Annotated in this window: 39 protein-coding genes (2 of these 39 running past the window's edge); 20 read left to right on the top strand and 19 right to left on the bottom strand. The window is 70.5% G+C overall.

The features are described from left to right. Positions 1 to 1051: the 3' portion of an NADP-dependent phosphogluconate dehydrogenase gene (gene gndA / locus GTZ93_RS04010; protein ID WP_139919395.1), read on the top strand. The gene continues 377 nt to the left of window position 1, outside the view; 1051 of the gene's 1428 nt are visible here — the last part of the coding sequence; the start codon falls outside the window, past its left edge; it ends in the stop codon at positions 1049 to 1051. A 27-nt stretch (positions 1052 to 1078) separates the two neighbouring features. Here the strand turns inward: gndA and GTZ93_RS04005 are convergent, their stop codons facing one another. From GTZ93_RS04005 to GTZ93_RS42105, 4 genes are all read right to left on the bottom strand, one after another. Beyond that, the gene (locus GTZ93_RS04005; RefSeq protein ID WP_139919396.1) at positions 1079 to 2707 is read right to left on the bottom strand and encodes an acyl-CoA synthetase; all 1629 of its coding nucleotides are present in this window, start codon (positions 2705 to 2707) and stop codon (positions 1079 to 1081) included. Positions 2708 to 2835: 128 nt separating this feature from the next. After that, positions 2836 to 3672 (bottom strand): zf-HC2 domain-containing protein, encoded by an 837-nt coding sequence (locus tag GTZ93_RS04000; RefSeq protein WP_139919397.1) that lies wholly within the window; start codon positions 3670 to 3672, stop codon positions 2836 to 2838. After that, positions 3669 to 4226, bottom strand: coding sequence for an RNA polymerase sigma factor (locus tag GTZ93_RS03995; protein WP_120579332.1), 558 nt, complete (start codon positions 4224 to 4226; stop codon positions 3669 to 3671). The genes GTZ93_RS04000 and GTZ93_RS03995 overlap by 4 nt, the downstream gene beginning before the upstream one ends. A 111-nt stretch (positions 4227 to 4337) precedes the next feature. Beyond that, on the bottom strand, positions 4338 to 4508 hold the full coding sequence (locus tag GTZ93_RS42105) for a hypothetical protein (protein WP_167547806.1): 171 nt from the start codon (positions 4506 to 4508) through the stop codon (positions 4338 to 4340). A 146-nt stretch (positions 4509 to 4654) separates the two neighbouring features. Between GTZ93_RS42105 and GTZ93_RS03990 the strand changes: the two genes are divergently transcribed. Continuing rightward, positions 4655 to 5662 carry a cupin-like domain-containing protein gene (locus GTZ93_RS03990; protein WP_139919398.1) on the top strand — a complete coding sequence of 336 codons (1008 nt, stop codon included), beginning with the start codon at positions 4655 to 4657 and terminating at the stop codon, positions 5660 to 5662. 5 nt (positions 5663 to 5667) lie between these two features. On the opposite strand, the gene GTZ93_RS03985 is transcribed toward GTZ93_RS03990, so the two are convergent. Beyond that, the gene (locus GTZ93_RS03985; protein WP_139919399.1) at positions 5668 to 8424 is read right to left on the bottom strand and encodes a CHAT domain-containing protein; all 2757 of its coding nucleotides are present in this window, start codon (positions 8422 to 8424) and stop codon (positions 5668 to 5670) included. Positions 8425 to 8977: 553 nt separating this feature from the next. Between GTZ93_RS03985 and GTZ93_RS03980 the strand changes: the two genes are divergently transcribed. Next, positions 8978 to 9994, top strand: coding sequence for a polysaccharide lyase (locus tag GTZ93_RS03980; protein WP_172814044.1), 1017 nt, complete (start codon positions 8978 to 8980; stop codon positions 9992 to 9994). Positions 9995 to 10185: 191 nt separating this feature from the next. Beyond that, on the top strand, positions 10186 to 11721 hold the full coding sequence (locus GTZ93_RS03975; RefSeq protein WP_139919401.1) for a S1 family peptidase: 1536 nt from the start codon (positions 10186 to 10188) through the stop codon (positions 11719 to 11721). Between the two features lie 87 nt (positions 11722 to 11808). Here GTZ93_RS03975 and GTZ93_RS03970 read toward each other — a convergent pair whose 3' ends face one another. The 4 genes from GTZ93_RS03970 to GTZ93_RS03955 all read right to left on the bottom strand — a co-directional run bounded on the left by GTZ93_RS03970 (position 11809) and on the right by GTZ93_RS03955 (position 16447). After that, on the bottom strand, positions 11809 to 13359 hold the full coding sequence (locus tag GTZ93_RS03970; protein ID WP_233607383.1) for a DHA2 family efflux MFS transporter permease subunit: 1551 nt from the start codon (positions 13357 to 13359) through the stop codon (positions 11809 to 11811). A gap of 6 nt (positions 13360 to 13365) precedes the next feature. After that, positions 13366 to 14652: an HlyD family secretion protein gene (locus tag GTZ93_RS03965; RefSeq protein WP_139919402.1), complete on the bottom strand. Its 1287-nt coding sequence runs from the start codon at positions 14650 to 14652 to the stop codon at positions 13366 to 13368. Positions 14653 to 14697: 45 nt separating this feature from the next. Next, positions 14698 to 15204 carry a MarR family winged helix-turn-helix transcriptional regulator gene (locus GTZ93_RS03960; RefSeq protein WP_120581716.1) on the bottom strand — a complete coding sequence of 169 codons (507 nt, stop codon included), beginning with the start codon at positions 15202 to 15204 and terminating at the stop codon, positions 14698 to 14700. Positions 15205 to 15334: 130 nt separating this feature from the next. Then, positions 15335 to 16447 carry a glycerophosphodiester phosphodiesterase family protein gene (locus tag GTZ93_RS03955; protein ID WP_161662647.1) on the bottom strand — a complete coding sequence of 371 codons (1113 nt, stop codon included), beginning with the start codon at positions 16445 to 16447 and terminating at the stop codon, positions 15335 to 15337. Positions 16448 to 16488: 41 nt separating this feature from the next. Here GTZ93_RS03955 and GTZ93_RS03950 point away from each other — a divergent pair, with 41 nt between their 5' ends. Then, positions 16489 to 16722 carry a hypothetical protein gene (locus tag GTZ93_RS03950; protein ID WP_120579186.1) on the top strand — a complete coding sequence of 78 codons (234 nt, stop codon included), beginning with the start codon at positions 16489 to 16491 and terminating at the stop codon, positions 16720 to 16722. Here the strand turns inward: GTZ93_RS03950 and GTZ93_RS03945 are convergent, their stop codons facing one another. Next, entirely contained in the window at positions 16723 to 17172 is a 450-nt protein-coding gene (locus GTZ93_RS03945) for a nuclear transport factor 2 family protein (protein WP_161662646.1), read from the bottom strand. It lies immediately after the preceding gene. Then, positions 17153 to 25789: a non-ribosomal peptide synthetase/type I polyketide synthase gene (locus GTZ93_RS03940; protein ID WP_139921131.1), complete on the bottom strand. Its 8637-nt coding sequence runs from the start codon at positions 25787 to 25789 to the stop codon at positions 17153 to 17155. Before GTZ93_RS03940 ends, GTZ93_RS03945 begins: the two co-directional genes overlap by 20 nt. A gap of 86 nt (positions 25790 to 25875) precedes the next feature. Here GTZ93_RS03940 and GTZ93_RS03935 point away from each other — a divergent pair, with 86 nt between their 5' ends. After that, a complete protein-coding gene (locus GTZ93_RS03935) occupies positions 25876 to 26412 on the top strand; it encodes a metal-dependent hydrolase (RefSeq protein ID WP_139921129.1) in 537 nt (178 codons plus the stop codon). Positions 26413 to 26444: 32 nt separating this feature from the next. Beyond that, entirely contained in the window at positions 26445 to 28190 is a 1746-nt protein-coding gene (locus tag GTZ93_RS03930; RefSeq protein ID WP_139921127.1) for a carboxypeptidase regulatory-like domain-containing protein, read from the top strand. A gap of 6 nt (positions 28191 to 28196) precedes the next feature. On the opposite strand, the gene GTZ93_RS03925 is transcribed toward GTZ93_RS03930, so the two are convergent. Both GTZ93_RS03925 and GTZ93_RS03920 read right to left on the bottom strand, forming a co-directional pair. Beyond that, complete coding sequence (locus GTZ93_RS03925) at positions 28197 to 29000, bottom strand: glutaminyl-peptide cyclotransferase (protein WP_139921125.1); 804 nt, start codon at positions 28998 to 29000, stop codon at positions 28197 to 28199. Between the two features lie 59 nt (positions 29001 to 29059). Beyond that, complete coding sequence (locus tag GTZ93_RS03920; RefSeq protein WP_120579191.1) at positions 29060 to 29521, bottom strand: response regulator; 462 nt, start codon at positions 29519 to 29521, stop codon at positions 29060 to 29062. A 440-nt stretch (positions 29522 to 29961) separates the two neighbouring features. On the opposite strand from GTZ93_RS03920, the gene GTZ93_RS03915 reads away from it, so the two are divergent. Beyond that, positions 29962 to 31476: a Do family serine endopeptidase gene (locus GTZ93_RS03915; RefSeq protein WP_139920894.1), complete on the top strand. Its 1515-nt coding sequence runs from the start codon at positions 29962 to 29964 to the stop codon at positions 31474 to 31476. A 54-nt stretch (positions 31477 to 31530) separates the two neighbouring features. On the opposite strand, the gene GTZ93_RS03910 is transcribed toward GTZ93_RS03915, so the two are convergent. Both GTZ93_RS03910 and GTZ93_RS43200 read right to left on the bottom strand, forming a co-directional pair. Next, on the bottom strand, positions 31531 to 32283 hold the full coding sequence (locus GTZ93_RS03910) for an immunity 52 family protein (RefSeq protein ID WP_139920892.1): 753 nt from the start codon (positions 32281 to 32283) through the stop codon (positions 31531 to 31533). Between the two features lie 12 nt (positions 32284 to 32295). Next, on the bottom strand, positions 32296 to 33882 hold the full coding sequence (locus GTZ93_RS43200) for a Tox-REase-5 domain-containing protein (protein ID WP_276528806.1): 1587 nt from the start codon (positions 33880 to 33882) through the stop codon (positions 32296 to 32298). 357 nt (positions 33883 to 34239) lie between these two features. On the opposite strand from GTZ93_RS43200, the gene GTZ93_RS03900 reads away from it, so the two are divergent. Next, positions 34240 to 38157: a serine/threonine-protein kinase gene (locus tag GTZ93_RS03900; protein WP_180946133.1), complete on the top strand. Its 3918-nt coding sequence runs from the start codon at positions 34240 to 34242 to the stop codon at positions 38155 to 38157. 28 nt (positions 38158 to 38185) lie between these two features. Here the strand turns inward: GTZ93_RS03900 and GTZ93_RS03895 are convergent, their stop codons facing one another. Together GTZ93_RS03895 and GTZ93_RS03890 are read right to left on the bottom strand one after the other, a co-directional pair. Beyond that, on the bottom strand, positions 38186 to 40003 hold the full coding sequence (locus GTZ93_RS03895) for an OPT/YSL family transporter (protein ID WP_139920888.1): 1818 nt from the start codon (positions 40001 to 40003) through the stop codon (positions 38186 to 38188). Next, entirely contained in the window at positions 40000 to 42264 is a 2265-nt protein-coding gene (locus tag GTZ93_RS03890) for a PAS domain S-box protein (RefSeq protein WP_167547882.1), read from the bottom strand. Before GTZ93_RS03890 ends, GTZ93_RS03895 begins: the two co-directional genes overlap by 4 nt. A gap of 262 nt (positions 42265 to 42526) precedes the next feature. Between GTZ93_RS03890 and GTZ93_RS03885 the strand changes: the two genes are divergently transcribed. From GTZ93_RS03885 to GTZ93_RS03875, 3 genes are all read left to right on the top strand, one after another. Continuing rightward, positions 42527 to 43915: a serine/threonine-protein kinase gene (locus GTZ93_RS03885; RefSeq protein WP_120581173.1), complete on the top strand. Its 1389-nt coding sequence runs from the start codon at positions 42527 to 42529 to the stop codon at positions 43913 to 43915. A gap of 353 nt (positions 43916 to 44268) precedes the next feature. After that, complete coding sequence (locus tag GTZ93_RS03880; RefSeq protein ID WP_139923470.1) at positions 44269 to 45144, top strand: hypothetical protein; 876 nt, start codon at positions 44269 to 44271, stop codon at positions 45142 to 45144. Between the two features lie 245 nt (positions 45145 to 45389). Beyond that, positions 45390 to 46373, top strand: a complete 984-nt coding sequence (locus tag GTZ93_RS03875) for a sensor histidine kinase (RefSeq protein WP_120593218.1) — start codon at positions 45390 to 45392, stop codon at positions 46371 to 46373. A gap of 3 nt (positions 46374 to 46376) precedes the next feature. Here the strand turns inward: GTZ93_RS03875 and GTZ93_RS03870 are convergent, their stop codons facing one another. Beyond that, positions 46377 to 47087: a TetR/AcrR family transcriptional regulator gene (locus GTZ93_RS03870; RefSeq protein ID WP_120581176.1), complete on the bottom strand. Its 711-nt coding sequence runs from the start codon at positions 47085 to 47087 to the stop codon at positions 46377 to 46379. 142 nt (positions 47088 to 47229) lie between these two features. Here GTZ93_RS03870 and GTZ93_RS03865 point away from each other — a divergent pair, with 142 nt between their 5' ends. The 5 genes from GTZ93_RS03865 (at position 47230) to GTZ93_RS03845 (ending at position 54775) form a co-directional block, all read left to right on the top strand. Further along, positions 47230 to 48072, top strand: coding sequence for a sterol desaturase family protein (locus GTZ93_RS03865; RefSeq protein WP_139923468.1), 843 nt, complete (start codon positions 47230 to 47232; stop codon positions 48070 to 48072). A gap of 128 nt (positions 48073 to 48200) precedes the next feature. Then, positions 48201 to 49694 (top strand): FAD/NAD(P)-binding protein, encoded by a 1494-nt coding sequence (locus GTZ93_RS03860; RefSeq protein WP_139923466.1) that lies wholly within the window; start codon positions 48201 to 48203, stop codon positions 49692 to 49694. Positions 49695 to 49825: 131 nt separating this feature from the next. Beyond that, positions 49826 to 51112, top strand: coding sequence for a hypothetical protein (locus GTZ93_RS03855; RefSeq protein WP_161662645.1), 1287 nt, complete (start codon positions 49826 to 49828; stop codon positions 51110 to 51112). Between the two features lie 116 nt (positions 51113 to 51228). Further along, the gene (locus GTZ93_RS03850; RefSeq protein WP_139919680.1) at positions 51229 to 53460 is read left to right on the top strand and encodes a hypothetical protein; all 2232 of its coding nucleotides are present in this window, start codon (positions 51229 to 51231) and stop codon (positions 53458 to 53460) included. A 166-nt stretch (positions 53461 to 53626) separates the two neighbouring features. Further along, positions 53627 to 54775, top strand: a complete 1149-nt coding sequence (locus GTZ93_RS03845) for a bestrophin family protein (RefSeq protein WP_139919681.1) — start codon at positions 53627 to 53629, stop codon at positions 54773 to 54775. Between the two features lie 12 nt (positions 54776 to 54787). Here the strand turns inward: GTZ93_RS03845 and GTZ93_RS03840 are convergent, their stop codons facing one another. After that, the gene (locus GTZ93_RS03840; protein ID WP_120577674.1) at positions 54788 to 55576 is read right to left on the bottom strand and encodes a 2-keto-4-pentenoate hydratase; all 789 of its coding nucleotides are present in this window, start codon (positions 55574 to 55576) and stop codon (positions 54788 to 54790) included. A 183-nt stretch (positions 55577 to 55759) separates the two neighbouring features. Here GTZ93_RS03840 and GTZ93_RS03835 point away from each other — a divergent pair, with 183 nt between their 5' ends. The 3 genes in view from GTZ93_RS03835 to nbaC are tightly spaced (at most 16 nt apart) and all read left to right on the top strand, a layout consistent with a single transcriptional unit that may run on beyond the window. Then, the gene (locus GTZ93_RS03835; protein WP_121752032.1) at positions 55760 to 57202 is read left to right on the top strand and encodes an aldehyde dehydrogenase; all 1443 of its coding nucleotides are present in this window, start codon (positions 55760 to 55762) and stop codon (positions 57200 to 57202) included. Between the two features lie 16 nt (positions 57203 to 57218). Continuing rightward, entirely contained in the window at positions 57219 to 57647 is a 429-nt protein-coding gene (locus tag GTZ93_RS03830) for a RidA family protein (protein WP_014393721.1), read from the top strand. A gap of 1 nt (position 57648) precedes the next feature. Beyond that, positions 57649 to 57671, top strand: partial view of a 3-hydroxyanthranilate 3,4-dioxygenase gene (gene nbaC / locus GTZ93_RS03825; protein ID WP_120577672.1) — the beginning only. Its footprint extends 502 nt past the window's final position; 23 of the gene's 525 nt are visible here — the first part of the coding sequence; the start codon lies at positions 57649 to 57651; its stop codon lies beyond the right edge, outside the window.

The following is a 57671-nucleotide window of genomic DNA, read 5'->3' as shown; positions in this document are numbered from 1 at the left end:
CCTGGGCATCGGCGTGTCCGGCGGTGAAGAGGGCGCGCGCAACGGTCCGTCCATCATGCCCGGCGGCCCCAAGGATGCGTACGCGCTGGTGCAGCCCGTGCTGGAGGCCATCGCCGCGCGCAGCGAAGAGGGCCTGTGCGTCACCCACGTGGGCCCGGAGGGCGCGGGCCACTTCGTGAAGATGGTGCACAACGGCATCGAGTACGCGGACATGCAGCTGCTCGCGGAGACGTACGACGTGCTCCACCGCGGCCTGGGCCTGGACACCGCGACGCTGGCCGACCTGTTCTCCAAGTGGAACGAGGGCATCGCCGAGTCGTTCCTCCTGGAGACCACCATCAAGGTGCTGCGCAAGCGCGACCCGGAGACGGGCAAGCCGCTGGTGGACATGGTGTTGGACAAGGCCGGACAGAAGGGCACGGGCAAGTGGACGGTGCAGGTGGCGTTGGATCTGGGCGTGCCGGTGCCCTCCATCGCGTCCGCGCTGGACGCGCGCAACCTGTCCTCGCGCAAGGACGAGCGCGTGGCCGCGAGCAAGAAGCTCCACGGCCCCGCCATCTCCCTGTCCTCGGAGGAGAAGAAGGAGCTGGCCCAGTGGGCGCATGACGCGCTCTACGCGGCGCGCGTGGTGACGTACGCGCAGGGCATGCGGCTCATCCAGGCGGCGTCGGACGAGTACAAGTGGGGCGTGTCGCTGGCGGAGATGGCGCGCATCTGGCGGGGCGGCTGCATCATCCGCGCGAAGCTGCTCACCCCGCTGCGAGAGGCCTTCAAGCAGCAGCCCACGCTGCCCAACCTGATGGTGTCCGAGGCGTTCGCGCCCGTGCTGGAGAAGATGGCCCCGGCGTGGCGCAAGTTCGTGGGCGCCGCGACGATGGCGGGCATCCCCGTGCCGGTGTTCAGCAGCAGCCTGGCGTACATGGACAGCTACCGCAGCCCGGAGCTGCCGCAGAACCTCACCCAGGCCCAGCGCGACGCGTTCGGCGCGCACACCTACCAGCGCCGGGACAAGCCCGACGCCGGCTTCGTGCACTCGGACTGGCTGAAGTAGTCCCGCAGCCCCTGCCCTGCGCGCCGCCTACTTCTTCTGGGTGGCGCGCAGCTCGGCGCGGCGGATCTTCCCGCTCACCGTCTTGGGCAGCTCCGTGACGAACTCAATCTCGCGCGGGTACTTGTAGGGCGCCGTGGTCTTCTTCACGAAGTCCTGCAGCTCTTGCGCGAGCTCCGGCGATGGCGTGTGCCCTGGCGTGAGCAGCACGTACGCCTTGATGCGATGGCCCAGCTTGTCGTCCGGCACGCCGATGACGGCGGACTCCGCCACCGCCGGGTGCTCAATCAGCGCGGACTCCACCTCGAAGGGGCCCACGCGGTAGCCGGACGTCTTGATGACGTCGTCGGAGCGCCCCACGAACCACAGGTAGCCGTCCGCGTCGCGCACCGCGCGGTCGCCGGTGACGTACCAGTCCCCCCGGCTGCTGGCCGCGTTGGCCGCGTCGTCGTTGAGGTAGCCCGCGAACAGGCCCACCGGCCGCTCCGGCTTCACGCGCACGGCGATGTCGCCCTCCTGCCCGTCCGCGACTTCATTGCCGTGCTCGTCGATGACGGCCACGGTGAAGCCCGGGGACGGCTTGCCCATGGAGCCCACGCGTGGCTCCATGCCGGGGAAGATGCCGACGATGACCACCGTCTCCGTCTGGCCGTAGCCCTCGCGGATGTGCAGCCCGGTGGCCTCCTTCCACGTCTGGATGACCTCTGGGTTGAGCGGCTCGCCCGCGCTCAGTGAGTGGCGCAGCGCGGACAGGTCCACGGCCTTCAAGTCCTGGAGCACCAGCGCGCGCCACGCGGTGGGCGGCGCGCAGAAGGTGGTGACCTTCTCCCGCTCCAGCACCTTCAGGAAGCCCACGGGGTCGAACCGGCCGCGGAAGTCGAAGACGACGTTGCACGCGCCCACGCTCCACGGACCGAAGAGCTTGCCCCACGCGCACTTCGCCCAGCCGGTGTCGCTGAGCGTGAGGTGCCGGTCCTCCGGCTGCAAGTCCAACCAGTAGCGGCCGGTGATGAGGTGCCCCTGGCCGTAGCTGGACTGCGTGTGCAGCACCATTTTCGGCATGCCGGTGGTGCCGGACGTGAAGTAGATGAGCAGCGGATCATCCGAGCGCGTGGGCGGGAACGCCGTCGCCTGGGATTCCGCCAATGCCTCGGACGTGTAGCGCGTCCATGGCGCGGGCGCGTCGCCGGTGGACACCCACGTCGTCACGCCGGGGGCCTGGCCCTGCACGCCCTCGAAGCGGTCCAGGCAGCTGCCGTCGGTGAGGACGGCCTTCGCGCCGGAGACCTCCAGCCGGTAGCGGATGTCCTTGGCGGTGAGCATGGGCGTGCCGGGCATGAAGACGATGCCCGCGCGGATGCAGCCCAGCACCAGGAACCACCACTCCGGCACGCGCGGCATCAAGATGAAGACCCGGTCGCCGCGCTTCAGGCCCAGCCCGGTGAGGAAGCGCGCCGCGTGCAGCGAGCGCTCCTTCAGCTCCTGGAAGGTGAAGCGCTGGGAGCGTCCGGACTCGTCGGACCACTGGAGCGCGGGGGCCTGGGGCCGCTCGGCCGCGTGCCGGTCGATGACGTCCGTGGCGAAGTTGAAGTGCGCCGGCCGCTCCCACCGGAAGTCACGGCGGGTGGACGCGTAGTCGGCGGATGAAGACTCGGGCATGGGCGGCTCCTGGAGTGCTCCGACAACCCCAGCAGCCTGTCACGTCATCCCGAGCGGTGAGACGAAACCCCGCGCGAAAGCGCCCGGTGGTGGACGCTCGTGACGCGCGGGGGGGAATCCAGCGTGTTTCAGCGAGCGGCGGCGCGCAGCTCTTCCGCCAGCTTGCGCGCTTCGTCGCTCCAGCCCGGCTCGCCCAGCGCGGCCACCTGGTCGAAGTCGCGCGCGGCGCGGGCTTCCTGGTGCAGGGCACGCAGCGCGAGGCCGCGGTTCCACAGCGCCTGCGGGTTGCGCGGATCCGCGCGCACCACGGGGTCCAACAGCGCCAGCGCGTCCTGGAAGCGGTTGTCCTGAAGCGCCACCACCGCCAGGTCACTGTCGCGCGCCAGCGACGCGGGCTCGCGCGCCAGCACCGCCTGCGCCTGCTGCCACTGGCCGTGCAGCACGTAGGCCGCGACGATGCCGCGGAAGTCCTTGCGCTCCTCCATCTCCGCCAGCGGACGCAGCGGCAGGGTGCCCTTCCCGGCCTCCACGCCGTCCGCGCCACCGCGCATGGGGCTGTAGCGGCGCCACTGGTCCGCGCGCGGATCAGACAGGCGGGCCTCCAGCTCGCGGGTGGTCTGGTTCTCCAGGAAGACGACCGCCGGCACTTCAGAGGCGGGCATCATGCGCGGCACGAAGACGGCGCAGAGACTGGCGGCCATGGCCAGCGGCGCCACCACGCGCGCGTTGCGGCGCACCCACGCGCCCAGCGACACCACGTTGCCGTTGTCCTCCTGCTTCGCGGCCGGCGCCTCCGCCGCGCCCGTGCCCAGGGCCCGCGCCGCCAGCAGCTCCAACTGGAGCAGGTCCCTGAGGCCGCACTCACAGGAGGCACAGCGCGGCAGGTGACTCCGGAAGCCTTCGGCGTCGGACTCGGACAGCTCGCCGTCCATGAAGAGATGCAACCGGGTGCAATGCGCGTTCATGACTGGACCCCCCGCTCCCGAGCTACAGCGACGCTCGGAAGCAGCAGCTCCCTCAGGTCCCGGCGCGCCAGCGTCAGCCAGCTGCCCACGGTTCCCACAGGGACGTTGAAATGTTCAGCGATGGCCTGGTAGCGGCGGCCTTCCGCGTGAAGCCTGTATGCGTCCCGAAGGTGCGGCTTGAGCTGCTCGATGGCAGCCTGGAACGCGTCGTTGCCCACCAGCTCCCAGTTCTCCCGGTCGCCATCCCCCGTCACCGGCAGGTCCTGCACCAGCGCCAGGTGCGGCAGCCCCCGGCTCTCCGTGCGATGCCGGCGGCAGTGGTCCAGGAACCGGTTGGTCATGGTCGTGCACAGCCACGCCGCGCACGCCGCTTCCGTCCGGTCCTTCAGGTGGCCAAACTCCGGCAACGCCCGCTCGAAGGCTTCCTGGACCAGGTCTTCCGGGTCCAGGGCGCCGCGAGCGCACAACCGCCGCGCCACCGCCAGCAGGCTGGGCCGGTGTCGCTGGATGAACGCCTCGAAGTGGCGCTTTTCCCGGTTGAAGAGATTGGCCATGACACAAGGCCCCGAAGTGACTGGTGGGCTTTCCTGACTAAAGACGCCGAGCGGTTCGTTTCTTGAGAGAAAAATGCCCGGAAGGGCAGACAAGCCTGCTCGGCAGGAGCTTCAGCGAGCCCCTTCCGGCCCCGCCAGCAGGGGGGGCACCGACGGCGGAGGCAGAGGGCGGCGCCGCTTGGGGCCGCGCTCCGAGCAATTGACGTACGAATTCTTCACGTGCGGGGCGCTGCGGTCCGGCTCGAAGGCATTGACGGCGGAGGACACGTCTCCGGGGATCATGGGTCGCTTCTCCTGGTGCTGAGGAAGTCCGGCGAAAGCCGGGGATGGGTAGAAAAAGACTGTTGGGCGTGGTCCATAGCACGCCTCGCCTCACCGGCAGGAGGGGCCCCCAGGGCCACTCCTTCAAGGATTTCAAGGAGTTCCGAATGAACGAGGACAAGTCTCCGCTGCACCCCGCGTGGCGGCAGTGGCTGGCGGAGAACCTGGCATTGGGAGTGTCGGCGGAGGACGTACAGCAGACGCTGGTGCAGGCAGGCGTGGACCCGGCGCTGGCGCGGGAGGAAATCACCGCGGTGGGGCAGCACCCCTACTTCAAGGCGGCGCTCCAGGTGGCCCGGCACTTCGGCTGGCTGGAGTCGCTGATGGATGTCTACAGCGAGCTGCGCGCCCGGGACGGGGGCCGGCAGCTGGAGGTGCGCGAGGGGATATCCCCGGAGGAGTTCTTCCGCCGCTACTTCCTGGGCCACCGGCCGGTGGTGCTGCGCGGCCTGATGGCGGACTGGCCCGCGATGAAGCGCTGGTCGCTGCCGTACTTCCGCGAGCGTTTCGGAACGGTGGAGGTGGAGGTGATGGTGGGACGCGACGCCAACCCGGAGCACGCGGCCGAGCAGGACCGGCACCGGGCGCGGATGCCCTTCTCCGACTTCCTCTCCCAGTTGGAGACAGCCGGAGAGACGAACGACATCTACATGGTGCCGCGCAACGACAACTGGGGACGCGAGGGGCTGGCGCCGCTGCGCGACGACCTGCGGGCCCCCGCGGGGCTCATCGACCCGTCGCTGCGGCCGGAGCAATTGACGCTGCTCCTGGGGCCCGCGGGCACCGTCACCCCGCTGCACCACGACAACATGAACATCCTGTTGGGCCAGGTGATGGGCCGCAAGCACGTGCGGCTGGTGCCGTCCTTCGAGCGCCACCGCGTGTACCCGCACCGGGGCACCTTCAGTCACGTGGACGCGGCGGAGCCGGACCTGGCCGCGCACCCGCTGTTCGCCGAGGCCACGGTACTGGAGGTGGTGCTGGAGCCCGGGGACATGGTGTTCCTGCCGGTGGGCTGGTGGCACTGGGTGAAGGCGCTGGACGTGAGCGCCAGCGTCACCTTCCATCACTTCCTGGTTCCGGGAGGCAACACGCACCTGGACGCTCCCTTCTGACCTGCTCAGTCCGCCCGCTCCACCAAGAGGACGGAGCGCGTCCAGACGGCTCGGGCATCGCGCGCGAGCCACGCCTGGCGCTCGTCGCGCAGCGCGACGGCCGCGGGCTTGCCAGCATGGATGCTCCGGCGCACTCCGTCGAAGAAACGGCCCGCGGCGTCCGGGATGTCCACCGTGGAGGCCAGCACCGCGCGGGCCCCGGAGTCGATGAAGGCCGCGGGCAGGCTGAAGGGCTCCGTGCTCTGGAGGGACGCGGTGCGGCCCGCGCTGCACGCGGCCAGGAACACGGTGGGCGCGCCGGTGAGCCGCTGCTCGCGCACGACGTCCGCGGTGAGCGCGTAGCGGCCATTCACCTCCGGTGACAGCACCACCAGCGACGCGCCGGAGATGCTGGGGTCGGTGATGCCGTGCGCGTGGATTTCAATCTCCGTGGCATCCGCCATCCGCGCCAGCACGCGAGAGGGCGTGGCGTCCGCGCCGGACAGCACGTCCGGCGGCGCGTCGCCGGGCTCCGCTTCCGGCGTCCACGAGGGGAGCCGGGGCAACTGCAGGAGCGACGGCGCCTCCACGCCAGCCACGACCAGGCGGCGCGTGGCGGTGGGCGCCTGCGTGGGACGCGGCCCCTGCGTGCGGCCCAGGCGGAAGCTCCAGGCCATCTCCGGCGGCAGCAGGTCCGTGCGGCCGAAGAGGGGCGTCCACGCGAACACGTCCACGTGTTCGCAGCCGACGAGCGTCTGGCGCAGGGCGTCCGGGACCAGCCGGGACGAATCCACCCGGGCCAGGGACTCCCGGCGCGAACCGTCGTAGGAGCCCTTCACCTCGCCCTTGGGCCCCAGCGCCACCAGGGTGGTGCGCTCGGCGTGGATGCTGGCCGCCAGCGCGCACCGCGCGGGCACGGGCGTGCCCAGCTGCGCGGCCATCAGCGCCACCACCTTGGGGAACTCACCGGCGCGACCCGCGTCCGCCGCGAGCGACGAATAGCTGAGCGCCCAGGCCTCACGCCCCAGCACGTCGCCACGGGGCAGGGCCTCCGCGTCCGCGATGGCCTGCTTCAGGAGCGCCTCGCCCCGGGCCCGGTCCTGGTCCAGGAGGAAGCGGCCTTCCAGATAGTGCGTGTAGATGCGGTCGCTCTCCAGGACGGAGGAGCCCTCCAGGACCCGCGTGGTGACCGTCTTCAGCCACTCCGCGTCCCGGGGGCCGGAGCCGAAGCGGGACAGCTCCGCGACCGTCGCGCCGAACACCAATTCCATCGGGTTGTCCGCGCAGGCCTCCGCCACTTCCAGCTCGCGCCGCGCGGCGTCCGGCCGCAGGTCCAGGTAGTAGAGGTGCGCCAGCTGCACGTGGGGCCAGGAGCAGCTGCGGGTGGTGCCTCGCGCGGCCCACTCCTCCAGGTACGCGCGCGCGCTGCCCAGGTCGTTGCGGGAGCGCGTCACGTGGCTGAGGATCTCCAGGACGGTGAACTCCGTCTCCCACTCGCGCAGCTGCCGGGCACCCGCCCACAACACGCGCGCGTGCTGCTCCGCCTCCGTGAGGCGCTGCTGGTCCGTGTAGAAGATGGTCAGCCGGCGCTCCAGGTCCAGGCAGCGCACCGACAGCGTCGTCTCACGGCAGCGCTGGAGTGCGTTGAAGAACCGCTGCTCGGCCTTCCACCACGCCCCTTCCGCGATCTCCTGGCGCGCCTGGTCCCGCTCCGCGATGTACGTGAACCAGGGGTCGCCCATGCGGCCGACGCGCGCGACCATGTCCTGCAGGCCGGTCAGGTCGCCATTGCGGCTGCGCAGGAGCGCGCCCAGGTAGATGTCCTCGTCGCCGGACAGGCGCGCCCGGTTCAGCAGCGCCTCCGGGACGGCCTGGCCCGCGCGCAGCGTCTCCGCGTACTGGCGCGCCAGGTCCGCACGGCGGGAGAAGTCGCGCTTCGCCACACGCTGCACGTAGTCCGTGAGCACACTGCCGCCCTGCACCCGATCCAGCTCCTTGGCCAGGGGCAGCAGCGCCAGCGCGCGCTCCTTCGACGTCGCGGCGCGAACGGCCTCATAGAAGACGCCGCGCACCGCGCCCGGAAGCTGCCGGGCCGCGTCCATGGGCAGCGGCGCCTTCGGGTCCTCCACCAGGGCCAGGGCCGCGTCGCGAGCGGCCTTCCACTGGCGCTGGCGCTCCAGCGTGGCCTCGCGCAGCGACAGCGCCTGGGCGTGGGCTTCACGTCCCCAGCCCTGCTCGTTGCGCTTCGCCACCTCTTCGAACAGCTCCGACGCGCGCAGCGTCAGCCCCATCTCCCGGAACACCAGCGCGCGGTTCCACAGGGCCTGCGTCAGGCCGGGCTTCGCGGTGAGCGCCGCGTCCAGCAGGCGCAGCGCGCGCTCATGGTCACCCCGGGCGAGCGCCACCGCCGCCAGGTCGCTGTCGCGCTCCGGCGAGGCCGGCAGGCGCTCCAGGAAGGAGGCCGCCTGGTTCCACTCGCCCTCCAGGGCATATGCCGCCGCGATGCCGCCCCAGTCCTCCCGGGACTCCATGCGGGCGAGCGGGCCCAGGGGCATCGGCTCGGCGGGCACCGGACAGCCGCCCGCGGGCGCGCGCGAGCGGTAGCGGTCCGCTTCCGGGTGCGTGAGGCGGGCTTCGATGCGGGCCGCCGCCCGGCGATCCGTCCAGAAGGTGTCAGGAAGGGACTGCGGCTGCGCCCGGGGCTTCAGGGCCGCGACGCCGGCAGCCAGGAAAGGGATGGCCAGTGCCAGCGCCCAGAGACTCGTCTTCGCCGGCTTCACCATGCGGTCCCCCCGGGCATCTCCCCCCTGCCGCCCCTTCGGGCCGTTCTACACCAACCTCCGACGAACGCCGACCTGGCCCCGTCCCCTGCCTTCAGGCGTCCCATGACGCGGTGGGCAGCAAGGCGGTGGGAGAACAGGCGCATCGGATGTTTTGGGTGACACACGCACCAATAGACGGGCTGCTCGGCCGATCTTGAAAAAAGGCCCCACTTCCCACGTCAGGCGCGAGAGGGAGACAGGGCGCCGGGCCGTCCGGTTGTTGGGGGGATGACGCCCGGGGGCTCGGCTGCACGGCTGCTCTCGAAGGATGGTTTGAGCGCCCGCATCCACCTGGAATCACGCGCTTCGGCATGCCTGGGGAAGTGACGGGCGGCAGGGCCCTGTCTGGCTCAGACCCCACCAGGCGTCCCGGCGAGCGCGCGTGCGGCAGGGGGTTGGCAGGCGAGAGGGGGCGGGAAGGCTTTTTTCCCGCCGCGTGTCCTCGTGGCCCAACCCGGACCGAAAGGACCCCTGTTTGAAGCGACTCCTTCAGCTCGTTGCCGCGGCCTCCCTGATGCCTGCCCTGTCTTTCGCTGGCGTCATCTGGAAGGGCGACTTCGAGACCGGCAACACGTCCCAGTGGACGCGCCAGCAGGCCGTTGCCAACAGCCGCTTGCAGGTCGTAACGGATGTGGTGCGTGACGGCAGGTACGCCCTCAAGGCCACGGTGAAGCAAGGCGATGATCCCATCAACGCCAGCGGCAACCGCAACGAACTGCTGTACCTGACCCACGAGACGCAGGGGAAGGAGTACTACTACAAGTGGAGCACGCTCTTTCCCTCGAACTACCCGGTGCATGACTCGTGGCAGGTCATCACCCAGTGGCACCAGGAGAGCTGCTGTGGCTCGCCGCCGCTGGAGTTCTTCGTGCGCGGGGACAAGATCAACCTGCGCGTGGGCGGCAACACCACCCCCGTGCTGTGGCAGACCTCCATCGACAAAGGCAACTGGCACGACTTCGTGCTGCACGTGAAGTGGTCTTCGGACAAGAAGGCCGGCTTCGTGGAGCTGTGGCACAACGGCGAGCACGTGCTGCCGAAGACCTACGGCGCCAACCAGTTCGGCAAGGAGCTGAACTACCTGAAGATGGGTCTGTACCGCGACGCCGCCATCAAGCCCGAAGGGGCCATCTTCCACGACGGCTTCACCATGGCGACGACGCTCGAGGACGTGATGCCGCCCGCGCCCGCGCCGGTGGAGGAGCCCGCGCCCGCGCCCACGCCCGTGCCGGATGACACGACCATCCCCGCGGAGGATCCGACCCCGGTGACGGAGACGCCGGTGACGCAGACGCCGCAGCTGCCCACCACCCAGCTGCCCACCGTGGGCGGGCAGACCCCCACCCCCACGCCGGTGTCCAACAACCCCAATGGCCTGCCGGACTCGTCCGAGGGCGTGGCGGGGGGCTGCAGCGCGTCCGGCACGTCCGGCACCCTGCCCTTCGCCGGTGCCCTGCTGATGCTGGGCGCCATCGCGCTGCGTCGCCGCCGGGCCCCCGCCCGCGCGGTGGCCCGTCGCGCCAGGCGCTGACTTCCGCTCGATACCGAAGCAAGTCCCCAGGCCCGGTGCGTCTCATGACGCACCGGGCCTTCTTGTTTTCTGTGACTTTCTTCGACCACACAAGAATGTCGGAGAATTGAAGTAATTCTTGAATTGTTTGACCTTCGCGGCTCAGTCGGGTTTCGCTTCGGGTTCCCCCGCAGCACGAAAGGCAGGACCCGATGAAGCGGACCTCCGGTCTGTTCTCCACCGCGACGGCGCTGTTCGCTGGCGCCACGTTGAGCGTCATTCCCTCGATGGCGATGGCCGCGCCTTCCCAGGCGGAGGCGGCGCTGGCGCACGACGTGTCGCCCGACCTGCTCTCCGCGATGCAGCGGGACCTGGGCCTGACGGCGGACGGCGCGAAGCAGCGGCTGGCGTCGGAGGCGGCGGCGGTGCGCGTGGAGGGTTCGCTGCGCGCGGCGCTGGGCGAGCGCTTTGGCGGCGCGTGGATGAACGCGGACGGCAGCCAGCTGGTGGTGGGCGTGACGACGGACGCGGACGCGGACGCGGTGCGCCGCGCGGGGGCCGTACCCCAGAAGGTGAAGTACACGCAGGCGGAGCTGGACGCGGTGAAGGCGCAGCTGGACCGCGACAGCCAGATGGCGGGCCGCGCCGTGCACGCCTGGTACGTGGACGTGATGACGAACAGCGTGGTGGTGCTGACGCAGGACTCCGCGCTGACGGGCGGCACGGACTTCGTCGCGAAGGCGGGCGTGAAGCACGCCGCGGTGCGGACGGTGTCGTCGCGCGAGGAGTTCAAGCCGGTGTACGACCTGCGCGGCGGTGACGCGTACTACCCGGGGAACGCGCGCTGCTCCATCGGCTTCCCGGTGGCGGGCGGCTTCGTGACGGCGGGCCACTGCGGCGGCGCGGGCACGGGCACCAGCGGCTTCAACGGCGTGGCGCAGGGCACGGTGGTGGCGGCCAGCTGGCCCGGCAACGACTACGCCTGGGTGCGCACCAACGGCTCGTGGGGGTCGCAGCCGTGGGTGAACAACTACGCGGGCGCCAACGTGCTGGTGCAGGGCTCGCAGGAGGCGGGCGTCAACGCGTCCGTGTGTCGCTCGGGCTCCACCACCGGCTGGCGCTGCGGCGTCATCACGGGGAAGAACGTCACGGTGAACTACTCCGCGGGCCCGGTGTACGGCCTCACGGCGTCCAGCGCGTGCGCAGAGGGCGGTGACTCCGGCGGTTCGTGGCTGTCCGGCAACCAGGCGCAGGGCGTGACGTCCGGCGCTGGCGGCAACTGCACCTCCGGCGGCAACACCGTCTTCCAGCCGCTCATCCCCATCCTGAACGCCTACGGCCTGTCGCTCACCACGTCCGGCAGCGGCGGCTCCGGCGGCCCCATCATCGGCCTGGCGAACAAGTGCATCGACGTGCCGAACTCCAACACCAACGACGGCACCCGCCTGCAGCTGTGGGACTGCAACGGCACCAACGCGCAGAAGTGGTCCTTCATGTCGGACGGCACCGTGCGCGCCTTCGGCAAGTGCATGGACGTGGCCTGGGGCTCCAGCGCCAACGGCACGGCCATCCAGCTGGTGAGCTGCAACGGCAACCCCGCGCAGCAGTTCATCCTCTCTGGCGCCGGTGACCTGGTGAACCCCCAGGCCAACAAGTGCGTGGACGTGTCGGGCGGCAACTCCGCCAGCGGCACCCCGCTGCAGCTCTGGGAGTGCAACGGCACCAGCGCGCAGAAGTGGCGCCGGTAGTCGTCTCCGGTAGCGCCTGAAACGAAGAAGCGCGGGCCCCAGTGCATCGGGGACCCGCGCTTTGTCGTTTCGAATGGCCGCGCTTCTTCAGTGCGCGCCTTCCACCTTCACCTTGGGGTCCGCCTTCTGGAGCATGAACACCAGGATGATGGCGCAGACGAACAGCGCGGCGAGGATGAGGAAGTTCGCGTTGAAGGCCCGCACCAGCGCCTGCGCGCTGATGCGCTGACTCAACAGGCCGTAGGCGGCGCCCGTGGGATTCAGTACGCCCCTGGCCGCCATGGCGCCGGTCATCGAGGCGACCTGCTCCTGGGCCACCTGCCCGTAGACGTCCACGTGCGAGGTGATGGCGGTGACGTTGGCCTGGGTGGAGCGGCTGAGCGCGCTGCTCATCCACGCGGTGCCGATGGAGCCGCCCAGCTCGCGGGTGAGGTTGAAGAGGCCCGCCGCGTTGCCTCGCTGCTCCGGTCGCAGGTTGCTGAGCGCCATCACCGACAGCGGCACGAAGATGAAGCCCAGCGAGCAGGCGCGGATGAACACCGGGGTGATGAGGGTGATTTCATCCACGCGCGTGGCCAGGTGGCCGTTGGTCCACAGGGACAGGCTCATTCCCAGGATGCCGAAGCCAATCAGGAAGCGGCCGTCCACCTTGCCGCCGAACTTGCCGATGAGCGGCATCAGCAGGATCTGGATGGCGCTGCCCTTGAGGAAGATGAGCCCGATGTCCAATGCCTCGTAGCGCATCACGGAGCCGCAGAAGAGGCTGAAGAGGAACGAGCCGGAGAACAGCGCCGTGCCCACCAGGAAGTTCACCCCCGTGGCCGCGGAGTAACTGCGGTTGCCGAACACGCGCAGGTCCACCACGGGGCTGGGTGTCTCCAGTTCGTGGACGACGAAGGTGATGAGCGCGATGCCCGCGATGACCGCCAGCAGCGTGATGAGCCGGCTGTCGAACCAGTCCTCGCGGTTGCCCTCCTCCAGCACGTACTGGAGGCACGCCATGCCCACGGCGAGCAGCGCGATGCCGTTGCGGTCCACCTTCTCCGTGGACGCTTCGAAGTGGGGCTGTTCGATGGAGCGCCACGCCATGTACGCGGCGAAGAGGCCCACCGGCACGTTGATGAGGAAGATCCAGTGCCAGCTGGCCGCTTCAATGAGGAGACCGCCCACGGTGGGCCCCAACAGCGGGCCCGTCACTGCGCCCAGGCCGAAGAGGGCGCCCGCCATGCCGTGCTCCTCGCGCGGGTAGCGGGCGAAGAGGATGGCCTGGGACGTGGGGATGATGGCGCCGCCGCCCATGCCCTGGAGGATGCGGAAGGCCACCAGCGAGGTCAGGTTCCACGACAGGCCGCACAGCACGCTGGCCACCGTGAAGAGGATGATGGAGAACGTGAAGTACTTCCGGTAGCCAAAGCGGCGCTGGAGCCAGCCCGTCATCGGGATGACCACCACGTTGGCCATCATGTAGCCGGTGGACACCCAGGCGATCTGATCCAACGGCGTGCCGAAGCTCGCGCGGATGTCGCTCAGGGCCACGTTGACGATGGAGATGTCCAGCACGGACATCAGCGCCGCGGCCATGGCCGCGATGGTGATGCCCGCCTTGGAGCCGGTGATGACGTCTCGGCGAGCGTCCACGGTGGGTTACTCCGCCTTCCGGGTATCCACCGCCGCGGACTTCTGGGGCTCCGGCTTCGCGCCGGTGTCCACGCTGACGTAGGCGCTCATGCCCGGCTTGATGGGCAGCTCCTTCAGGTCGCCGTCGAAGCGGATGAGCACGGGGATGCGCTGCACGACCTTCACGAAGTTGCCGGACGCGTTGTCCGGCGGCAGCAGGGCGAAGCGCGCGCCGCTGGCGCCCGCGAGGCTGTCCACGTGGCCCTTGAACGCGTGGCCGCCGAACGCGTCCACCTTCAGCTCCACCGGCTGGCCCGCGCGCATCTCGCCGACCTGGTCCTCCTTGAAGTTGGCCACGACCCAGATGTCGTTCTGCGGAACGACGGCCATCAGCGGGCGCTCCGGGCCCACCATCTGCCCCACCTCCACGGTGCGGCGGCTGACCACGCCGTCCACCGGGGCGCGCACCTGCGCGTAGGACACGGCGAGCTCCGAGAGCGTCAGCGCGGCGCGGGTCTGCTTGAGGCGGGCCTCGGCGAGCTTCAGCGCGGCCTGCGCGGCCTGCATCTGCACGGGCGCCGTCTCCGCGGCGGAGAGCTTGCCCTGCGCGGCCTCCAGGCCACCGGAGGAGCTCTGGATGCCGGCCTCGGTGGAGATCAGCCGCGCGCGGGACTGGTCCAGGGCGGCCTTGGCCGTGTCATACGCGGCCTGCCGGGTGTCCAGGTCCGACTGGGACAGCGCGCCCTGCTCGCGCAGCTGCTTCACGCGGCCCAGGTCCGTCTCCGCCAGCTTGAAGCGCGCTTCGGAAGAAGCCACGTCCGCGCGGGACTGTTCCAACGCGGCCTTGGAGGAGCTGATGCCGCTGGAGGCCTGGGTGACGCCGGCGCGGGCCTGGCGCAGGTTGGCGCCCGCGTTGGCCTCCGTGAGGGTGAGCTGGGCCTGGGCGTTGGACAGCTGGGCCTCCGCGCTCATCACGTCCGCGCGAGCGACCTCCAGGCGCGCATCCAGGTCCGCGTGGTCCAGCTCCACCACCACGTCACCGGCCTTCACCGTCTGGTTGTCATGCACCAGCACGCGGGCCACCTGACCGGCCACGCGCGGCGACACGTTGGCGATGCGGCCCTCCACCTGGGCGTCGTCGGTGGACTCGTGACCGTGGGTGAGGAGGAAGCGCGCGCCACCGCCCAGCACCGCCACGCCCACGAGGATGGGCAGCACCTGCCTGGCGCGGGAGCGCTTCGCGGGCTGCGCGACGGCGGGGGCATCGGTGGTGGAGGGAGCGGCTTCCAGTGAAGGGGCGGTACGGGTCGTCATGGTTGTTGCTCGGTACAGCGTTGAAGAAGGGGTGTGGGAAGGGGCTCAGGGGTCCCGCAGGGCGGGGATGCCGGTGGACACCTTGGCGAGCAGGGCGCGAAGCGTGTCCCGCTCATCCATGCTCAAGGGAGCCATGAGCGCGGCGATGCGGCGGTAGTGGTCGGGCATCATCCCCTGGATGAATTCGCGACCCTTCGAGGTGAGGTGCACGGAGTACATGCGCCGGTCCTCGGGGTGATCCGTGCGGGAGATGAAGCCGTCCTTCTCCAGCGTGTCCAGGAGGCCGGTGATGGTCGCGCGGCTGCAGCTCGACAGCTCCGCGAGGTCCGCGGGGCGCAGGGTGTCCCCCGCGTCCTCCGCCGCGAACAACTGCACCAGCACGACGAAGCGTCCGTGAGACACGCCGTGCCGTGCGAAGTGCGCCTCGTAGGCCCCGGTCAGTTCATTGGAGAGACGCAGCATCGTCAGACACGTCTCGATGGCGCTGGGGTCGAGCGAGGGGAAGCGCTGAGCCATCTGCTTCAGCCGCTCGTACCGGGGCACGAGCTTCATCGGCGTGGCGTTTTTCGGGCGGGTAGGGACCAAAACGAGGCGTCTAGTAAGGCCCCTAACGATTTTGCGCAAGTTGATTTCGTCGCCTGACTAAATCCTTGATTTCCCGGTCGGGGAGTGGACCGTCTGGCTACTCGACCGCCTTCACATCCGCGGCGGTGGGACGCGTCCTCAGAAGGACGGCGGTGCGCAGCTCCGGGTGTCGCGCCTGCACGGAGCGCACGGCGCGCAGGTCGAAGGACTGCACGTCCGACCTCTGGACGAGCCCTGCTTCCTGGATGAGCCGGGCGACCTTGTCGCCGTGGGCCGGAGCAATGTCTGTCTTCTCTGTTGTCCGTTTGAGTTCCACATTGAAGCGCACACGGCGGGCGTTCCGGGCGCGGAGCGGGTCGCGGGCTTCATGGGCGGCGTCCGCCTGGTCCGCCGCGAAGGCGAACACCTGGCTCAGGGTGGGGACTGTGTAGGGGTCGGGGAGCCCCACGCGGGCGGCGAACGCGACGGCCTCCGGAGAGAGCGCGCGGTCGTTCTTCTGGTCCGGACGGTCCTCCAGGAGCCGGTCGCAGACGAAGCGGGCCTGGAGCTCCGCGACGGTGAGGGTCGCGATGGAAACGGGAGCGGTCAGCAGGCTTCCATCCGCGTGGCGGCACTTCGTGGGGAACAGGTTCAGGTCGTGGGAGACCACGACGACGCCGTCGGCGGTGAGGACGGTGTCCAGCTCCAGCGTGGGCATCCCGTGGTCGAGCGCGGCCTCGAAGGAGGGCAGCGTGTTCTCCGGCCGCAGGTTCCGCGCGCCCCGGTGGCCCTGCGCATCGAAGCGCTTCGGGTCGATGAGCCCGTCCGCGTCCAGCAGGTCCCCAGGGGTGCCGTCGCCGTTGGCGTCGAAGTCGCGCACCGCCTGCATCAGGAGGTCCGGCTGGTCCGTGATGATGCCGTCCACGCCGCGCTGGAGCAGGGCCTGCATCGTGGGCAGGTCGTTCACGGTCCAGACGACGACCGGGTGACCGGCGGCGTGGAGGCGCTCCAGGTCGATGCCGCCTCCAGGCTGGAGCAGCTCCGCGGAGGGAGAGCACACCGGAGCGAGCGTCCGTGCGTGCGCTCGCAAGGTGTCCATGAGGCGCAGCGTGGGGTCGTCCGCGGGTGGGCGGGAGGACGGGCCGGGCCTCGTGCATGCGCAGGCGAGGAACGTCAGGAGCACCACGGAGGCGCGGCGGGAGAAGCGCGGGTCGGATGATGTCGTGCGCATGGGCTGCCTTCCTTCCGGGTGTCAGTTAGGAAGATGTGGCCATGGATGTGAAGGATGCCACCGTGCAGGCGGCGCTGCTTCAAGCTTGTGACGACGCGGGACTGCCCCAGTCCCTGCGGGGCTGTGTGTATCCATTGCTGAGGGATCCGGAGGGCGACTGGGCTCCCTGCTGCGGCGGGGGCTGCATGCCATGTACGTCCACGCTGGCGGACGTGGCGCTGCGCACGCTGGAGCTGCTGGGCACGCCGCGACGCTCTCCGCTGCCTCCGGGGTAATCAGCGGTACTTGTGGTCCACCAGCACCTCCGTGCGCGGAAGCGACCAGTGCACCTGGACCATCCGCCACTCGGTGCCCCGGCGTTCGAAGGCGCAGGCCACGCGGATGCCCTCGAAGGTGACGGGCCTGCCGCCCGCCACCAGGGCGATGTCCATCGCGGGCACCGTGAGACAGGCCATCGTGGAGGGCGGTGCGCCCCCGTGCCAGCGCTGCTCCGAGCGCAGCGTCACGCGGATGTCGCGCAGGCTCCCGAACTGGGTACGGAAGGAATGCTCCACCTGCGCCCAGCCGCTGAAGTGGAGGTTGGAGTGCGTGCCCACGACCACGATGTCGTCGTCGTGCCAGAACAGCTCGGACAGGGCCTCCAGGCTGCCCCGCTCGTAGGCCTCCACGAACGCGGTGAAGCGCCGTGAGAGCTCCGCCTTCCATTCATCCCGCGTCGAGGTCATCACGCTCCCCTCCCCTTCCCGCTGTCAGCTGCTCACGGATGAGCCGCGCCACCTCCGCCACGTGGGGTTCCTCCATGACGGTGAAGTGGTTGCCGCGCACGTCGTGGGACTGGAACGAAGCGGTCGTCAGCGCCTTCCACCAGGCCGCCGCATGCGAGTCCAGCACCGCGTCCCGCTCCGTGGCCCGCAGGTACACGAGCGGCACCGCGTGGCGTCCCGGCGCGTACGCGGCGATGGCCTCGTTGGTGGCGAGCACCACGTCGCGCAGCCGCGTGTCGAGCTCCATCGCCGTCCGCAGCCCGTCCGCCGCGCGCGGGGAGATCTCCTGGAACGCGTCGATGAGCCGGAGCACGTCTCCCACGCTCCGGATGTTCAGCCTGTGCGAGTCGTCCACCGTCACCGTGTCGATCTGGATGACCCCCGCCACGGAGTGGCCCCGCTTCAGCAGCTCGACCGCCATCTCGTAGGCGATGACGCCGCCCGAGGAGTGGCCGCCCAGCCAGAAGGGGCCCTGGGGCTGGAAGGTCAGCAGTTCGTCCACGTACGCGCGGGCCATCGCGGACACGTCGCGGTAGAGCACCTCACCGGGCTCCAGCCCCGATGCGCGGAACGCGTGGACCGGCGTGTCCGAGCCCAGCTGCTTCGCCAGCGGCAGGTACGTGTAGACGGTGCCCCCGATGGGCTGCACCAGGAAGAGCGGTGTCCGTCTACGCCGTCCCTCCTGGAGTTCCATCCGGAGCGGTGCCTCCTTGGTGAGTGGCCGCCCCGTACGCTCCAGCTCGTCCTGGACCGCTCGCACCCATGCGCCCAGCGTCGGGTGTTCCAGCACCGCGTGCAGTGACAGGCTCACCGACAGCCGCGTCTTGAGTTCACGGTTGAGCTGCACGACCAGGAGCGACGTGCCGCCCAGCTCGAAGAAGTGGCTGTCCGGCGTCAGCGTGTCCACGCCGAGCAGCTCCTTCCAGAGTGCTTCCATGGAGGCGTGGACCTCTTCACGGCTGAGCGGCCGGGGCTCGTTCGTGACTTCAGGCCGAGGCAGCCGTGGCGTCTTCTCCGCCAGCGAGTACCGCTTGCGCTCGAAGGGATACGTCGGCAGCACGACGCGCCTGCGCGGGCCGCTGCCGCGCACCATGCCCCAGTCCACGGAGAAGCCCGCGGACCAGAGCTGTCCCACGGCATGGAGCAGGGCCTGTTCATCACTCTCCGGTGGATGACGCCGTCCCGTAGACACTCCGAGCGTGTGCAGCACGAGCCGCTCCCGCCCTACCCGGTGGTTCAACAGCGTCAACGCTGAGAGCGTCTGTCCCGGTCCCACCTCCACGAACAACCGCTCGCGGTCCTCCAGCAGCAGCTCCAGCCCCGAGGAGAACCGGACCGTGTGCCTCAGGTGACGGGCCCAGTACGTGCGGTCGTGCGCGTCGTCCGCGGTCAGCCAGGTGCCCGTGACGTTGGAGATGAGGGGAATCGCCGGGGACTTCGGGCGCATCGACCTGGCCAGGTCCGTGAGCGGTTGCATCGCGGGCTCCACGAGCGCGGAGTGGAACCCGCTCGTGTTCGGCAACCGCTTCGTCCTCGCGCCCCGCTCCCGCAGCCGCGCCGCGAAGTCCTCCAACACCTCCAGCGCGCCGGACACCACGCACTGCCCGGGTCCGTTGACCGCGGCCAGGGACAGTCCGGGTGGCAGCGCCTGCGTGAGCACGCCTTCCGACAGGGGCACGGCCAGCATGCCGGACGGTGGCAGTGCATCGCAGAGGCGGCCGCGCAGCGCGACCAGCGACACGGCCTGCTCCAGTGACAGGACGCCGGAGAGACACGCGGCGGCGTATTCCCCAAGGCTGTGGCCCAGGAGGCTCGTCGGGTGGAGACCCCAGGCCCCCAGCAGCCGCGACAGCGCGTACTCCGTCGTGAAGATGGCGGCCATGCCCAGCGAGGGTGCTCGCAGCGCTTCCTCCGCCTTTGCTCCGCGCTCGTCGGTGAGCAGCACGGCACGAAGGTCGCGCTCCATCTCCGGACCGAAGAGGGCGGCGCATGCATCGAAGGCCTCGCGATACGCCGGAGCGCGCCGGTACCACGCCGCACCCATGCCCGCCTCCTGGGTGCCCGTCCCCGGGAACAGGAAGCACACTTCAGGATACGGGGACGAAGCGGGCTTCACGGGCCCGTCCCGCCGGAGCTTCGCGATGGCCTCCGCGGGTGTCTCGCACGCGATGGCGCGCCGGTATCCGAACGCCGTCCGTCCCTCCTGCAACGTGTACGCGACGTCCGCCAGGGGCTGCTCCGGATGCCGTTCCAGATGATCCGCGAGCCGCCGCGAAGCCGCGTTCAATGAATCCCCGCTCCGCGCTGAGAGCACCAGCACTTCCGCCGACGTGCTCACGTCGACGGTGGGCGCGGGGCGTGCCTCTTCGAGGACGACGTGCGCATTCGTTCCTCCAATGCCAAACGCGCTGACGCCCGCGAGACGTGGGAAACCCTCAGGCAGGGACCACGGCCGCCCTTCGCGACTCACGACGAAGGGCGAACGCTCCAGGCCCGCTTCCGGATGGGGCTGCTCGAAGTGGACGGTGCCCGGGAGGAAGCGGTGCTCCAGGGCCAGCGTCGTCTTGATCAACCCCGCCACCCCGGCCGCCGAGTCCAGGTGCCCCACGTTGCTCTTGAGCGCCCCCAGGACCACCGCGGGCTCCGACGCCTCACGGGCTCCGAAGGCGAGCCGCAGCGCCTGGACCTCCAGCGGATCGCCCAGTGGCGTCGCCGTGCCGTGGGCTTCGACGTAGGTGATGTCACGAGCGGCAACGCCCGCGTCGGCGTGTGCTCGTGTGATGACGTCGCGCTGGCCCTCCACGCTCGGGGCGGTGAAGCCGACCTTGGCGTTTCCGTCGTTGTTGATGGCCGAGCCCCGGATGACGGCATGGATGGAGTCTCCATCCCGAAGCGCATCCTCCAGGCGCTTGAGCACCACGATGCCCACGCCGCTGGAGGGCACCGTCCCCTGCCCCTTCGCGTCGAAGGGACGGCAGTGTCCATCCGGAGAGGTGATGCCACCTGCCTCGTGGAGGTAACCGGACGGACCGGACGCGAAGAGGGAGATGCCTCCCGCCAGGGCCACATCGGATTCGCCCGCGCGCAGGCTCTGGCAGGCCAGGTGCACGGCCACCAGTGACGTGGAGCAAGCGGTCTGAACCGTGAGCGCGGGCCCACGCAGGCCCAGTTGATACGCCGTCGCGGTGGCGAGGAACTGCCACGGATTGCCCAGGATGGACCGGTACGCCTCCGCGGCCACGGACAGCGAACGGAAGCGCGGCATCACCTGATCCAACCAGTAGCGCGGCACTCCCGAGCCCGCGAACAGCCCCGCCTTGCCGGGCAGCCGCTTCGGGTCGTAGCCCGCCGCTTCGAGTGCCTCCCATGCGCACTCCAGGAACATGCGGAGCTGCGGATCCGTCAGCCGCGCGTCGAGGGGGCTGTAGCCAAAGAAGGCGGCATCGAAGGATTCGACGTCCTCCAGCAGCCCGGAGGCACGGACATAGGAAGGGTCGTCCAGGAGCTGAGGATCTTCGCCCGCATCGAGCAGCGTCTCCCGGCTGAAGCGGGACAAGCCCTCACGGCCCTCCACCAGCAGCGTCCACAGCGCTTCGACGCTGGGTGCTCCCGGGAACCGCCCGGCCGTACCGATGATGGCGATAGGACCGGAGGAGCGCGCAGGAGTTCGTACGGGCTCCGGCGTCACCGGATGCACGTGGGATTCCGCGTCCAGGTGCCGTGCGAGGGATTCGATGGTTGGAAACTGGAACAGCGTGGCCATGCTCACGCGGATGCCCAGCTCCGACGCCAGCGCGGACTGGACCCGAGTGAGCAGCAGCGAGTTCCCACCCGCGTCGAAGAACCCCTCCTGCCTGCCGACGCGTTCCAGGCCGAGAATCCGGCACCAGATGCGCTCCAATGCCTTCTCACGCTCCGTGGACGCGGGCGCTTCAGGAGCAGCCTGGGCATTGACGGAAGGCAATGGCAGTGCGCCGCGGTCGAGCTTCCCCGTGGGCCCCATCGGGAACGCCTCCAGCAGCACCCACTCCCGGGGAACCATGTGTGGGGGAAGTGTTTCGCCCAGCGATTCCTTGAACGAAGGCGTCACAGCGGCATCCCGGGGGATGACGTAGCCCACCAGGTGCCGCTCTCCCGCGAGCAGCCGCGGTTCAACCACGGCGTCCCGGACATCGGGGTGCTTGCGCAACGCGGCCTCGATCTCGCCCAGCTCGATACGGAAGCCGCGCAGCTTGAGCTGGCGGTCGGAGCGCCCGTGGAAATCGATGCCGCCGTCCGGGCGATGACTGGCGATGTCTCCGCTCTTGTAGAGGCGAGCGCCCGGCTCCGAGCTGAAGGGATGCGGGATGAACCGCTCCGCGTCGAGTTCGGGGCGGTGCAGATAGCCGTGCGCCAGCCCCTTGCCTCCGATGTAGAGCGCGCCGCGCACGCCCACCGGGACCGGCATCAGGGTTTCATCCAGCAGGTAGACCTCGTAACCGGAGAGGGGTGTCCCGATGGGGTACGGGCCCTCGCCGGCCATGCACTCCACGGTCGTCGTGAAGACCGTGGCCTCGGTGGGCCCGTAGACCTGGATGAACCGGCGGCCCGGAGCCCACGTGTCCACGAGCCGCGCGGGAAGCTCCTCGCCTCCAATCGCGAGCGTCTTCAGGTCCGGAAGCGGCCGCCACGCCATGGAGCCCAGCGCAGACGGCGTGAACATCGCGGTGTGGATGCGCTGGGTCTCCAGGAAGTCCGCCAGCTCCTCACCGGCGGCCACGTCCTCCTGGGCCATGAGGTACAGCGTGGCGCCGGAGGAGAGCGTCGGGAAGATCTCCGCGACGGAGAAGTCGAAGCCATACCGCGCGCACTGCGCCACGCGCTGTCCCGGTGCGAAGCCGAAGTCCCAGGCCACGGTCTCCGTCAGGTGCGCCGCGCTCAGGTGGCTGATGCACACACCCTTGGGCTGACCCGTCGAGCCGGAGGTGTAGATGACATACGCGAGGTCATCCCCGGTGACGTGGACCCGTGGCGTGTCCTCCGGACCGCCGCGCACCTGCTCCAGCGCGACCACCGGGACGCCCGCACCGTCCATGAGCGCGAGCGTCGTCTCCTGCGCGAGGATGAGCCTCAGCCCCGCGTCCCGCACCGTGAACTCCAGCCGTGCCCTGGGATAGGCGGGGTCCAGCGGCACGTAGGCCGCGCCCGACTTCAATGCCGCCAGCAGGGCGATGATCAGCTCGAAGGAACGCTGGACACAGACGCCCACGAAGTCTCCAGGCCGGACGCCCTGGGAGATGAGGTGATGGGCCAGCCGGTTCGCCTCCGCGTTCAGCGTCCGGTAGCTCAGGGACCGTCCCTGGAAGACGAGGGCCGGCGCGTCTGGCGTGCGCTCCACCTGTGCTTCGAACAGGGGGTGCAGACAGTCCGAGTGCGACACGTCCCGCACGGGACCATGAGCCCAGGCGAGCACCTGTGATTGCTCCGCCTCCGAGAGCAGCGGCAACGCCAAGACCGGTTGCTCCGGGGCCTGTGCTGCCTCGCGCAGCAGCGTCACGAAGTGCTGACCCAACTGGTGGATCATCCAGGGCTCGAAGACGTCCAGCGCGTACTCCCACCGCACGGACATGCCGTCTGGCCGCTCATCCAGTTCGATGGAGAGGTCGAGCTTCGACGTCCCTGTGTCGACGTCGTGGGGCTCCACCCGCCAGTCCGACGCCGGCACCGCGATGCGCGGCTCCAGCGTGCAGCTCACCTGGAACAACGGGTTGGCGCCAGGGATGCGCGCCGGGTTCACCGCCTCCACGATGCGCACGAGCGGCGCGTCCTGATGTTCGAGCGCCTCCAGGCAGACGCGGCGCACCTGCGCCAAGAGGCCTCGTACGGTCAGCCCCTCGGAGAATCGCAGCCGCAGCGGCAGCAGGTTCACGAAGTGCCCGGAGATGGCCTGTGACTCCGCGCGGCTCCGCCCGGAGAAGGCACCGCCGACGATGAGGTCCTCCGCCCCCGAGTAGCGGTGCAGCAGCGCGCCGAACACGGACAGCATCGTCATGAAGAGCGAGGTGTCCTCTCCACGCCCCAGCGCCTTCACGGACTCCAGCAGGTCTCCGGGGATTCGCACGACGTGCTTGGCCCCGCGGAAGCTAGGGACCTGGGGGCGGGGATGCTGCATGGGGAGTTCCAGGTGCGGAGCCGCCGCGAGCGTCTGCTTCCACCAGTCCAGGTGCGATGCGATGGCCTCTTGGTAGCGGGCCCCCTGCTGCCAGACAGCGGCGTCGCCGTACTGGAGCGGCAGTGGCGGCAGCGAAGGTGCCTCCGCCAGGTAGAACCCGTGCAGTTCCTGGAGGAACGCCGCCATCGTGAAGCCATCCACGATGAGGTGGTGCATCACCAGGGCGAGGCGACTCTCCGCCGCGCTCAATCGCATCCACGTCGCACGCAGCAGCGGCCCATGCTCCAGGTCGAAGGACTCACGCGCCTCCTGGGTGGCCAACTGCAATGCCTTCGCGCTCCGCAGGCTTCCGGGCACGGCGTGCAGGTCCACACGTCGCAGGTGGAACTGCATGTCCGGATGCACGCGCTGGAACGGACCGTCCGGAGTGGAGCCGAAGGTCGTCCGCAGCACTTCATGCCGGGCGATGAGTGACCGGAACGCGCGCTCCAGCGCTTCGGGCTGGAGGTCACCGGGCAGATACAGCGTGAAGGGCTCGTTGTAGACGGCGCTCCGGGGTGCCAGCTGCTCCAGGAGCCACAGTTGCCGCTGGGAATCAGCCAGGGGCAGGGGCTGTGTCCGGTCCACCGGGACGATGGGTGGCACATCGATGCTTCGCATCGTTCCCCGTGCCGCTTCCACCGACCGCGCCAGCTCCGCGATGTTCGGACTGTCGAAGAGCGTCCGCACGGGCAGACGGACCGACACCGCCTGCTCCAGCCGTTCAATGAAACGGATCGCGAGCAGCGAGTCCCCGCCTGACTCCATGAAGCGGTCCTGCGTTCCCGCCTGCTGCGTCCCCAGGACCTCCGACCAGACGCGAGCAATCTCCTGCTCCAGCAGCGTGCGCGGTGTCTCCCCCTCCCCCGAACCAAAGCGCGGCACTGGAAGCCGCGAGGGGTCCACCTTGCCGCTGGCGTTGAGCGGCATGTGCTCCAGTGCCATGACCGCATGGGGAAGCATGAAGTCCGGCAGCTTCGTCCCCAGATACGCGCGCAGCTCCGCGTCCTCCACACCGCGCGGTGAGACATACGCGACGAGCCGCTTGTCGCCCGGGGAGACCTCGTGCACGCGGACCACGGCGTCACCGACTCGCGGGTGGGTGCGCAGGACGCTCTCAATCTCCGCCAGCTCGACTCGCGCGCCGCGGATCTTCACCTGGTGGTCCACCCGCCCCAGGAACTCCAGGTTGCCATCCTGGAGCCACCGCGCCCGGTCTCCCGTCCGGTACATCCGCGCCCCGGGCACGTCGCTGAACGGATCCGGCAGGAACCGCTCGCCAGTGAGGACGGGGCGGTTCAGGTAGCCCCGCGCGAGCCCCTCTCCGCCCAGGTACAGCTCCCCCACTTCGCCCACGGACAGCGGCTTCCCCGCGTCATCCAGGACATGCAGCTGGAGCCGCGCGAGCGGTCTGCCGATGGGAATGGACACGCCCGGCTCTGGAGGCGCGAGGAGCTCATACGCCGTCGCGGAGGTGGTGCACTCCGTGGGTCCATAACTGTTGAGCAGCCGCTGGGGCTTTCCCTTCGCCATGACTCGCGCCACCCACTTGGGGTCCAGCACGTCGCCGCCCACCATCAGGACACGGAGCCCACCGAACGCATCCGGGATGGCGGCGGCCAGTTGATGGAACAGCGACGTGCTCAGCACCGCGGCGGAGATGGCATCCCGCTGGAGCTTCGCCGCGAGGAGCGGAGGCGACAGCAGGGTATCCCGTGAAACCAGACACAACGTCGCGCCGTTCAGCAGCGCGCCCCAGACCTCCAGCGTCGAGGCATCGAAGGCATACGAAGCGGCCTGGAGGACTCGGTCCTCGCGCCGGAAGCCCATGAAGCCTTCGTCCAGCACCAGCCGCGCCACGCCCCGGTGCGGGATGCACACACCCTTGGGCCTGCCTGTGGAGCCGGACGTGTAGAGCACATACGCCAGCGAGTCCGGCCCCGCTCCGCTCTTCACGTTCACGGCATCCTGCGCCTCCAGAGGTTCATCCGAAGAGGGAGGCTCGACGGCGTGCCCCTGGAAGCGCAGCCCCTGGACCGCCTCACGCCGTCCGACGAGGACCCGCACCCCGGAGTCCGCCACCATCGCGGCGAGCCGCTCCGGAGGATGACTCGGGTCCAGAGGGAGATAGGCGCCTCCTGCCTTCAGGATGCCCAGCAATCCCACCACTGTTTCCGGTGTGCGCTCGGCGAGGATGCCCACGGGCTGGTCGAGCCCCACACCGAGCGCCTGGAGCCGCCGCGCCAGCCGGTTCGCGCGCCGGTTGAGCGTGTCATAGCGGAGCACACCGCCGTCAGAATGCAGCGCCACGGCCTCGGGTGTGTTTCGTGCGTGCGCTTCAAAAAGCGTGGCGATGCCCAGACGCGGGTGCGCGGAGATGGAATTCATGATGAGTCATTGCCCCCCACTTTCTCAACGCACTGCCCCGGGAACCTTCGCCGTGGCCCCGGCATGCCGTACGCTAGTGCACACCCATGAATCCCATCGTCCACGCCGAATTGTCCTGGCTCCTCTCGCAAGGCCTGCGCGAACGGCGTGACCGCATCCTGGTCACCTGCGCGGGACTCGCGCCGGACCTGGATGGTTTGTCATTGCTGGCGGGTGAAGAGCTTTATTCGCGTTATCACCACGTGATTTTTCATGGCTACGTGGGAGCGCTCGTCACCATGGCGGTGTGTACGGCGCTGGCGCGGCAAAGAGCAGCGGTGGCCCTGCTGTCGGTGGCTGCGTTCCACGGTCATCTGCTGTGCGACCTCGCCGGCAGCGGGCCGGACTGGCCCATCCACTACCTGTGGCCCACGAGCATGGAGCCGTGGTCATGGTCCGGGCAGTGGAACCTGGGCTCCTGGCAGAACACGCTCATTGGACTGGCCGCGACGCTGGCGTGCCTGGCGTGCGCCCTGCCCTTCCGGCGGACCGCGCTGGAGTTGCTGTCACCGCGCTGGGACGCGGAGGTGGTCCGGACCGTGCGGCGGCGTTTTTCCAGACAGGCTGATTCGCAAGCCCATTGAGCTGAAGGCAGACGCGGCCCCAGAATGCAGCCATGGTCCTGATGGGTCTGGGAATGCTGCTCGTGGGGGTGATGGGCGTGGCCGTGGAGGCGGAGGACACCACGGTCACCGTCTACAAGGACCGGACGCTCGTGGAGCGGACCACCACCGTGAACCTGGCTGGCACGGAGCGCGTCGTGTGGCCGCTGCTGACGGGAGACGTAGAGCCCACCGCGGTTCGCGTGGAGGCGGAGGGCGCCGAGGTCCAGCAGTTCGAAGTGCGTCCCACCTATGTCCCCGCATTCACCGCCGAGCAGGCCCGAGCGGCCATGGACGCCGTGGCCCCGCCCGCGCCCCCAGGCACGGAGCGGGCGTACGACGCCAAGAGGGAGGATGCGAGAGTCGCGCTCACCGTCCTCGCCTCGAAACCCTCGCCTCCTGCGCTGGAGGTGACAGCTACCCTGAAGGGCGAAGGGGCCGTGAAGGTGGTGCTCCGCCATTTCCTGCCCAAGGCCTCCGTGCACTACCGGGTGGCGCTGGCCGTGCAGGACCCGCCATCCCAGGTGGAGGCGACGTTCCAGGGGCAGATCCTCCAGCGCACGGGCACGGACTGGAAGGATGCGCTCGTCCAGCTCGACGTGAACCAGGGCGCGCCCTCCTTCGAGTCCCTCCGTCCCCTGCCGGTGGTGCTTCAGCAGCCTGACGCGCTGGAGGAGGAGGCCCTCCTGCGGCGCCAGATGTTCGAGCGCGGGGGGTGGTCCACCCTCCCGGTCTGGAGCGCGAAGGCCCTGCAACAGCGGGCTGCACCCGTGAGCCTCAGCGGCAGGGTCGTGGACGTGAACACAGGCGCCCCCCTGAAGGACACGGTGGTGAGCGTCCTCACCAGCCGTCTCCAGACAGAGGAGGTGTTTGCATTCACGGACGTGCGCGGCGAGTACCACCTCTCCAACCTCCCCCCCGCCCCCGCTGGCTACCGGTTGCGATTCGGGCGCGAGGGCGCCAGCGTGCAACTGTACGAGGCCGTTGCCGCTCCCGCCGGCGCGACCATGCGTTTCGATGAACAACTCTGGACGGGCGCCGGGCCGAATCCGGAGCCATCGTCACCGCTGACGTACGGGTGTTACATCGGGAACTCACCGCAGGAGCTCGCGTATATCGATTTCATGGTCGCGGGAGTGGGACCGACTGAGCTCCTGCCGATTCCTCCCCCTCGGGATTTCGCGCGGGAGGGGGACACTTCCCAGAAGGATCCGATGCCTCCCGGGCGCCTCGTCGCGCCCGGACGACACACGCTGCGGGATGGGACCTCGCCGCGCGTCCCCCTCATCACCGAGCACTGGCCCATGACGCTCCACCGCCAGGTCTTCCCCGCGCAAGACCCGGCCACCTACCTCATCGCGGAGGTGAGACCTTCCTCGCTGGGAGAACTCGTCATGTATCGCTACGTCCACCCGCTCGTGGACGGCAAGCCACGCACGCTGCTGAAGCTGACCCCGCTGCGGCCAGACAACACCTTCACGCTCCCGCTCGGCACCGACCCGAAGGTCCAGGTCGTGCGGACCGTGCAACGCGCTCCCGTGCAATGGAATGCGCGCGAAGTTCACGACGTCACCGTGCAGGTGCCCAACCCGTATCCCGTGCCCATGAGCGTGCGCGTGCTGGACACCTGGCCTCAAGGAAGCCGGCTCGTCCGCGCCACGCCCGGTGCCCAGCGGGATGACACCACGCGAGGACTGACGTGGGACCTGAAGGTGCCACCGTCCAGCACGGGCACCGTGTCCTTCCAATACTCGCGCTGACGTGCGCTACGGCGTGGCGGCGGGCCCCACCAGCGTCACTTCGAAGAGGTCGGGCCACAGCTTGCCGGTGAGGAACAGGCGGCCGGTGCCGGGCTCCAGCGCGATGCCGTTGAGCACCGCCTCGTAGCTGCGCACCCGGCCTCGCACCGCCTGCGCCAGCGCCGATGCGTCGATGACCGCCAGCACGCGGCCCGTGGCGTAATCAATCTTCAGGATGTTGTTGGAATGCCAGACGTTGGCGTAGACGCCGTCCTCCGCGCACTCCAGTTCGTTGAGCATCTCCTGCGGCACACCCTGCAACATCACCTGCACCTGGGACTTCACGTGGAAGTCCTTCGGGTCGTGGAAGCGCAGCGTGGACGTGCCGTCGCTGCGCACCAACTGGCCCTGCCAGTAGCACAGGCCCCAGCCCTCGCCGTCGTACTCCACCTGCTTCTCCTGCGCGGGCGGCGCGCCGTTCCACACGAAGAGCGTCTCGTCCTGCCAGGTGAGCTGGTACAGCCGCTGCCCGTCGCTCGCGAGCCCCTCTGGGAACACGTCCGGCATGGGCTGCTTCCACAGGGGCGCCGCCTGCTCCAATGAGATGCGGCGCAGGTCGCCCTTCTCACCGGTGCTCTCGTAGAGCTGGCCCTGGTGGAACTGGAGCCCCTGCGTGAAGGCCGTGGGGTCGTGCGGGTAGGTGTGGACGATGTGCGCCACCAGCCTCTGGGGCTTGACCTCCGGAGTGCCCGCGTCCGGCGTCTGGCGCTGCGTGGGCGCGCATGCCAGGCACAGGAGCGACAACGACAGGGACCAGGGGAGGCGGCGCATGGGCTTCCTTGCGACAGGCATTGCCGCGCCACCTTAGCGCGCCATCACCCGGGGTGGCGTCACTCGCGTGTCACCGCGAGGGCCACCTCCACCGCGCCTCGCAGCTCGTCCATGTCGAACGGCTTGTTGAGCACACAGGCAGCCCCCAGGCGCAGGGCCTCGCGGTGCAGGTGCACGTCGCCGAAGGCGGTGATGAGGATGACCGGCGTGTTCCACTGCTCGCGCCGCAGCCGGGCGAGCACCTCCAGGCCCGTGAAGCCCGGCATGCGCACGTCCGTGATGATGAGGTCGGGCGCGCGCGACTCCTCCGCCGTCAGCCCTTCAATGAGGACGCGCACCAGGTCCGGCCCGTCCGACGCCTCCACCACGTCATAACCGCGCCGCACCAGCATCTTGCGGATGAGCGTGCGCATCTCCGTCTGATCATCCGCGACCAGGATGCGAGGAGGCCTCGCGGGCTCCGAGTGGGGGTCTTCCCAGGCCGCGCCGCGCGCGACTCCTTCTGATTGCTCGTGCACCATGGGCGTGAACTCCTGGAGGGGTTGAAGGTGCCGCGGCGGCGACGCTCGCGGGGGGACCTTTCGCTCCATGAGCATCCGCCGTGCCATGTCCGGCGGGAGCCACGGGGGTGGGGTGTGGGGCACGCCGCCCCCGGGCGAAATGCCCCGGTTGGGGCACTTTGCCCCGCGCCCTGGGGCCTTCTGGGGCCCGGTTCCCCTCTGAAGGGGGGTTCTGGAGGGGTTGGCCCACGGACTGCAATGGAGTCCCGGCGTCGGACCGGATGCGGGGCTTCCTCCAAGAGCTCCCTTCAGGCAGCTGGGCCACCGGTGGCTCCCGGTGTCGCTGGTGGAACGGGACCGCTGCCTCCTTCCCAGGGTGCCCACCGCATCCGGTTCGACTCTTTCTTTCCCATCTCCGACCGGAAGGCCTTCTTCCGGCCGCCACTCAAGGAGAACGCACGATGGTCCGCACGCTTCCGTCCCGCCGCCACCTTGCCCGCGCACTCACGCTGATGCCCCTGGTCGCCCTGGGGGCCTGCAAGCCGGCCGCGGACGTGGCGCCCCCCGCCCGACCCACGCTGTCGTTGAAGACAGCCACCACGCCCTCGGGCGCGAAGGTGGAGCCGGCGGTCTATTCACCCACGCCCGGGTCTCCCGGCGCGCTCATGTCGCTGGCGCCGCTCGTGGACACGGTGAAGGGCGCGGTGGTGAACGTGGAGGTGCAGGCCCGCGCCCGCCCCGCGATGGGCGGGATGATGCAGGGCCTGCCCCCCGGCCTCGCCGAGCGCTTCGGAATGCAGGGCAGACAGAATCCCTTTGGCGAGGGCGGCGCGCCCTCGAAGCAGGGGCTGGGGTCGGGCTTCGTCATCGACCCGTCCGGCCTGGTGCTCACGAACAACCACGTGGTGGAGGGCGCGGACACCGTCCGGGTGAAGCTGGAGGACGGGCGCTCGTTCGAGGCGGAGGTGCTGGGCCGCGACGCGCTCACGGACGTGGCGCTCATCCAGTTGAAGGGCGTGTCCGGGAACCTGCCGTTCGTGAAGCTGGGGGATTCGGATGGCCTGCGCGTGGGCGATCCGGTGATGGCCATTGGCAATCCGTTCGGGCTCGCGTCGAGCGTGAGCGCGGGCATCCTGTCCGCCCGGGCGCGCGACATCCACGCGGGTCCTTACGACGACTTCCTGCAGACGGACGCGGCCATCAACCCGGGCAACTCCGGCGGCCCGCTCTTCAACATGAAGGGCGAGGTGGTGGGCATGAACACGGCCATCATCGGCGGCGCGACGGGCATTGGCTTCGCGGTGCCCGCGAACCTCATCCAGGCGCTGTTGCCACAGCTCCAGGAGACGGGCGTGGTGCGCCGGGGCTGGGTGGGCCTGGCGGTGCAGGACCTCACGCCGGAGCTGGCGCGCGCGCTGCGCGTGGACGCGGCGAAGGGCGCGGTGGTGGCCGGAGTCAGCGCGGGCGGCCCCGGTGCGAAGGCGGGCCTGCTCGAGGAGGACATCATCACGTCCGTGGGCGAGCGCGCGGTGGACTCCGCCGGGTCGCTGACGCGCGCGGTGGCGCTGCTCAAACCGGGCAGCGAGGTGAAGGTGAGCCTGGTGCGCGGCGGCAAGGCGATGGAGGTGCCGGTGAAGCTGGGCACCCGGCCGACTCAGCGGGGTGAGGAGGAGATGACGCCTCGGGACGCGACGCCCGCGCCCCTGTCGAAGCGGATGGGCCTGCGGCTGTCGGAGGCGCAGGACGGCAGCGGCGGCGCGCAGGTGGTGGCGGTGGAGTCTGGCAGCCCCGCGGAGCGCGCGGGCCTGGCGCCCGGGATGGTGCTGACGCAGGTGGGTGACCAGAAGGTGTCTGGTGTCGCGGAGGCGGCGCAGGCCCTGACGTCCGCGGAGCCGGGAGCCGCGCTGCTCTTGCGCGCACGGGTGCCTGGACAGGATGGGTCGTTGCTGCGTGCGATTGAAGTGCCGCAGCGGTAGGGCTGTTGTTGTTGGCGCGCTCCGCCGGCCGGGGTGGAGCGCGCCGTTTCTCTTTCAGCGGGTCTTGATGAGCCCGGCCCGGGTGAGCAACTCGCGCACGCGCCGGGCCAGCGCCACGTGTTCCGGGTTGGCCACGGTGAAGCGCTCCGGGGTCAGGACGATGAGCGTGCCCTTGTCCTCCACGGGTTCGATGCGCACGGGCGCGGGCAGTGGGGGCACGGTACCGCGCTGCTTGGAGAAGTAGGTCACCCAGCCGACCCGAGCGTTGGTCCTGTTGTCTGGATCATCCAGTTCCCGATGGTGCTCGGACATCGCCGCGATCCATTCCGGCTCCCAGGCAGCCACCATGCCGCGCATCACGGCCTCCAGCGAGGAAGGGGTCAACACCCGCTCCGCGGTCGGTCCTTCGAATGGGAGGGACAAGAGGCAGTTGTTGGGACTGGGGTCGTCGAAGGCTCCGCATTTGATGCTCAGGCGTGCGTCATCGGAGGCGGCACCTCCGTTGAGGAAGACAACGCGGAGGCCCAGTTCCTCGATAACGGGTCCTCGGCCCTCACGGTTGACGCCCCGCCGGAACAAGTCCGTGAGCACTGACACGTCGGGCGGCATCAATGACAGCTTCTGCGTGCCCTTACGGGAACGGATGGACTTGTACCAGTGGGCCAGGAGCGGATCGCATGCGGCCAGGAGCTCCAGGAAGACCGCCGCACGACGCGCGCACGCTTCTGGCGACTCCCGACGTGCCCCCCAGTAGGCACCCACAAAGAAGCTATCCGGGTAGGCCTGGGGCTTGGACTCGGTGGTCAAGGGGTCCTCTGCTCAACGTGCCGGAGTGTGAATGACTTCGATCCCGTCGATACCATCGCGCTTGAGCAGTCTCCGAATAGCACCCGCCGCTTTCTTCTCCGCGACATGCCACTCAATGCGGACTCCCATGTTCCGCGTCTTTCTCCACTGCCGCCCCGCTTGTTCCCGGAGCTGCCTGGCCCCCGTTTCCTCGAACCAGCCCTTTGGCGCCAGGCTTTCCTGGAACTTGTTCGCGTAGCCGGGTCCCTTGGCCTCCCGTAGCACTCCGTCCCAGAAGCCGTCGAACTTCACGCCGCCGCTGTTCCTCCCCACTCCACCGACCCAGTAGGCCTCGTCCGCTGAGTGCCCGGAGATCTGCTCCTGGTAGCGCCGGGCCCGCGCGGACATCGACTCCTCGGCTGGCCCCCACTTTCCTGGCTCGGCTGGAGCCGGTGTCGCGTTGGCCTTCTGGAGGACGATGGCCGCCCCGGATCCTCCACTCAGCACCGCCGCCGCGCGTCCCACGGGCACCGCGACGCGCTCGACACTGAGCAGTCCCTCCGCGGACACCGCGAGCACGGGCACGGTGGCCTCCACTCCCGCCGCTGCTCGCGTCAACGTGCGCGTCGTCACCGAGGCCGTGCCCCACAGTGTGATGACGTTCGTGGTCAGCCGCGCGGCTTCGCGGATCTGCTCGCCCTCCGTCATGTACCGGAAGCGCTCCCAGTACGCGGGCGATGACGCGATGAGCGCCGCCACGCCCTGCGGGAGATGGCGCAGGCTCGCGAAGCTGTCCGTGGGATGGGACAGGAGCTGTCCCATGCCGTGGTACAGCTCCACGAACGCGTCCTCCGCGCCATCCAGGGAGCGGCTGAGGACATCCGCGTCGTCGTACACCTCCGCGAGCGGGCGCCAATCCACAGCACGCAGCTGTGCATCGACGCTTCGGAAGACACCGCCCTTGCCGCTGTAGAAGCGCCCCAGCTCGAAGTTGCCCGCGCGGAAGGTCCCGTCCTTCCACTGCACGGTCCCCACCTTCTGCTGCGTGCGCCCATCGAGCGCCCAGGCCAGGTACCCGTCCGGCCGCAGCACCGCCACCTGCTCCCGGACGAAGCGCTCCACCCGGCGCACCAACTCCTCGCGCGACACCGCGCCGCCTTCCAGCACCTCGCGCAGCACGAAGCCCGCCGCCATGCGCGGCGGATACGTGCCTGGCGTCACCGGCTTCTCCATCAGCCGGTTCAGCACCTCCGCCGCGTCCTCGGGCGTGAAGGGATTGCGACGGACCGGCGGCTCCTCCAGCCCGGCGCGCAGCAAGAGCTTCTCGAACGCGTCCACCTCCAGCAGGCCCAGCTCCACCGCCTGCAGCGTCCGCTCCTCCGCGCTCCCGATGAGCACCGTTCCCGGAGGCAGGCGCACCGGAGCCTCATCCCCTACCGTGCCGCCCGCGCCCTCGGACGCAGCGCCCCCATGCAGCGGTGCCGGCGATGCGCTGTGGTAGCGCGCGTAGCCGTGCAGCCCCACCGGCAACGAACGGGCTCGTCCTCCCGCGCAACCCACCAGCCCGGCCATGAGAATCAGGCACAGCCACTCGCGCCTTGGCGACTGAATCCCTTTCATGCCTGTTCCTCCTGTTGAACAGGGCTATCAGGGACTGCTGACATCCTTGCCGCGATGCGGTGTGAATTGACGCAGCCGGTGCGCGGTCGACCCTCTGACTCGCTGGCTGCCCCGGATGTCCGGTGTCGCGCGGTTCACGGGGCGTGGCGGCCTGGAAGCCCTCCGGCCTTCTGACTGATGCTTCACGTGTCCGTCGAATGACCGACTCTGGTGGTTCGGAAATCACGGCGGCGCTGGCATAGAGTGACGCTCGTGCCGCGTTGCCTCACATGCGGGCGGCGTTGGGAGGGCTCTCATGCGCCATGCCCGCCCGGCGTCTCGCCTCCCGTCGCTCCGCCATCCGATGCCTCGCTCGTCGTGCCCGACGTCCCGGGCTACCGCTGCGAGAAGGTCATCGCGCGCGGTGGCTTCGGCGTGCTGCTGGCCGCGCACAAGCGCGCCGCCGACGGCACCGAGGGTGAACGCATCGCGCTGAAGCTGGCGCGGCCCGGCATCGCGCTCGCGGAGGCGCAGCTGGCCCGTGAGGCGGAGGCCCTGCGCGTCATCGGGCCTCCCACCGTGCCCGCGCTCCATGCCGTGGGCACGCTGCCCGGCGGACAGCGCTTCGTGGACATGGAGTACGTGCCGCTGCCCACGCTGGCGGACTGGCTGGCCCGGGTGTCCGGGCCCATGTCGCCGCAGGAGTTCGGGCCTCGCGCCAACGCGCTCCTGGAGGCGGTGGCCGTCGTGCACGCGCACGGACTGGTGCACTGCGACCTCAAGCCCGAGCACGTCTTCCTGGACGACGCCCACAAGCGCGCCCGCGTCTTCGACTTCGGCCTGGTGCAGCGTCCGACCCCCGGTGTGCTCGCGGACGATGGCACTCCCGGCGACACGTCCTCCTTCGCCGGCACCGCCGAATACATGGCGCCCGAACAGTGCGCCGGCCACGCGGTCCTGGACGCGCGCACGGACGTGTACGCGCTGGGCGTCATCCTCTACGAGCTCATCGCGGGCCGTCCGCCCTTCTTCGGCTCGCTCACGGAGGTGCTCCAGGCGCACCTGTCGCTGCGGCCTCCGCCTCCTTCGGAGTACGCCCCGGTGGCGCCGCCCGTGGAGGAGGTCGTGCTGCGCTGCCTGGCCAAGGAGCCCGCGCGCCGTCCCCGCGACGCCGCCGCCGTGGCCCAGGCCCTGCGCGCGGCGCTGGACCACGCGGGCCAGTCCGCCGTGCAGCCCGCGCCCCGGCTCACCCTGCTGCCCGAGGTGCGCCCCGCCCAGACGCGCCGCTCGGTGGCGGTGCTGTTCACCTTTTCGCGCGCCAACCCCGTGGCGATGCAGAAGGCCCTGACCGCCTACGGAGGCCACATGGCCTTCGCGGAGGGCGAGCGCTTCGCGGGCGTCTTCGACCCCGACGTGGGAGAGAACCCCGTGCGCCGCGCGCTGCGGGCCGCCGAAGGACTGGCCGAGCGGGGACTCGCCCCGGTGTCCATCGTCGACGTGGCCAACGTCACCGTGCAGCGCCGCCGCGACGGCGCCCCCCGCTACCTGGGCGCCATCTTCGCGCGCGAGGAGCGCTACCCCCACCTCGTGGAGCTGCGCGGGCCCCTGCTCTCCCCCGCCGCCGCGGAGGCCGTGCCGGAGGTGCCGTGCCTGCCGGTGGCGGGACGGTCCGGGCTGATGCGCCCCGCGCCCTCGGGCGCCGCGCCCCGGCCGGACGCCACCGTGCTGCAGATGGGCAGCGCGATGCTGGTGGGCCGCGACGTGGAGCTGGAGCAGCTCCTGGAGAGCGCCCGGTCCGCGGTGACGGACGCGGCGCCCACCATCGTCACCGTGCGCGGCGACCGGGGCCACGGCAAGAGCCACCTGTCCTCCACGCTGAGCCTGCGCCTGCGGGCCGCGCTGCCGCACGCGCGCGTCCACTCCCTGCGCGCGCGTGAGCCCGTGCAGGGCGACCCGGAAGGCACGCTGCGCACGCTGTTGCGCGTGGCGCTGCACGGCTTCGACCGCGACGACACCGACACGCAGGAGGATGGCCGCACCGCCATCCTCGACCGGCTGGGCACCCGGCTGGGCATGGAGCTGTGGCCGGGCGTGGCCGCGACGCTCGGGTGGTACGCGCCGGGCGGGCCGGAGCTGCACAGCTGGGCCGCGGCTCCTGGCGCGCTGCGCTCGCTGGCCATGCGCGCCACGGGCGAGCTGCTGGCGGCGCACGCCCGCGAACGGCCCCTGTGCCTCATCGTGGACGACGCGCACTTCGCGGAGGAGACCGCGCTGGACGCGTTGGAGTACGCGGCGCTCGCGGAGACGCGCGTGCCGCTGTGGATCTGCGTGCTGGTGCGCCCGGGCTTCGAGCAGAGCCGTCCGGCGTGGAGTGCCCGCGCCGCGCGCCAGTTGGACCTGCCCCTGTCCGGCCTGGCCCCGGGCGACGCGCATGCCCTGTGCCGCGCGCTGCTCAAGCCGGTGGAGAACGTGCCCGCGCAGGCGGTGGAGCGCATCATCGAGCGCGCGCAGCGCGTGCCCCTGTTCCTGGTGGAGCTGGTGCGCGGCCTCAAGCGTCAGGGGCTGGTGCGTCAGCGCGCGCCGGGCGGCAACTGGTACCTCGTCACGGATGAACTGGACCGCCTGCCGGAGCTGCGGCTGGTGGAGTGGCTGGCGGACCGCGAGCTGGGCGCGCTGCCTCCGGCGCTCGCCGCGCATGCCCGACTGTGCGCGCTGCTGGGCGCGACCTTCACCGGCACGGCGGCGGACGGCGTGGTGCGCGAGCTGGAGCGCGACGGAGCGGCTTCCCAGTTCCCGCTGGACACGGGGCATGCGACGCGGCGGCTCCTGGACCTGGGGCTGCTGGTGGAGCACCGCTCGGAGGGACTGAGCTTCCGCAACGAGTTGGTGCGCGAGGCCGTGGTCGCGGGCCTGCCCGCGGAGGAGAAGGCGCGCATCCACCACGCCGCGTACCGCCACTACCTGAGCCCGGCGGGCGCGCAGGAGCGCCAGCGGCTGGCCCGGCTCGCGCTGCACGCCGCGTCGGGGGGCCTGCGCGACGAGGCGGCGGCGCTGACCATCGACATCGCGGAGTCCGCGCGCGGCCGTCACGCGTACCTGGACGCGGAGGCCATGTACACGCGCGCCCTGGAGCTCATCGAGCCCGAGGACGAGCTGCGCAGGCTCACGGCGCTGCGGGGCCGGGGCCTGATGCGCTACCGCATCGGCCGGTACGAGGACTCGCTCACGGACTTCGCCATCGCGCGCGAGCGGGCGCGGAGCGTGGGGGATGCGCGCGCGGAGGTGGAGCTGCTGCTCGACGAGGCGGTGGCGCTCGACTGGGTGAACGACTACGCGCGCAGCGAGGCGCGGGTCCAGGAAGCCAAGCAGCTGACGGAGACGGTGACGTCGCCCTACGTGCAGGCGCGGCTCCTGCTGGCGCTGGGCCGCACGCAGTTCCGCAAGGGCGAATGGATGGACTCGCTCATGACCCTGGAGGCCGCGGCGGAGCGGGCGCGGAAGCTGGGCGACGCGGGCTACGAAACGCTGGTCGTCTCCCTGCTCCTACTGGTGGCCATCCTGCCGAGCCTGGGCGACATCGACGCCGCGGAGCGCGTGCTGGACGAGCTCATCTGCGCGTGCACGGAGCGCGGAGACCGCTTCCACCTGGGCTCGGCCATCAACAACCGCCGCAACCTGCGAGTGGCTCGGCGCGACCTGACGAACGCGCTCAAGGACCAGGAGCGCTTCATGCAGCTGGGGCGCGAGCTGGGCGTGGTGGGCTGGGAGTACTTCGCCGAGTACAACCTGGGCGAGCTGTACTACCAGGCGGGCGACGTGGAGGCCGCGGCCCCGCACATCGCGCGGGCCATCGTGCTGGAGCGCCGGCATCCGGAGGTGGCGCACCGTCCCTGGGCGCTGCTGCTCCAGGCGCGGGCCATGGCGTGGACGGACAGGCACGACCGGGCGCGCGACCTGCTGGAGCAGGTGCGGCAGGCGATGGCGACCAACCGGCACGGCGTGAACCTCAGCCCGTCGGAGGAGGTGCTCTTCTCCATGGTGGAGCTGGCCTCGAAGGACGCGACCGTGGAGGAGTGGCACGCGCTGCGCGAGCGCTCCGCCCAGGCCTCCGTGGAGCAGGAGCCGCTGGAGGTCCTGGAGATGATGGGCCTCGCGGCCTGGCGCCGAAGCGACTTCGCGGAGGCGATGCTCGCGCTCGGAGAAGCGCTGGCGCGCGCGGCGCACATGCCGAACCTGATGGAGGACCGCATCCGCCGCTCACTGGAGCGGGTGCGGGACCTCACGCCCGCGGCGTAGCGACGCCGCCGGGAACCCGGGGCTTTCGCTACACCGACCGCGAGAGCGCCGTCGTCGCCGCGATGAGCAGTCCCATCAGCGACTCGCCCACCAACGCACCGGAGCCCAGCGCGGGCACGTGCGCGTCCGTGGCCTTGGGCGACCACCTCCGCGCGAGCGCCGCCATCCCCGCGCCCAGGCACAGCGTCACCGCGAAGTACGCGGGCGTGAGGAAGCCGATGCCCATGGCCACCGGCGACGGCAGCCACCGCGCCGCGCGGCCCTTCGCGGCCAACGTCAGCAGCGCACCCACCGCGCAGCCCACCAGCGCGCCCCAACCCGCGTACGGGGGCAGGCCCGCCAGGCCTCGCACGGACACCTCCGCCACCGCCCGGAACTGCGCCGCCGCCGGCACCGGCAACGCCGCGGTTCCCAACCCGTACGCGTCCACCAGCAGCAGATAGGCCGGCACCGACACCAGCGCGCCTACCGCCACGCCCACCAGCTGCGCGGCGAGCTGCCGTGAGGCCGACGCCCCCAGCAGGTGCCCCGCCTTCAACGACCACAGGCTCACGCCAATCTGCGCCGACGCGTTCGCCACCACCGAACCCGCCGCCACGTTGGTCGACAGCTCGCCGGGCCGCACCACGCCGAAGACGACCTGCGTGAGGTTTCCCATCTGGCTCACCGGCGACACGTCCGTCTGCCCCGCGCCTCGCGCGCACACCGCGCACAGCGGCACCAGCAGCGCGAGCGCCAGCAGCATCGACGGAACGCCCAGCCCGAACAGCACCCGGCCCAACACCACCGCCAGCACGCACGCCACCGCCGCCACGCCCAGGCTCCACCGGGGCAGCCCGCCCCGGCTCGTGCCCACCGAGCGCAGGTCCTTCGCCGCGCCCAGGAAGTCCCGCGCCTGCGCCGCCAGCGACACCACCGCCGCGCCCAGCATCAATCCCACGCCGGGCCACATCAGCCACGCGGACAGCGGCTCGTACCCCGCGCCCGCCACGACGCTCGTGCCCAACAGCCCCGGCGCGAGCACGCCCCACGCCAGCCCCGAGCCCAGCAGCATGCTCAGCGCCAGCTGCAGGCCCGTCATCATCCCCACCGCCAGCAGCATGGGGCTCATCCCCACGCCCCACGTCAGCGCATCCAGCCCGACGCCACCCACGCGGCCCGGCAGCGCCACCATCCCCGGCAGCCACCCGCGCGAATCACGCATCCACGTGAGCGCCATCGCCACCACGCCGGCGCCCACCAACGTCCGCCCCCTGCCCACGGGCGTGCTCCGCGCCTCCGAGGGCGAGGCCGCGTGCAGCGTGGAGATGAGCTCCGCCGTGGCGATGCCCGTGGGAAACGGCAGGGCTTCCTGCTCCAGCAGGCGCCGCCGGAGCAGCCCCGCCACCAGCACGCCCAGGACGCCGAGCACCACGCCCCAGGCCGCGATGCCCCAGCCCGGCACGCTCATGCCCAGGAAGGCCAGCGCCGGCAGCGCGCCCAGGAGCCCCGCCGACGCGGGCATCGCGCCCACCGACGACGCGGCCGTCTGCGTGAGGTTGTTCTCCAGCGGCGTGTACGGCACGCCCCGCTTGCGCCCATAGGCCGCCAGGCCACTGAACCCCAGCACCGTCGCGGTGATGGAGCCCGAGTCCCACCAGCCCGTCTTCATCCCCATGTAGAGGTTGGTGACGGCCAGCAGCGCGCCGATGAGCAGGCCCATCCCCAGCGACCGGGCCGTCCACTCCCGGCCCTCTGAAATCTCCGCCCCCGCGAACACCATCCTCACTGGCGCCACGGGGTCAGGGGCCTCCGGCTCCGCCGCGGCCTCTGGAGGAGCGGCGGGTTGCCCGGAGGAAGCGCTCATCGAGACGCCTCCGCCGAGCGGCCGACCAGTTCGCGCAGCTGCGCCAGGTCCAGCGGCTTGCTCAGCTTGAGGTTCGGCACGTCCCGCAGGAACGACGTGGTGCGCGGCGTGAAGGCTCCACCCGTCATGAACACCATGCGCCCCGCCTGCTCCGGCACCGAGCGCCCCAGCTCGAAGTACAGGTCCATGCCCGTCATCCCCGGCATCATCACGTCGCAGAGGATGAGGTCGAAGCGGCCGCCCTCGTTCACCAGCCGCAGCGCCGCCTGCGCGCTGTTCGCCGTGGACACCTCGTGCTCCGAGGCCAGCGAGCGCTGCAGCGCCACCGTCACGTTGGGCTCGTCATCCACCACCAGGATGCGCGCCCGCGCCCCCGCCGGCGCCGTCGCCGACAGCCGCGGGTAGAGGTCCACCTCGTGCGCCGCCGAGCGCAGCACCACGCGGAAGATACTGCCCTGCCCCGGCGTGCTCTCCGCGTGGATGGAGCCGCCCATGGACTCCACGATGCCGTGGCAGATGGACAGCCCCAGCCCCGTGCCCACGCCCACCGCCTTCGTGGTGAAGAACGGATCGAAGATGCGCCCCAGCACCTCCGGCGTCATGCCCACGCCGGTGTCGCGCACCTCCACCACCACCTTGCCCGTCTCGCCCGGACGGATGATGGCGCGAATCTCGTGCTCGGTGACGGAGGATGGATGCTCCGGAATGGCCTGCGCCGCGTTGAGCAGCAGGTTCAAGAACACCTGGCACAGCCGCGCCTCGCTCGCCTCCACCGCGGGGACGGGTTCAAATTCCGTCACGAGCCGCGCGCGGTGGCGGATGACGTTGTCCGCCATCTTGCACGCCAGCTCCACCGAGCGGCGCACGTCCACCGGCATGGGGCGCGACTCCTGCTCGCCGCGCGCGAAGACCTTCAGGTCCCGCACGATGGTCGCGATGCGCTCCGCGCCCTCCGTCGTCTCGCGCACCAGCTGCTGGATGGAGGCCACCGGCTCGGACGGGGCTCCTTGAGCCTCCAGCTTGTCCAGCCCCTCGCGGATGAGGTGCAGGTTCACCAGCATGTACGCCAGCGGGTTGTTGATTTCGTGCGCCACGCCCGCGCCCAGCGTGCCCACGCTGGCCAGCCGGTCCGCCACCACCAGGCGCGCCTGGAGCTGCCGGCGCTCGCTCAGGTCGCGGTGCACCATGATGTTCGCGATGATGCGCCCTTCCGCGTCGCGCAGCGGCACCACCACGGACTCGCAGACGCACGCCATGCCGTCCGCGCGCTTGAACTCCATCTCCCCGCTCCAGCGCCCGTGCACCTCCAGCGCGGTGAGGACGGCGCCCGTCAGCCGGTCCGGCTCACCGGGGTGCAGCACGCTGAAGAGCGTCTGTCCCATGGCCTCCTTGCGGCTGCGGCCGAACATCCGCTCCGCGCTGGTGTTCCAGTCGATGACCCCGCCCGCCAGGTCCGTGATGACGACGCCGTCGGAGATGCTCTCGAAGATGAGCGCCTGGCGGTGCAGCTCCTGCTCCGCCTGCTTGCGCGCGGTGATGTCCATCACCGTGCCCGTCACCCGCGCGGGCTGCCCCGACGCGTCCAGCAGCACATCGCCCTTGCACGAAATCCAGCGGTAGCCGCTGCCCGCGGGCTCGATGCGGTACTCCACGTCCACCTGCGAGCGCTGCTGCAGCGCCGTGGCCAGCCCCGCGCGAAGCCTGGGCAGGTCCGCCGGGTGCACCACCTCCTCCAGGTCCATGGCGCGGCCGGACAGCTTGCCCACGGCCAGGCCCAGGAGCCGGTCCACGTGCTCGCTCCAGGTCACCTGCCCCGTCTTCGCGTTCCAGTCCCAGATGCCCACGCGCGCGGCGGACAGCGCCTGCCTGAGCTGCTCCTCGCGCTGCTCCAGCACCTCGCGCCGGGAGAAGCGGAACACCGTCACCGTGCCCACCTGGAGCCGGTCGCCCTCCTGCAGCTCCGCGGTGGACACCGGCAGGCCGTTGAGGAACGTGCCGTTGGTGGACTCCAGGTCCGTGACGAGGCACGAACCGTCCGACTTGCGCTGGATGCGCGCGTGCTTGCGCGACACCCCGTGGTCGTCGATGCGCACCTCCGCTTCCGACCCGCGCCCGATGACGTGCTCGCCCGGCTCCAACCGGTACGCCTTGCCGATGGCCGCCGGCGTCGTGGTGCTGATGAGGATGAGGCACGCCCCGGTCGAGGACGGGGCCGTCACCGACTGGCCCGCACAGGTCGTGAGCTCGTCCACCAACGTCATCATGTATGCAAGCCCCCTGACGTCCCCCTGCGCTCGGGCTGGCAGTGTCCTCGCCGCCTGTCGTGCATGACGCCGCGCTCCGTTTGGGCCCGAAGTCCTGGCCCGGACCGCAACCATACCCCAACGGCTTCCAATGAACGTCCCCTCCCCCTTCAGGACAGGGACCCTGACTCCTGGTGAACGGCCAGGCAGGCAAGCAGGGCAGCCAACCCGGCACGGGCACTCGCGACCCACCCCGTGGATGGTAGGGTGCGGGGTATTCATGGCGGTGGATTCAGAGAGCACCTTCCGCATCCAGGCACGCGCGAACGCGAATACCTCGGACAAGGGGCACGACACACCCAGCCGTGCCGAGCGCGGGCCGGGCACCCTGGCGGGTGAATACGTCCTCAAGTCCATGCTGGCGGCCGGCGGCCACGGCAGCGTCTACGAGGCGGAGCACCGCATCCTGGGGCGGCACGCGGCGGTGAAGGTGCTGCACTCGCACCTGGCGGACCAGGGCGAGATGCTCCAGCGCTTCGTGCGCGAGGCGCGCGTCGTCAATCAGATCCACCACCCGAACATCGTGGACGTCTACGACTTCGGGCTGATGCCGGACGGCAGCCCCTACTACGTGATGGAGCTGCTCTCCGGGCGCACGCTGAGCCAGGTGGTGCAGGAGCGCGGGCGGCTGTCCGCGTCCCGCGCGCTGGCGTACCTGGAGCCCGTCTGCGGCGCGCTGGAGGCGGCGCACCGCGCGGGCGTCGTGCACCGGGACTTGAAGTCCAGCAACATCCTCGTCGTGGAGGAGGGGGAGAAGCCCCGGCTGAAGCTGTTGGACTTCGGCATCGCGAAGCTCATCCAGCAGGAGCCCGGGCAGGAGGGGCTCACCACCGCGGGACAGCGACTGGGCACCGCGCACGCGATGGCGCCCGAGCAGTTCCGCGGCGGCACCATCGGGCCGCCCACGGACGTGTACGCGCTGGGCGTGCTCCTGTATCAGCTGCTCACCGGCCGCTACCCCTTCCAGTCCGATGATCGTCTGGAGCTGGAGCGCATGCACCTGGAGGCCCCGCCTCCGCGCCCCAGCGTGAAGGCCCCGGTGTCCCCCGCCGTGGACGCGGTGGTGCTCCGGTGCCTGGACAAGGACGCCACCCGCCGCTACCCCAGCGTGAACGCCTTCCTCACCGCGCTGCGCGAAGCCACGGAAGAGCCCAATCAGGTGGAGAGCCAGACGCGGCTCGTGCTGGCCGTGAACGCGGAGGTGGTGCTCCCCGCCACGGACATGGACGACGACACCACCTACGCCGCGCTCGCCCACGTCATGGACACACTGGAGCAGGGCCTGCGCGCGGAGCACTTCATCCTGGCGCTCCAGACGGGCACCGCGCTTCTGGGCGTGCGGCCCGTGGCAGCCGGCATCACTCCCGCGCTCGCCCTTCGACCCCTGAGAGAACTGCAAGCCGAGGCGCAGCGTCTGGCCGAAGCCGTCCACGCCCGCGTCCACCTCTGCCTCCACCATGGTGAGGCGGAGACACGCGGCGACTCCGGCGAGGCCGAGGTGGTAGGCGGCCCGGTCACGCATGTGGCAACCTGGAACGTAAGGGACCCCGGTGGCTTCGCCATCACACGTCCCGCGTCCCAGTACCTCGAAGAGACTCCTCCGCAGTAGGCCGTCCCCGCCGTCCCCGCACTCCTCCTCCCCCGCGGCACCCCGCTTGAGTCGTGTGGTCCCATGCCTTTCACCGGCACACGTCCGCCCCCGTGAGAATTGGACCCACACCATAATTTTTTGACGAAACCGTATTTATTTTAGATCCTGAATCCGTCACGATTCCCCTGTCTGACAGTTTCAGCACCTTTCTAGGTGAAAGCCTGGACTGCCTGACATTCTGGAAGCCGGTCCTCCGACTTCCCTCAAGCGGGAGCCCCTACATGCGCCTCACCCCTGCTTTTCGGCCTGGAAGTGGATGCAGCGAGTGGTGGAACCGAGTTGCCTCACGCCAACCCCTGAAGGCGGTGTTGATGACGGGGGCGCTGTTCGCCCTCGTGGGTTGCGGTGGCGCGATGCCGGAGGACGCGGCGTGGGAGGCCGATCCAGCATCGGTGGATCAGGCGCTGCAGGTGGACAACGGGCTGACCGTCAACGGATTGACGGTCAACGGGCTCACCGTCAACGGGCTCACCGTCAACGGACTCACCGTCAACGGACTGAACACCGAGAGCTTCAACGAGTGGTTCAGCCAGAACACGGACACGGCGCCGATGCTGATGGCGTACATCGTGAAGTGCTCGGTGCCCGAGGGGCAGACGCGCACCTTCCAGTCCACGACCACCGGGGCGAAGTACACGTGGCAGGGCAGCCTGGGCCTGGCGCCGGGTTGGGCCACGGGCAAGGCCGCGACGGTGACGGAGCAGCAGGCGGTGAGCGCGTGCCTGGCGGCGCACGCGAACAAGTACGGCCTGCACATCGCGCTGTCCGTGCTGGGCCGCACGGCGGAGGGCGCGGCGATTCCCTACTCCGCCGAGGAGCTGTCGCAGTTCAGCGCGAAGGAGGCGTGCTTCTTCGGCAACCTCTTCACCAACGAGGGCCTGTTCGCCGCGAGGGATCGCGACTTCAGCTCGGCGGAGAGCTCCACGCGGGCTTGCGGCCTGACGCTGAAGGCGGACTCCTGCGCGCCCATCACCAACATTGGCAGCTGCGCGCAGTTCTGCACCAAGGGTGACCCGAGCCAGCCCTACTACACGCAGTGCACGTACAACGGGAAGACGTACCCGGCCATCACCACGCGCGTGAAGCCCACGGAGCTGTTCCGCTGCGGTGACGGCGTGTGCCAGTTCACCGAGCGCGCGGGTTCCGGCAACACGGCGGACAGCTGCCGCGCGGACTGCGGCGCCTGAAGCGGACGCACCTGTTGAACCGGCGGTGAGCAGCGCACTGGCATGAACGGCCTCCCCCAAGGCCGCGTGACCAGATGCCTCCGGGCGTGCGGTGAGCTCCTCCCGCGCGCCCGAATCCCCCAGTGGAAAATGACAGTCGGGACGTGAAACCCAAACGGTGTCCGCTCGACGGCATCACGTACTCGCGCACAGCTTGCCGGGCACGGGGCGGCGGTGTTGGATGGACGTGGGTGGAGCGGGCCGCGATGACGTTACGAGCGAAGGTCGGGCGGTTGACGGCGATGACGCGCCGGCGGGGCACGCTCCGCCAGGCCTTCGAGCGCCTGGGCCCCGGCTCCAAGACCCGGTGCGCCGTGGAGACGCCGTGCGCGGACAACCGGCTCCTGGAGGAGACGGTGCGCGAGCGCACCGCTGCGCTGGAGGCCGCCAACGCGAAGCTGTCCAGCAGCCTGGAGCAGCTGCACGCGACGCAGACCCAGCTGCTCTTCGCGGACCGGCTCATCGCGCTGGGGCGCATCGCGGCGGGCGTGGGCCATGAAATCAACAACCCGCTGGCCTTCATCCTGAGCAACCTGGAGTACATCCACCAGGAGCTGCAGCAGAAGGAGCGCCTGTCGGAGCAGGACCGGCAGGAGATATTGGAAGCGCTGGCGGAGACGCGCGACGGCGCGGAGCGCATCCGGCTCATCGTGCGGGACCTGCAGACGCTGTCGCGCGCGGAGGACGTGGGCAGCGGGCCCGCGGAGCTGGCCGCGGTGGTGCGCACGGCGGCGAAGATGGCCATGCACGAGTTGCGGCACCGCGCGCGGCTGGTGGTGGAGTGCGACGGCGTGCCGCCGGTGCAGGGCAACGGCTCACGGTTGGGCCAGGTGTTCCTCAACCTGCTGCTCAACGCGGCGCAGTCCATCTCCCCGGGGAACGCGGAGGGCAACGAGGTGCGCGTGGTGGCGCGTCCCGGAGAGCCCGGCCACGTGCTGGTGGAGGTGCGCGACACCGGCTGCGGCATCGAGCCCGAGCACCGCGAGCGCATCTTCGACCCCTTCTTCACCACCAAGCCGCTGGGCGTGGGCACGGGGCTGGGGCTCGCGGTGTGCCATGGCATCGTCACCTCGCTGGGCGGCACGCTGACGATGGAGAGCGCGCCCGGCCGGGGCAGCGTCTTCCGCGTGACCCTGCCGGTGGCGGGCGCCTTCGTGCAGCCGCAGCGCCCGCAGGCCGACTGGACCTGAGCCTCAGCCTCCGCCGGGCGGCTTCATCCCGAGAGCCCCCTGGAGCATCCCGCCGAGCACCTCGCGGAACCTCGCGTCCGACGCCGCGTCCGCCGGACGGCCCATCACGGGCAGCAGCGCCTCCCGCGCGAGCAGGAACCACTGCGACGCGCACAGCGCCACGAGCAGCGTCATGTCCACCGTGTCGCGCGAGGGCGGCGGCGTGCCCTGCGCCTCCGCCACGCGGCCCGACTGGAACTCCAGCGCGTCCGCCAACAGCCGCAGGCCTTGCGCGCGCACGAGCGGCATGTGCTCGGCTCGGCCGGTGAGCAGCGCCCACGCCATCAGCCGGCTGTGCTGTCCCTGCTGGACCACGGTGAAGAAGCGCTCGAGCAGCGCGCCGGCGCTGGGAGGCGCGTCCGCCGCGAGCAGGTGCTCCCGGAAGGACGCGGCCAGCAATTCGTTGCGGCGCAGGAGCACCTCGCGCACCAGGGCCTCGTAGGTGCCGAAGTAGTGCGTGACGAGCGCGTGGCTCACCCCCGCCGCCTTCGCCACCGCCTGCAGCCCCACCTTGTCCGGCCCCTGCTCCACGAGCAGCGGCTCGGCGGCCTGGAGGATGGCGTCTCGCGCCTCCTCCGGGGTGCGCCGCTTCCGGGGCGCGGCGGGCTTCGCGGGGCGACGGGGAGCGGAGGTGCGCCGGGCCGGAGCCCGGCCCTGGGGACGCTTGGATGCCATCGCGGCGCATCCTAGCCCCCGCTTCGTCGTTCAACGCACCCATCGCTATTGTCAGATTTGACAATAACCACGGGCGGGAATTATCCATGGGGTGTCCGGGCATGACTGGCCCGGGGATGTGCTGGCCTTCGCGAGGTCCGTGATGCATGCGCTGCTGCCTGAGAATCCGTCGCTGCCGGTGCTGTTCCTGCTGGTCCTGCTCATCTCCGGGACCGTCAAGCTGCTGACGGTGGCGGTCGGCTGGGGGGTGTGGCGCACGCGGCTGGCGGCGCGCTTCCGGGTCTACCGGCGGGAGCTGGCGAAGGGGCAGCTGCGCAGCGAGGCGCTGGCGGCGGTGGGCGTGGTGGTGACGGACGCGGTGCTCATCGGGACGTTCCGGTACTTCAGCGGCCCCCTGATGGCGCCGTTCAGCCTGTCCACGGCGCTGTGGTCGTACGCGTGGATGTTCGTGGGCTTCGAGGTGTGGTTCTACGTGACGCACCGGCTGCTGCACCTGCCGCGCTTCTACCGCTTCCACGCGCAGCACCACGTGGCGCAGGTGACGGAGCCGCTCACCGCGCTGTCGTTCTCCGTGGTGGAGCGGGTGGTGCTGATGGGCGGCGGGCTGGGCCTGCACTTCGCGGCCATGCACGTGTTCCCGGGCACGCAGGTGGGAGTCCTGGCCTACATGCTGACCAACTACGTCCTCAACGCGTTCGGGCACGGCAACACGGAGTGGCTGCCGAAGCGCTTCGTGACGTCCTGGGTGGGCCGCGTCTTCTTCACCCCCACGTTCCACGCGCTGCACCACGCGCGCTACCAGGGGCACTACGGCCTGTACACCGTGGTGCTGGACCGGTGGCTGGGCACCGCGTTCGCCGACTATCCGCGAGTGCATGCGCGCGCCCGCGATGGCGAGGGACTGACGCGCATCGGGGAGCGGCTGGCGGTCGCGCCCCCTGCCCCGTCCCTCCCCGCGCGGCCCGAGGCGCACCAGGCGGTTTGAGGTCCGCCGGGCCCCGCCGTCACAGGGTGGGCCTGGAAGGCCAGGGGCCGTGGGCCTACGGACAATCCGAGCGGGTGGCGACGCTCGGGAGGGATGGCATCCGAGGGGGCCGGACCTACAATCGCGCGGTGAACTCCCGGCAGGACGTGATCATCATCGGCGCGGGCGCCAGCGGAACGCTGCTCGCGGCCTGTCTCTTGCGGGGCGCCCGTTCGCCCCTGCGCGTGGCCCTCGTGGAGCGGGGGGAGCGCCTGGGCCGGGGGGTCGCGTACTCCACCACCAGCGCGCGTCACCTGCTCAACGTCCCGGCCGGCCGCATGAGCGCCTGGGTCGACGACCCGGAGCACTTCCTTCGCTGGCTTCGCGTGGAGGCGCCGGACACGCCGCCATCCGCGTTCGCCGAGCGCCGCCGCTACGGCCAGTATCTGGAGTTCGTGCTGAAGGACACCGCCGCGAAGGCCGCGCCGGGCGTCCAGCTGGAGACGCCGCGCGACGAGGTGACCGCGGTGGAGGACACTGCGGACGGCGTGAAGGTGACGCTCGCGAGCGGCCAGAGCCTGGAGGCGAAGGGCGCGGTGCTGGCGCTGGGCAACGCGATGCCCGCGGACCTGCGCGTGCCGGACGGCGGGCTGTACTCGAGCGAGCGCTATCACCGCTCGCCGTGGGTGCCCGGGGCGATGGAGGGCATCGGCTCCGGTGAGTCGGTGCTGCTCATCGGCACGGCGCTCACCATGGTGGACACGGTGCTGTCGCTGGGCGAGCGCGGTCACCAGGGCCCGGTGCACGCGCTGTCGCGCCATGGCCTGCTGCCGCACCCGCACCGCGCGCATGGCGCGAAGACGCCCGCGGCGGCGGAGCCCCTGCGCATCCGTGAGCTGTTGCGCTCGGTGCGCCGGGAGATGGACCGCTGCCGCGACGCGGAGACCGCCACGCAGGCCGCGTCCCCTTCCGCGCAGGGCGTGGTGCCGTTCAGCACGCTGCGCATCCGCGACGTGCTGCGCACGATGCGCCAGGAGGTCGACGCGCAGGCGGCGGCGGGCGCGGACTGGCGCGCGGCGGTGGACTCGCTGCGGCCGGTGACGACGCCGTTGTGGCAGCGACTGTCGGAGCAGGAGCGGCGGCGGTTCCTGCGCCACCTGCGGGCGTACTGGGAGGTGCACCGCCACCGCATGGCGCCGGAGATCCACGACGTGATGGACGCGTGGCGGCGCGAGGGGCGGCTGACGCTCCACTCGGGCCGAGTGCTCCGCTTCGAGTTGGAGCCGGACGCGGTGGCGGTCGACCTGCGTCCCCGGGGCGAGCGCGAGCCCCAGGTGCTGCGCGTGCAGCACGTCATCAACTGCACCGGCCCCGAGTCGAACCCGGCCTCGCGCGGCCAGCCCGTCCTGCGCGGCCTGCTGGAGGCGGGACAGGCTCGCGCGGACTCGCTGGGCATGGGGCTGGCGACGGCGCCCGACGGCGAGGTGCTGGACGCACGTGGACAGCCCTCCGCCCACCTCTTCACGCTGGGCCCGACGCGGCGGGGGGACCTGTGGGAAACCACAGCCGTACCTGAAATCCGTTCGCAGGCCCGCGACCTGGCGGAGCACCTGCTGCGCCGGTTGAGCACGCCTGCCCGGTAGAGGACCTGACAGGCTCCATGACCTGGAGGTGAGGCTCCTGCTCGCCAGGCAACGTAGCCCTCGGTGGGTGGCTGTTGGGGGCCTGGCGTTTCGTGCGACATTCCAGGTCCCCCTCCTGGAGTTCCGTCCCGATGGCCTTGAAGCGCCCCCTCCCCGCCCTCATGGGAGGCGTGTCCCTGTCCGTCCTCGTGAGCCTCGGGGCGCTGGCGCACCAGCACCTGCGCACCGACGCGCTGGAGGAACGGCTCCTGCGCGAGGTGAACACGCTGACGCACGCGGAGCACCCGCGTCCGGCGCACGTCACCGCCACGCGGCCCGGCACCTTCGGGGACGCGATGGTTCCGCTCCTGCCCGCGCTGCTCCAGCAGGCCCGCGCGACCCCGGCCCCCACCTCGGCGGAGGCCGCGACCCTGGAGGCCGTGACGGAAGGACGCGCTCCGGTGACGGACCTTCCCGCCTCCCGCCGTGAAGCCCTGGAGCAGGGCCTGCCTTTGATGCGGCGGGTGCTCGCCGCCACCCACGCGGAGTCCGGCGGTCTTCCGGAGGACCTGCGTCCCCTGTCCGGTCCGGAGGTGTCGCGGCGGGACGCGCTGATCCACGCGCTTTGGCACGTGGTGGAGGACGCGGCGCTGGAGACCCGGCGGCTCGTGTCGAGGGGTGAGGCGGATCCAGCGGTGGACACGTGCCTGGACGCGCTCGCGCTGAGCCGGGAGCTGGCCCTGGGCGGAGGGCTCGTGGGACAGCGTTTGTCCGCGGCCGGCTATGCGCGCACGTGGCGGGCCTGCGCGGACGCGCTCGACGCGGCCTCCCTGTCCCGCAAGCGTCAGGCCATCTCGCAGCTCACCCGGCTGCATGAGGGCTTCCCGCCGGTGTCCCTGATGCTGCACGAGGAGGCCGTCGCCGCGCAGCTCCACGCCTTCCGCGACCTGCTCTCCGACGACACCCGCGCCGAGCTGCCGCCCACGTGGTTCGACGCCCCCGAGCAGCCCGGGGCCTTGTCGCGCCGGCTCCAGTGGCGTCAGTGGGTGGAGGACGCGGACCACCTCCTCGCCGTGGCGGATCAACCGGCCGAGGAGCGCCGCCGTTCGCTGGCGGCCCTGGAGACACGGAAGGCCGGGGAGTACTTCCGCCAGGAGGAGGCTCCGTCGGTGCGCCTGTCTCCCGAGGACATGGAAGCGCTGGAGCTGCGCACGCTGCGCTCCGAAGCCCTCATCGCCCTGGCGGAGGTGGACGTGGCCCGCGCGGAGAAGGGCCAGTGGCCGCGCGCGCTCCCCACGCGGACGACGTCGCTGGTGCTGGAGCCCGTGGATGAAACCCAGGTCAGCATCCGCTCCTGCATCCCGGGGCTGATGCCCGACCCGCTGGTCGTGAAGGCGGACGGCACGCCCGCGCTCCAGCGGGTCCACGACGTGCCTTGAGCCGGTGACGGCGACTCCCTGGTGGGTCGCTCGCGCCCGCTTCACGTCCGGCCTCCCACGTGGGACCGACCATGTAGGATGCGGCCTTTCCGTGGACGTCGTGGGAGGGAGCCGTCATGTCGTGGAAGCTCGCGCTGCTGGACGAAGTGTCGAAGGTGCTGCCGGATGCGCCGCTCAAGGGCTCGGACATCCGCGTGGAATTGCCGACCGCCAGCTATGCGCTGCCCGCGGGAGAGAAGCTGGGCTCCCTGACGTTCGCGTTCGACGTGTCCGCGCGCGGCTTCGTGGAAGGCTATGACGCCCCGGCGGACGTGGACGCGGCGGGCGTGGTGGGCGAGGCCCCCGGCGACGCGACGACGCAGCTGGCACCGGCGCTCATCTACGGCGGCGACCAGGCGTGGCTCAAGTACGGCGTGGAGGCGCGCGTGAAGGCGGACGTCGGCTTCCCGCTGCCCTACGTGGCGCTCGCGGCCAACGGCGACGTGCGCGTGCTGCTCGCGGACTACCACCGGCACACGCAGGACACGAACGCTCGCGCCGCGCTGAAGAAGAACGCGCCGGAGCTGCGACTGCCCCTGCTCACGTCCTCGCTGGACAAGCTGGGCGTGGGTGACGCCATCGCGTTCCAGGCGCGCGGCGAGCTGTCCGTCACCGCGACGCTGGACTGGACGGACGTCTACACGTCCAACCTCCAGACGCTGACGAAGCTCTTGTCCGCCAGCACCATGATGGCCTTCGAGGCCAAGGCGGGCGCCACCGTGTCCGCCAAGGTGAAGGTGGTGGACGACTACGCCGTCGTCTTCTCCCGCCCCGCGGCCGGCCAGGTGCGCGTGCAGGTGAAGAAGGTGGTGGCGCGCGAGGCGGGCGTGACGGCCAGCCTGCACGTGGAGGCCAGCCTCACCGACCCGGCCGCCGTCGTCGCCCAGGTGGAGAGTGTGCTCGAAGGGCTCCTGTCGGTGCCGCTGTCCGAGTTCGACTCCCTGATGACGAAGCTGGAAGCGCACACCCTGTCCGCGAACGAGACCAAGGTCCTGCGCATCATCCTGGACCGGCTGGGCTTCGGTGAGCTGGAGGCCAACACCACGGCGCTGCGAACGCAGTGGGAGAAGCTCCGCACGGACGTGCGCGCGCGCGTCCAGGCGCTGGCCGAGTCCAAGTTCGAGGCGGGCTTCCGCTACGAGTACCTGCGCCTGCGCGAGCAGACCACGCTCCTGTCCACCGTGTGCACCGACGCCCAGGCCCGCGCGCTGCACCCGCTGCTGGTGTCCGGACGGATGGACAGCGCGATGCAGCGCATGCAGGCCGAAGGCATGGCGCTGGAGCAGTGCCTGCTGAAGGAGGTCAACAAGGAGTCCAAGGCCTGGGGCTTCTCCCTGAAGCTGGGCAAGTGGGCGCTGGGCGGCAGCGACGTGCACGAGCTCACCCAGGTGGTGCAGCGCAACAGCCTGGAGAAGGAGTCTCCCCAGCGCGTCTCGTTCCTGGGCGTGCGCAGCTACAAAGGCACGCTGCTCACGCCGTACATGCGCTGGACCGCGGACTTCAAGGCGGACATGGCTGAGTTCCGCAAGTCGCCCACCGTGGCGGACTTCGACCTGGGCCTGTACCTGCTGCTGGCCCATGACGCTCGCAAGCTGTCGGACCACGACCTGCGCCAGGCCGTGGACGAGGCCATCATCTGGGGCGCGCTGGATGACGCCGAGGAGGAGGAGGTCCTCAAGCGCATCCGCGACGCTTCCGGCGGCAAGGAGATTGAAACGCGGGTGGAGCTGAAGCTGGACAACCGGACGCTGCGCGACGTCATCACCCACGCGGCGGATCCGGACGCACACTCCGCCTTCGCTCGCGCGCTGGCCCGGGCCCTGCCCTGGTACGGCGTGCCGTGCCGCGACCGGCCCACCGTGCGCGAGGCTGTCTACGCGCCCCTGTGGAAGGAGTACCTGGAGCAGAACTGGTCCGCCGCCGTGGCCGCGAACATTGCTGGCGCGACCTTGAAGAAGAATCCGCTGGTCGGGCACTTCGCGTACGTCGAAGGGCTGCTGGGCAACGGCATGCTGACGTTCGCGGAGGTCATCCAGAAGAACCCCGGCACCGTGTCCAAGTGGCACGACCTGCGCGCGGGCCTGCTGGACCTGCGCAACAGCGAGCAGCGCTCGCCCGCCGTCTTCAAGGGCGCGTTCAAGGCGCTGTCCCAGTCGTGGGCGCAGTCCTTCCACCTGAAGGCCACGGGCGCGTTCTTCCTGGAGTTGGCGTCGCGCGGCGGCAACGGCCTGGCCACCGTGGAGCGCACCTTCACCGTGACGGTGCCGGCGACGGGCGCGAGCATCGTCTTCTCCAAGTCGCGGGCCTGACGGGCGCACGCGTCCTTCGTCCGCTTCCGCACGCTCCCCGGGCGTGCGGAGGGGACTTGCGGCCGGACGGGGGGCGCGAAGGTGACGCGGCGCATTGCCGCGCCTCGGGGGCATCACTACATCCAGCTCCTCACGCAGCACGCCCCGCGAAGAGGAGCCCCGGGAGATGATCGTCGGTCGGATGCTGTCCTGGCGGATCATCCTCCGCTACACGGGGCGCCCCGTCGTCGTCCACATCGCCATCGCGCTGGCCATCTCGCTGGGCTACGAGGTGCTGGACGCCAGGTGGCTGTCGGTGCCTGCGTTGCCGGTGACGCTGCTGGCCGCGGCACTGGGCGTGCTGCTCGGCTTCCGCAACAACTCCGCCTACGAGCGTTGGTGGGAAGCGCGCACCCTCTGGGGCGGGCTGGTGAACGCGTCGCGGACGCTGGCCCGGCAGGTGATCAGCTTCCTGCCCGCCCCTCGCGCCCAGCGCAGTGACGGAACGCCGGAGACACCCTCCGCCGCGTCGCGCCTGGTCCAGGTGGCCGTGCAGCCGGAGGGGCCCGCGCTGGCGCCCGCCTGGTCCAAGGTGGGTGACGGCGCGGTGCGGGACCAGTTCGGGCAGGCGCGCGACCTGCGCGGTCCCAGCATCCCGCGCGCGAACCTGGCCACGTTCGTCCATCCGGCCGTGGAGTCCCCCCGGGGCATCATCACCGGCATGTTCGAGGGCATCACCGAGGACGCGCGCGAGCTGGTCTACGCGCAGATTGGCTTCGTGAACGCGCTGCGCTGCCACCTGCGGCGGCAGGACCCCTTCCCGGACATCACCCCGTACTTCCGGCCGTCCGTGCTGGAGGCGCTGCGCGTGGAGCAGAACGTGCCCGCCGCCATCCTGCTGTGGATGAGCACGCGCATGCGCCGCGTGTACAGCGACATCGAGCACCCGGAGAAGGTCTACCTGCGCGTGGCGATGGACGCGACGCTCACGGAGCTCACCAACTACCTGGGCGCGTGCGAGCGCATCAAGAACACGCCCCTGCCCCGCCAGTACGACATCCTTCCGCACGCCATGGTGCGCGCCTACCTCACCATGCTGCCCCTGGGCGTCGTCGCGGACCTGGGAGTGCTCACGCCGCTCATCACCGCCATCATCGCGTTCCTCTTCATCGCCCTGGACGCGGTGGGCCGCGACGTGGAGAACCCCTTCGAGGACGGCGTCAGCGACACGCCCATGACGGCGCTGTGCCGCACCATCGAGATCAACCTGCGGCAGATGCTGGGCGAATCCGAGCTGCCGCCGCCGCTCCAGCCGAAGAACGGCCTGCTGTACTGAGGCGTCGCCGGACTATGGCGCCGCCGTCACTTCCACCGTGCCCAGCCCGTCCACGGTCAGCCGCACGTGGTCGCCGGGCTTCATCAGGTAGGCTGCGGTGGCCGCGCCGGACAGCACCAGGCTTCCGGCCGGCAGCACCTGACCGCGCTCCGCGAGCAGCGCGCACAGCTGGATGAGGGACACCACCGGGTCGCCAGAGATGGCGTCCGAGCGCGCCTCGCCCTCCACCTTGCCGTTCACCTCCATGCGCATCTGGAGCTTCGTCAGGTCCAGTTCGCGCGGGGCGCGCTCCAGGGTGCCCGGCACGAACAGCGATGACGACGCGTTGTCCGCCACCACGTCCGGCAGGCTGAAGTACTTGAAGCCCACGAAGCGCGAGTCCAGCACCTCCATCGCCGCGAAGACCGCGTCGCACGCGTCCAGCACTTCATCGCGCGTCACGGTGCCCTTGAGTTCCTTCGACGTGCGGAAGGCGATCTCCGGTTCGATGCGCGGGTGGATGCCCGCGCCCACGCGCACCACGCCGCCGGGCTGCACGCGCATCCGGTCCGTGAGCACGCCGAAGATGGGCGAGCCCAGGTTCATCTGCTGGCGCTTCGCCTCCGACGTGAAGCCCATCTTCAGGCCCACCACCCGCTCACCCTGGGCCTCGCGCAGCCGGATGCCCTCCGCCTGCACCGCGTAGCCATCCGGCACGGTCAGGGTCGGGTGCGCGTGTGACAGGGGCGGTATCTCTCGCCGCTCGCGCCGCGCCGCGTCCAGGATTCCAGCCAGGGCTGCTACATCCACAGTCGAGGTCATGCGCGAATCTTTTCCATGCCCGGCCCGCAATTCCACCAAGGATTCACCAGTGGAGCGGGTCCCGGAGACGCTGGGAGCCAGACGGCCGCGCAAGCGAGCGCCATCCGACGCCGACTGTTCGGAATCCTGGAGGCCGCGGACGGCCGCGACATACATTGCCGCGTCTCCTTGGAGGGCGCGCCCGTGGAAAAGGTCCTCAACTACATCGGTGGCGAGCTGGTGCCCGCGGCGGGCGGCCAGTGGCTGGACAAGCCGGAGCCCGCGACGGGCCAGCTCTACGCGCACGTGCCGGACTCGCGCGAGGTGGACGTGCAGTCCGCCGTGGAGGCCGCGGGCCGGGCCTTCCCCGCGTGGGCCGCCCTGCCGGCGATGGAGCGCTCGCGGTACCTGCGCCGCATCGCCGGCCTCATCCACGAGCGCCTGGACGCCTTCGCGCGCGCGGAGTCCATCGACACGGGCAAGCCGCTGGCGGTGGCTCGCACGGTGGACATCCCGCGCAGCGTGCTCAACTTCGAGTTCTTCGCGGACGCGGCGACGCAGTTCTCCAGTGAAGCGCACCCCATGGACGGCGTGGCGCTCAACTACACGCTGCGCTCGCCGCTGGGCGTGGTGGGCTGCATCTCGCCGTGGAACCTGCCGCTGTACCTGCTCACGTGGAAGATTGCCCCCGCGCTGGCGGCGGGTAACTGCGTGGTGGCCAAGCCGTCGGAGGTGACGCCGATGACGGCCTTCCTCCTGTCGCAGGTGTGCCGCGACGCGGGGCTGCCGCCGGGCGTGCTCAACCTGGTGCACGGCCTGGGGCCTCACGTCGGTGGGCCCCTCACGCGCCACCCGGAGGTGAGCGCCATCTCCTTCACCGGCAGCACGCGCACGGGCGCGGAGATTGCTCGCGTGGCCGCGCCCGCGTTCAAGAAGCTGTCCCTGGAGATGGGCGGGAAGAACCCCAACGTCATCTTCGCGGACTGCGACTTCGACGACGCGCTGGCCACCACGCTGCGCTCGTCGTTCGCGAACCAGGGGCAGATCTGCCTGTGTGGCCCGCGCATCTTCGTGCAGCGCTCGCTGTATCCGCGCTTCAAGGAAGCGCTGGTCGCGCGCACGAAGGCCCTCAAGGTGGGCGACCCGCTGGTGGACGGCACGGACCAGGGAGCGCTGGTGTCGCGCGAGCACTTCGAGAAGGTGATGGGCTACATCACGCTCGCGAAGCAGGAGGGCGGCAACATCCTCACCGGCGGCCAGCGCGCGAACGTGCCCGGCCGCTGCGCGAACGGCTGGTTCATCGAGCCCACGCTCGTGGAGGGCCTGGCGCCCACGTGCCGCACGAACCAGGAGGAGATCTTCGGCCCGGTGGCGACCATCATGCCCTTCGACGACGAGGAGGAGGTGCTGTCGTGGGCCAACTCCACGCGCTACGGGCTGGCGGGCAGCGTGTGGACGAAGGACCTGGCGCGCGCGCACCGGTTCGCGTCCCGGCTGCACAGCGGCATCGTCTGGGTGAACACCTGGATGCTGCGCGACCTGCGCACGCCGTTTGGTGGAGTGAAGGAATCCGGCGTGGGCCGCGAGGGCGGCTGGGACGCGCTGCGCTTCTTCACCGAGCCCAAGAACGTCTGCATCAAGCTTTGAGCCTGGAGAGCCACACGTGAGCGCTGGCGAGCGGATCGATTCGAAGAAGGCCCCAGAGCCGGTGGGGCTCTATCCCCACGCGCGCCGTGTGGGGAATCTCTTGTTCCTCTCTGGCGTGGGCCCGCGCGAGCGCGGCAGCAAGGCCATTCCGGGCGTGGAGCTGGACGCGGCGGGGAACATCGTCTCGTACGACATCGAGACGCAGTGCCACTCCGTGTTCCGCAACGTGCGCTACATCCTGGAGGACGCTGGCTCGTCGTGGGAGCGGCTGGTGGACGTGACGGTGTACCTCACGGACATGAAGCGGGACTTCCCCACGTACAACCGGCTGTGGGCGGAGTACTTCAAGGACAACCCGCCGTGCCGCACCACGCTGGAAATCAACGCGCTGCCCACGCCCATCGCGATTGAACTCAAGTGCATCGCCACCATTGGAGACGAGTGACATGGGCCGACTGACCCCCATCAA

The organism is Corallococcus exiguus (assembly GCF_009909105.1).
In the GTDB taxonomy this organism is placed as follows: Bacteria; Myxococcota; Myxococcia; order Myxococcales; family Myxococcaceae; genus Corallococcus; species Corallococcus exiguus.
Note: the sequence above shows the minus strand (reverse complement) of the source record. Positions and strands in the feature narration are given on the sequence as shown.

Excerpts from the sequence above, each read along its gene's own strand:
- GTZ93_RS04005 (WP_139919396.1), bottom strand. The coding sequence starts at position 2,707 with ATGCCCGAGTCTTCATCCGCCGACTACGCGTCCACCCGCCGTGACTTC.
- GTZ93_RS04000 (WP_139919397.1), bottom strand. The coding sequence starts at position 3,672 with ATGAACGCGCATTGCACCCGGTTGCATCTCTTCATGGACGGCGAGCTG.
- GTZ93_RS03995 (WP_120579332.1), bottom strand. The coding sequence starts at position 4,226 with ATGGCCAATCTCTTCAACCGGGAAAAGCGCCACTTCGAGGCGTTCATC.
- GTZ93_RS42105 (WP_167547806.1), bottom strand. The coding sequence starts at position 4,508 with ATGATCCCCGGAGACGTGTCCTCCGCCGTCAATGCCTTCGAGCCGGAC.
- GTZ93_RS03990 (WP_139919398.1), top strand. The coding sequence starts at position 4,655 with ATGAACGAGGACAAGTCTCCGCTGCACCCCGCGTGGCGGCAGTGGCTG.
- GTZ93_RS03985 (WP_139919399.1), bottom strand. The coding sequence starts at position 8,424 with ATGGTGAAGCCGGCGAAGACGAGTCTCTGGGCGCTGGCACTGGCCATC.
- GTZ93_RS03980 (WP_172814044.1), top strand. The coding sequence starts at position 8,978 with ATGCCTGCCCTGTCTTTCGCTGGCGTCATCTGGAAGGGCGACTTCGAG.
- GTZ93_RS03975 (WP_139919401.1), top strand. The coding sequence starts at position 10,186 with ATGAAGCGGACCTCCGGTCTGTTCTCCACCGCGACGGCGCTGTTCGCT.
- GTZ93_RS03965 (WP_139919402.1), bottom strand. The coding sequence starts at position 14,652 with ATGACGACCCGTACCGCCCCTTCACTGGAAGCCGCTCCCTCCACCACC.
- GTZ93_RS03960 (WP_120581716.1), bottom strand. The coding sequence starts at position 15,204 with ATGAAGCTCGTGCCCCGGTACGAGCGGCTGAAGCAGATGGCTCAGCGC.
- GTZ93_RS03955 (WP_161662647.1), bottom strand. The coding sequence starts at position 16,447 with ATGCGCACGACATCATCCGACCCGCGCTTCTCCCGCCGCGCCTCCGTG.
- GTZ93_RS03950 (WP_120579186.1), top strand. The coding sequence starts at position 16,489 with ATGGATGTGAAGGATGCCACCGTGCAGGCGGCGCTGCTTCAAGCTTGT.
- GTZ93_RS03945 (WP_161662646.1), bottom strand. The coding sequence starts at position 17,172 with ATGACCTCGACGCGGGATGAATGGAAGGCGGAGCTCTCACGGCGCTTC.
- GTZ93_RS03940 (WP_139921131.1), bottom strand. The coding sequence starts at position 25,789 with ATGAATTCCATCTCCGCGCACCCGCGTCTGGGCATCGCCACGCTTTTT.
- GTZ93_RS03935 (WP_139921129.1), top strand. The coding sequence starts at position 25,876 with ATGAATCCCATCGTCCACGCCGAATTGTCCTGGCTCCTCTCGCAAGGC.
- GTZ93_RS03930 (WP_139921127.1), top strand. The coding sequence starts at position 26,445 with ATGGTCCTGATGGGTCTGGGAATGCTGCTCGTGGGGGTGATGGGCGTG.
- GTZ93_RS03925 (WP_139921125.1), bottom strand. The coding sequence starts at position 29,000 with ATGCGCCGCCTCCCCTGGTCCCTGTCGTTGTCGCTCCTGTGCCTGGCA.
- GTZ93_RS03920 (WP_120579191.1), bottom strand. The coding sequence starts at position 29,521 with ATGGTGCACGAGCAATCAGAAGGAGTCGCGCGCGGCGCGGCCTGGGAA.
- GTZ93_RS03915 (WP_139920894.1), top strand. The coding sequence starts at position 29,962 with ATGGTCCGCACGCTTCCGTCCCGCCGCCACCTTGCCCGCGCACTCACG.
- GTZ93_RS43200 (WP_276528806.1), bottom strand. The coding sequence starts at position 33,882 with ATGAAAGGGATTCAGTCGCCAAGGCGCGAGTGGCTGTGCCTGATTCTC.
- GTZ93_RS03895 (WP_139920888.1), bottom strand. The coding sequence starts at position 40,003 with ATGAGCGCTTCCTCCGGGCAACCCGCCGCTCCTCCAGAGGCCGCGGCG.
- GTZ93_RS03890 (WP_167547882.1), bottom strand. The coding sequence starts at position 42,264 with ATGACGTTGGTGGACGAGCTCACGACCTGTGCGGGCCAGTCGGTGACG.
- GTZ93_RS03885 (WP_120581173.1), top strand. The coding sequence starts at position 42,527 with ATGGCGGTGGATTCAGAGAGCACCTTCCGCATCCAGGCACGCGCGAAC.
- GTZ93_RS03880 (WP_139923470.1), top strand. The coding sequence starts at position 44,269 with ATGACGGGGGCGCTGTTCGCCCTCGTGGGTTGCGGTGGCGCGATGCCG.
- GTZ93_RS03875 (WP_120593218.1), top strand. The coding sequence starts at position 45,390 with ATGACGTTACGAGCGAAGGTCGGGCGGTTGACGGCGATGACGCGCCGG.
- GTZ93_RS03870 (WP_120581176.1), bottom strand. The coding sequence starts at position 47,087 with ATGGCATCCAAGCGTCCCCAGGGCCGGGCTCCGGCCCGGCGCACCTCC.
- GTZ93_RS03865 (WP_139923468.1), top strand. The coding sequence starts at position 47,230 with ATGCATGCGCTGCTGCCTGAGAATCCGTCGCTGCCGGTGCTGTTCCTG.
- GTZ93_RS03855 (WP_161662645.1), top strand. The coding sequence starts at position 49,826 with ATGGCCTTGAAGCGCCCCCTCCCCGCCCTCATGGGAGGCGTGTCCCTG.
- GTZ93_RS03850 (WP_139919680.1), top strand. The coding sequence starts at position 51,229 with ATGTCGTGGAAGCTCGCGCTGCTGGACGAAGTGTCGAAGGTGCTGCCG.
- GTZ93_RS03845 (WP_139919681.1), top strand. The coding sequence starts at position 53,627 with ATGATCGTCGGTCGGATGCTGTCCTGGCGGATCATCCTCCGCTACACG.
- GTZ93_RS03840 (WP_120577674.1), bottom strand. The coding sequence starts at position 55,576 with ATGACCTCGACTGTGGATGTAGCAGCCCTGGCTGGAATCCTGGACGCG.